General features: G+C 72.8%; 52 protein-coding genes (1 of these 52 only partly in view). 33 read left to right on the top strand and 19 right to left on the bottom strand.

From position 1 onward, the window contains the following. The 5 genes from ACZ6K0_RS17995 to ACZ6K0_RS17975 all read left to right on the top strand — a co-directional run. Positions 1 to 300, top strand: partial view of an ABC transporter permease gene (locus tag ACZ6K0_RS17995; RefSeq protein WP_376406842.1) — the 3' portion only. The gene continues 387 nt to the left of window position 1, outside the view; 300 of the gene's 687 nt are visible here — the last part of the coding sequence; its start codon lies beyond the left edge, outside the window; the stop codon is at positions 298 to 300. A gap of 1 nt (position 301) precedes the next feature. After that, positions 302 to 982, top strand: coding sequence for an ABC transporter permease (locus tag ACZ6K0_RS17990; protein WP_469230685.1), 681 nt, complete (start codon positions 302 to 304; stop codon positions 980 to 982). Between the two features lie 26 nt (positions 983 to 1,008). Beyond that, positions 1,009 to 2,007: an ABC transporter substrate-binding protein gene (locus ACZ6K0_RS17985; RefSeq protein ID WP_376406839.1), complete on the top strand. Its 999-nt coding sequence runs from the start codon at positions 1,009 to 1,011 to the stop codon at positions 2,005 to 2,007. A gap of 130 nt (positions 2,008 to 2,137) precedes the next feature. After that, a complete protein-coding gene (locus ACZ6K0_RS17980; protein ID WP_469230683.1) occupies positions 2,138 to 3,304 on the top strand; it encodes a hypothetical protein in 1,167 nt (388 codons plus the stop codon). Further along, a complete protein-coding gene (locus ACZ6K0_RS17975) occupies positions 3,301 to 3,831 on the top strand; it encodes a GNAT family N-acetyltransferase (protein ID WP_469230681.1) in 531 nt (176 codons plus the stop codon). The genes ACZ6K0_RS17980 and ACZ6K0_RS17975 overlap by 4 nt, the downstream gene beginning before the upstream one ends. A gap of 21 nt (positions 3,832 to 3,852) precedes the next feature. On the opposite strand, the gene ACZ6K0_RS17970 is transcribed toward ACZ6K0_RS17975, so the two are convergent. Both ACZ6K0_RS17970 and ACZ6K0_RS17965 read right to left on the bottom strand, forming a co-directional pair. Continuing rightward, entirely contained in the window at positions 3,853 to 4,995 is a 1,143-nt protein-coding gene (locus ACZ6K0_RS17970; RefSeq protein WP_376406833.1) for an NADH-quinone oxidoreductase subunit D, read from the bottom strand. Positions 4,996 to 5,036: 41 nt separating this feature from the next. Then, positions 5,037 to 6,182 (bottom strand): SAM-dependent methyltransferase, encoded by a 1,146-nt coding sequence (locus tag ACZ6K0_RS17965; RefSeq protein ID WP_469230679.1) that lies wholly within the window; start codon positions 6,180 to 6,182, stop codon positions 5,037 to 5,039. A 97-nt stretch (positions 6,183 to 6,279) separates the two neighbouring features. On the opposite strand from ACZ6K0_RS17965, the gene ACZ6K0_RS17960 reads away from it, so the two are divergent. Then, positions 6,280 to 7,482 (top strand): sensor histidine kinase, encoded by a 1,203-nt coding sequence (locus ACZ6K0_RS17960; RefSeq protein WP_376406829.1) that lies wholly within the window; start codon positions 6,280 to 6,282, stop codon positions 7,480 to 7,482. A gap of 55 nt (positions 7,483 to 7,537) precedes the next feature. Next, positions 7,538 to 8,221, top strand: coding sequence for a response regulator (locus ACZ6K0_RS17955; protein ID WP_376406827.1), 684 nt, complete (start codon positions 7,538 to 7,540; stop codon positions 8,219 to 8,221). Between the two features lie 117 nt (positions 8,222 to 8,338). Here the strand turns inward: ACZ6K0_RS17955 and ACZ6K0_RS17950 are convergent, their stop codons facing one another. Then, entirely contained in the window at positions 8,339 to 9,421 is a 1,083-nt protein-coding gene (locus ACZ6K0_RS17950) for a DUF5937 family protein (RefSeq protein ID WP_469231472.1), read from the bottom strand. Positions 9,422 to 9,527: 106 nt separating this feature from the next. Here ACZ6K0_RS17950 and ACZ6K0_RS17945 point away from each other — a divergent pair, with 106 nt between their 5' ends. Then, positions 9,528 to 9,728, top strand: coding sequence for a hypothetical protein (locus ACZ6K0_RS17945; RefSeq protein WP_376406825.1), 201 nt, complete (start codon positions 9,528 to 9,530; stop codon positions 9,726 to 9,728). A 37-nt stretch (positions 9,729 to 9,765) separates the two neighbouring features. Here ACZ6K0_RS17945 and ACZ6K0_RS17940 read toward each other — a convergent pair whose 3' ends face one another. Continuing rightward, positions 9,766 to 10,941 (bottom strand): threonine aldolase family protein, encoded by a 1,176-nt coding sequence (locus ACZ6K0_RS17940; protein ID WP_469230676.1) that lies wholly within the window; start codon positions 10,939 to 10,941, stop codon positions 9,766 to 9,768. 125 nt (positions 10,942 to 11,066) lie between these two features. Between ACZ6K0_RS17940 and ACZ6K0_RS17935 the strand changes: the two genes are divergently transcribed. From ACZ6K0_RS17935 to ACZ6K0_RS17890, 10 genes are all read left to right on the top strand, one after another. After that, on the top strand, positions 11,067 to 12,029 hold the full coding sequence (locus ACZ6K0_RS17935; RefSeq protein WP_376406821.1) for a Rossmann-like and DUF2520 domain-containing protein: 963 nt from the start codon (positions 11,067 to 11,069) through the stop codon (positions 12,027 to 12,029). Positions 12,030 to 12,205: 176 nt separating this feature from the next. Next, on the top strand, positions 12,206 to 13,141 hold the full coding sequence (panC, locus tag ACZ6K0_RS17930) for a pantoate--beta-alanine ligase (RefSeq protein ID WP_376407210.1): 936 nt from the start codon (positions 12,206 to 12,208) through the stop codon (positions 13,139 to 13,141). After that, on the top strand, positions 13,138 to 14,832 hold the full coding sequence (locus ACZ6K0_RS17925; RefSeq protein ID WP_469230674.1) for an L-aspartate oxidase: 1,695 nt from the start codon (positions 13,138 to 13,140) through the stop codon (positions 14,830 to 14,832). Before panC ends, ACZ6K0_RS17925 begins: the two co-directional genes overlap by 4 nt. After that, on the top strand, positions 14,833 to 15,855 hold the full coding sequence (gene nadC / locus ACZ6K0_RS17920; protein ID WP_376406817.1) for a carboxylating nicotinate-nucleotide diphosphorylase: 1,023 nt from the start codon (positions 14,833 to 14,835) through the stop codon (positions 15,853 to 15,855). It abuts the gene before it with no gap. Then, entirely contained in the window at positions 15,855 to 16,661 is an 807-nt protein-coding gene (locus ACZ6K0_RS17915) for a type III pantothenate kinase (protein ID WP_376406815.1), read from the top strand. The genes nadC and ACZ6K0_RS17915 overlap by 1 nt, the downstream gene beginning before the upstream one ends. A 141-nt stretch (positions 16,662 to 16,802) precedes the next feature. After that, a complete protein-coding gene (locus ACZ6K0_RS17910) occupies positions 16,803 to 17,402 on the top strand; it encodes a hypothetical protein (RefSeq protein WP_376406813.1) in 600 nt (199 codons plus the stop codon). Positions 17,403 to 17,416: 14 nt separating this feature from the next. Beyond that, positions 17,417 to 17,596 (top strand): hypothetical protein, encoded by a 180-nt coding sequence (locus tag ACZ6K0_RS17905; protein ID WP_469230671.1) that lies wholly within the window; start codon positions 17,417 to 17,419, stop codon positions 17,594 to 17,596. 121 nt (positions 17,597 to 17,717) lie between these two features. Next, positions 17,718 to 18,188 carry a BlaI/MecI/CopY family transcriptional regulator gene (locus ACZ6K0_RS17900; protein WP_469230669.1) on the top strand — a complete coding sequence of 157 codons (471 nt, stop codon included), beginning with the start codon at positions 17,718 to 17,720 and terminating at the stop codon, positions 18,186 to 18,188. Between the two features lie 9 nt (positions 18,189 to 18,197). Beyond that, a complete protein-coding gene (locus ACZ6K0_RS17895; protein WP_376406807.1) occupies positions 18,198 to 18,743 on the top strand; it encodes an amino-acid N-acetyltransferase in 546 nt (181 codons plus the stop codon). A 189-nt stretch (positions 18,744 to 18,932) separates the two neighbouring features. Further along, a complete protein-coding gene (locus ACZ6K0_RS17890; protein WP_017240029.1) occupies positions 18,933 to 19,265 on the top strand; it encodes a histone-like nucleoid-structuring protein Lsr2 in 333 nt (110 codons plus the stop codon). Here the strand turns inward: ACZ6K0_RS17890 and ACZ6K0_RS17885 are convergent. Further along, positions 19,244 to 19,858: an SCO3374 family protein gene (locus ACZ6K0_RS17885; RefSeq protein ID WP_376406805.1), complete on the bottom strand. Its 615-nt coding sequence runs from the start codon at positions 19,856 to 19,858 to the stop codon at positions 19,244 to 19,246. The two genes, ACZ6K0_RS17890 and ACZ6K0_RS17885, sit on opposite strands and share 22 nt — an antisense overlap. A 518-nt stretch (positions 19,859 to 20,376) precedes the next feature. On the opposite strand from ACZ6K0_RS17885, the gene ACZ6K0_RS17880 reads away from it, so the two are divergent. Continuing rightward, positions 20,377 to 22,899 (top strand): ATP-dependent Clp protease ATP-binding subunit, encoded by a 2,523-nt coding sequence (locus tag ACZ6K0_RS17880; RefSeq protein WP_376406803.1) that lies wholly within the window; start codon positions 20,377 to 20,379, stop codon positions 22,897 to 22,899. Positions 22,900 to 22,975: 76 nt separating this feature from the next. On the opposite strand, the gene ACZ6K0_RS17875 is transcribed toward ACZ6K0_RS17880, so the two are convergent. Then, the gene (locus ACZ6K0_RS17875; RefSeq protein WP_469230666.1) at positions 22,976 to 25,984 is read right to left on the bottom strand and encodes an NACHT domain-containing protein; all 3,009 of its coding nucleotides are present in this window, start codon (positions 25,982 to 25,984) and stop codon (positions 22,976 to 22,978) included. Positions 25,985 to 26,460: 476 nt separating this feature from the next. Here ACZ6K0_RS17875 and ACZ6K0_RS17870 point away from each other — a divergent pair, with 476 nt between their 5' ends. Next, positions 26,461 to 27,177 carry a M23 family metallopeptidase gene (locus ACZ6K0_RS17870; protein ID WP_469230664.1) on the top strand — a complete coding sequence of 239 codons (717 nt, stop codon included), beginning with the start codon at positions 26,461 to 26,463 and terminating at the stop codon, positions 27,175 to 27,177. A gap of 22 nt (positions 27,178 to 27,199) precedes the next feature. Here ACZ6K0_RS17870 and ACZ6K0_RS17865 read toward each other — a convergent pair whose 3' ends face one another. Then, a complete protein-coding gene (locus tag ACZ6K0_RS17865; protein WP_376406797.1) occupies positions 27,200 to 27,763 on the bottom strand; it encodes a TetR/AcrR family transcriptional regulator in 564 nt (187 codons plus the stop codon). A gap of 103 nt (positions 27,764 to 27,866) precedes the next feature. Here ACZ6K0_RS17865 and ACZ6K0_RS17860 point away from each other — a divergent pair, with 103 nt between their 5' ends. Continuing rightward, complete coding sequence (locus ACZ6K0_RS17860; RefSeq protein ID WP_469230662.1) at positions 27,867 to 29,444, top strand: MDR family MFS transporter; 1,578 nt, start codon at positions 27,867 to 27,869, stop codon at positions 29,442 to 29,444. A gap of 83 nt (positions 29,445 to 29,527) precedes the next feature. Here the strand turns inward: ACZ6K0_RS17860 and cseC are convergent, their stop codons facing one another. The 6 genes from cseC to ACZ6K0_RS17830 all read right to left on the bottom strand — a co-directional run bounded on the left by cseC (position 29,528) and on the right by ACZ6K0_RS17830 (position 34,850). Then, entirely contained in the window at positions 29,528 to 30,847 is a 1,320-nt protein-coding gene (gene cseC / locus ACZ6K0_RS17855) for a two-component system sensor histidine kinase CseC (protein ID WP_376413507.1), read from the bottom strand. Positions 30,848 to 30,879: 32 nt separating this feature from the next. Next, a complete protein-coding gene (cseB, locus tag ACZ6K0_RS17850; protein ID WP_376413503.1) occupies positions 30,880 to 31,584 on the bottom strand; it encodes a two-component system response regulator CseB in 705 nt (234 codons plus the stop codon). A 101-nt stretch (positions 31,585 to 31,685) separates the two neighbouring features. Then, the gene (locus ACZ6K0_RS17845) at positions 31,686 to 32,477 is read right to left on the bottom strand and encodes a hypothetical protein (RefSeq protein WP_469230659.1); all 792 of its coding nucleotides are present in this window, start codon (positions 32,475 to 32,477) and stop codon (positions 31,686 to 31,688) included. After that, positions 32,465 to 33,037 carry a SigE family RNA polymerase sigma factor gene (locus ACZ6K0_RS17840; RefSeq protein WP_376413499.1) on the bottom strand — a complete coding sequence of 191 codons (573 nt, stop codon included), beginning with the start codon at positions 33,035 to 33,037 and terminating at the stop codon, positions 32,465 to 32,467. The genes ACZ6K0_RS17845 and ACZ6K0_RS17840 overlap by 13 nt, the downstream gene beginning before the upstream one ends. 158 nt (positions 33,038 to 33,195) lie before the next feature. Then, positions 33,196 to 34,122, bottom strand: a complete 927-nt coding sequence (locus ACZ6K0_RS17835) for an HhH-GPD family protein (RefSeq protein ID WP_376413497.1) — start codon at positions 34,120 to 34,122, stop codon at positions 33,196 to 33,198. A gap of 32 nt (positions 34,123 to 34,154) precedes the next feature. Continuing rightward, positions 34,155 to 34,850 carry a phosphatase PAP2 family protein gene (locus ACZ6K0_RS17830; RefSeq protein WP_376413495.1) on the bottom strand — a complete coding sequence of 232 codons (696 nt, stop codon included), beginning with the start codon at positions 34,848 to 34,850 and terminating at the stop codon, positions 34,155 to 34,157. A 224-nt stretch (positions 34,851 to 35,074) separates the two neighbouring features. Here ACZ6K0_RS17830 and ACZ6K0_RS17825 point away from each other — a divergent pair, with 224 nt between their 5' ends. Beyond that, on the top strand, positions 35,075 to 35,953 hold the full coding sequence (locus tag ACZ6K0_RS17825; RefSeq protein WP_376413493.1) for a hypothetical protein: 879 nt from the start codon (positions 35,075 to 35,077) through the stop codon (positions 35,951 to 35,953). A gap of 121 nt (positions 35,954 to 36,074) precedes the next feature. Here ACZ6K0_RS17825 and disA read toward each other — a convergent pair whose 3' ends face one another. Beyond that, complete coding sequence (gene disA / locus ACZ6K0_RS17820; RefSeq protein ID WP_376413491.1) at positions 36,075 to 37,199, bottom strand: DNA integrity scanning diadenylate cyclase DisA; 1,125 nt, start codon at positions 37,197 to 37,199, stop codon at positions 36,075 to 36,077. Between the two features lie 355 nt (positions 37,200 to 37,554). Then, complete coding sequence (radA, locus tag ACZ6K0_RS17815; RefSeq protein WP_376413489.1) at positions 37,555 to 38,958, bottom strand: DNA repair protein RadA; 1,404 nt, start codon at positions 38,956 to 38,958, stop codon at positions 37,555 to 37,557. Between the two features lie 172 nt (positions 38,959 to 39,130). Between radA and ACZ6K0_RS17810 the strand changes: the two genes are divergently transcribed. Further along, positions 39,131 to 40,984 carry a BACON domain-containing protein gene (locus ACZ6K0_RS17810; protein ID WP_469230656.1) on the top strand — a complete coding sequence of 618 codons (1,854 nt, stop codon included), beginning with the start codon at positions 39,131 to 39,133 and terminating at the stop codon, positions 40,982 to 40,984. Between the two features lie 62 nt (positions 40,985 to 41,046). Here ACZ6K0_RS17810 and ACZ6K0_RS17805 read toward each other — a convergent pair whose 3' ends face one another. Then, complete coding sequence (locus ACZ6K0_RS17805; RefSeq protein ID WP_469230654.1) at positions 41,047 to 41,922, bottom strand: DUF3109 family protein; 876 nt, start codon at positions 41,920 to 41,922, stop codon at positions 41,047 to 41,049. Positions 41,923 to 41,963: 41 nt separating this feature from the next. Here ACZ6K0_RS17805 and ACZ6K0_RS17800 point away from each other — a divergent pair, with 41 nt between their 5' ends. From ACZ6K0_RS17800 to ilvD, 4 genes are all read left to right on the top strand, one after another. Then, positions 41,964 to 42,896, top strand: coding sequence for a Ppx/GppA family phosphatase (locus tag ACZ6K0_RS17800; protein WP_376413485.1), 933 nt, complete (start codon positions 41,964 to 41,966; stop codon positions 42,894 to 42,896). 267 nt (positions 42,897 to 43,163) lie between these two features. Next, on the top strand, positions 43,164 to 44,000 hold the full coding sequence (locus ACZ6K0_RS17795) for a sugar phosphate isomerase/epimerase family protein (RefSeq protein ID WP_376413484.1): 837 nt from the start codon (positions 43,164 to 43,166) through the stop codon (positions 43,998 to 44,000). After that, positions 43,997 to 44,608 (top strand): TetR/AcrR family transcriptional regulator, encoded by a 612-nt coding sequence (locus tag ACZ6K0_RS17790; RefSeq protein WP_376413482.1) that lies wholly within the window; start codon positions 43,997 to 43,999, stop codon positions 44,606 to 44,608. Before ACZ6K0_RS17795 ends, ACZ6K0_RS17790 begins: the two co-directional genes overlap by 4 nt. Before the next feature lie 137 nt (positions 44,609 to 44,745). Then, complete coding sequence (ilvD, locus tag ACZ6K0_RS17785; protein ID WP_376413480.1) at positions 44,746 to 46,599, top strand: dihydroxy-acid dehydratase; 1,854 nt, start codon at positions 44,746 to 44,748, stop codon at positions 46,597 to 46,599. A gap of 219 nt (positions 46,600 to 46,818) precedes the next feature. Here ilvD and ACZ6K0_RS17780 read toward each other — a convergent pair whose 3' ends face one another. Beyond that, the gene (locus tag ACZ6K0_RS17780; protein WP_469230651.1) at positions 46,819 to 48,987 is read right to left on the bottom strand and encodes a protein kinase domain-containing protein; all 2,169 of its coding nucleotides are present in this window, start codon (positions 48,985 to 48,987) and stop codon (positions 46,819 to 46,821) included. Between the two features lie 156 nt (positions 48,988 to 49,143). On the opposite strand from ACZ6K0_RS17780, the gene ACZ6K0_RS17775 reads away from it, so the two are divergent. The 5 genes from ACZ6K0_RS17775 to proC all read left to right on the top strand — a co-directional run bounded on the left by ACZ6K0_RS17775 (position 49,144) and on the right by proC (position 52,601). Further along, positions 49,144 to 49,449 (top strand): SH3 domain-containing protein, encoded by a 306-nt coding sequence (locus ACZ6K0_RS17775; RefSeq protein WP_376413476.1) that lies wholly within the window; start codon positions 49,144 to 49,146, stop codon positions 49,447 to 49,449. 35 nt (positions 49,450 to 49,484) lie between these two features. Next, positions 49,485 to 50,009, top strand: coding sequence for a hypothetical protein (locus tag ACZ6K0_RS17770; RefSeq protein ID WP_376413474.1), 525 nt, complete (start codon positions 49,485 to 49,487; stop codon positions 50,007 to 50,009). A gap of 120 nt (positions 50,010 to 50,129) precedes the next feature. After that, the gene (locus ACZ6K0_RS17765; protein WP_469230649.1) at positions 50,130 to 50,972 is read left to right on the top strand and encodes an ABC transporter ATP-binding protein; all 843 of its coding nucleotides are present in this window, start codon (positions 50,130 to 50,132) and stop codon (positions 50,970 to 50,972) included. Then, positions 50,969 to 51,706 carry an ABC transporter permease gene (locus ACZ6K0_RS17760; protein ID WP_376413472.1) on the top strand — a complete coding sequence of 246 codons (738 nt, stop codon included), beginning with the start codon at positions 50,969 to 50,971 and terminating at the stop codon, positions 51,704 to 51,706. The genes ACZ6K0_RS17765 and ACZ6K0_RS17760 overlap by 4 nt, the downstream gene beginning before the upstream one ends. Positions 51,707 to 51,791: 85 nt before the next feature. Continuing rightward, a complete protein-coding gene (gene proC, locus ACZ6K0_RS17755; RefSeq protein ID WP_376413471.1) occupies positions 51,792 to 52,601 on the top strand; it encodes a pyrroline-5-carboxylate reductase in 810 nt (269 codons plus the stop codon). Between the two features lie 16 nt (positions 52,602 to 52,617). Here proC and ACZ6K0_RS17750 read toward each other — a convergent pair whose 3' ends face one another. Beyond that, complete coding sequence (locus ACZ6K0_RS17750; protein WP_376413469.1) at positions 52,618 to 53,217, bottom strand: cysteine hydrolase family protein; 600 nt, start codon at positions 53,215 to 53,217, stop codon at positions 52,618 to 52,620. A gap of 45 nt (positions 53,218 to 53,262) precedes the next feature. Here ACZ6K0_RS17750 and ACZ6K0_RS17745 point away from each other — a divergent pair, with 45 nt between their 5' ends. Beyond that, positions 53,263 to 54,306, top strand: a complete 1,044-nt coding sequence (locus ACZ6K0_RS17745; protein WP_469230647.1) for a GlxA family transcriptional regulator — start codon at positions 53,263 to 53,265, stop codon at positions 54,304 to 54,306. On the opposite strand, the gene trpS is transcribed toward ACZ6K0_RS17745, so the two are convergent. Then, positions 54,273 to 55,271, bottom strand: coding sequence for a tryptophan--tRNA ligase (trpS, locus tag ACZ6K0_RS17740; RefSeq protein WP_469230645.1), 999 nt, complete (start codon positions 55,269 to 55,271; stop codon positions 54,273 to 54,275). The two genes, ACZ6K0_RS17745 and trpS, sit on opposite strands and share 34 nt — an antisense overlap. Positions 55,272 to 55,824: the final 553 nt, after the last annotated feature.

Genomic DNA, 55,824 nt, shown 5'->3' with positions numbered 1-55,824 from the left:
TACGGCTCGTGGCGGCTGCTGTGGGAGGTCGAACTGCCGCTGGCGCTGCCGGTGCTGATGGCCGGGATACGCATGGCGACGGTCTCCACGATCGCCCTGACGACGGTCGGCTCGGTCGTCGGCCGCGGCGGGCTCGGCAATCTCATCGAGGACGCGCTGCCGACCTTCTTCAAGGCGCAGGTGCTCGCCGCCTCCGTGCTGTGCGTGCTGCTCGCCGTCACCGCCGACCTGCTGCTCCTCGGCCTCCAGCGGCTCCTGACGCCGTGGGCCCGGATACGGACCGCGCCGGGGGGTGCGTGAGATGGGCATCGTGACGGACGCCTGGACCTGGCTCACCACCGGCGCGCACTGGACCGGCGAGGAGGGCATCGGGCAGCGCCTCGCCGAGCACGTGTACGTGAGCGGGGCGGCCCTGCTGATCGCCTCGGCGATCGCGCTGCCGCTCGGGCTGTGGCTCGGTCATCTCGGCCGGGGCGGGGCGCTCGCGGTGAACGTGTCCAACGTGGGGCGGGCGGTCCCCGTCTTCGCGGTCCTCGCGCTGTTCATGGTCTCGCCCCTGCGGAACGCCGGCTATGTGCCGACCGTCGTCGCCCTGGTGCTGTTCGCGATACCGCCGCTCCTCACCAACGCGTACGTGGGGATGCGGGAGGTCGACCGGGCCGCGGTGCGGGCCGCGCGCGGCATGGGGATGACGGGCGGCCAGCTCTTCCTGCGCGTCGAACTGCCGCTGGCGCGGCCGGTGGTGATGGCCGGGGTGCGCTCGGCGGCGGTGCAGGTGATCGCCACGGCGACGGTCGCGGCCATGGTCGGCCAGGGCGGCCTGGGCCGGATCATCACGGCCGGCTTCGCCCTCTACGACACCGCGCAGGTGGTCGCGGGCGCCGTGCTCGTGGCCCTGCTCGCCCTCCTGGTGGAGGCGGTGCTCGCGGGAGCGGACCGGCTCCTGGCGGGCCCGTCGCGTGCGCGCGCATCGAATGACTGAACGACCTACTGAAGCCGATGAATGAGATGGGTGGTCTTGTGAACAGGGTCTCGCGTATCGCGGGTGCGGTGCTGGGGACGACGGCGCTGGCCGTCGCGCTCGCCGCGTGCGGTGGTGAAAGCCTGGAGGGGGGCGAGAAGAAGTCCGGCAGCGCCGGTGACGCGCCCGCGGCCGGGGAGAAGGGCTCGCTGGTCGTGGGCGCGGCGGCCTTCACCGAGGCGAAGGTGCTCGCCGAGCTGTACGCCCAGTCGCTGCGGGCCGCCGGATACTCCGTATCCGTCACCACCGTGAAGAATCGCGAGCTGTACGAGCCCTCTCTGGAGAGCGGCGAGATCGACGTCGTACCGGAATACGCGGCGACGATCGCGGAATTCCTCAACGCGAAGGTGAACGGCCCGAAGGCGCCCGAGGACAAGCCGGTCGCTTCCGGTGACGCGACCGCCACGGTGGAGGCGCTGCGGAAGCTCGCCGAACCGCGCGGCCTCAAGGTTCTCGCGGTCGGTGAGGCGGTCGATCAGAACGCCTTCGCGGTGACCAAGGAATTCGCCGAGAAGAACAAGCTGAAGACCCTTTCCGATCTCGGCCGCTCGAAGCTCAAGGTGAAGATCGCGGCCGGTGACGAATGCGCGGTACGGCCGTTCTGCGCGCCCGGTCTGAAGAAGGCGTACGGGATCGACGTGGCCGGCATCGACCCCAAGGGCGTCGGGACCCCGCAGGCCAAGCAGGCCGTCAAGGACGGGGTGGACCAGCTGGTCCTGACGACCACCACGGACGCCACGATCGACAGCTTCGGCCTCGTCTTCCTGGAGGACGACAAGAAGCTCCAGAACGCCGACAACGTACTGCCCGTGGTCAACGCCAAGGACGCCGGCGCCCCCGAGATAGCGACCGCCCTCGACAAGATCACCAAGGTGCTGACCACAGCGGATCTCGCCGAACTCAACCGCAAGGTGGACGCCGAGCGGGCCAAGCCCGAGGACGTCGCGAAGGAGTATCTGACGACGAAGGGGCTGCTCAACAAGTAGGTCCAAGGCGGGGGGAGTCGGCTCGAAACGGAACCGGAACGGTTCATCGCCACTTCTTGTGGCGAGAAGTGGCCAAGAGATTGCCGGGCCGACACCCCACATGGCGCCTACGCACGGTAAATTTCAGGCCATGCCACGTGGACGCCACCGCCATTCCCCGCCTCTGCACAAGTTGCTGCCGCCCTCCGCGGTCGCAGGCGCCGCGGTCGTGTGCGCCGCGGTCGCCTGGCTGCCCGGCGATCTGCTCGTCGTGCGGCTGCTCGCGGTCGCCGCCGCCGCGGCGGCCGTTACCGGTGCCGTCCTCATGCGCCATTGGGACCGGAGCGCCGGTGCCCGGGTCGCCGAGCTGAACCGGGCCCGCACCGCCGACCAGTGGAAGGCCGAGGAGCGGGTCGCCGAGCTGGAGTCCGACCTGGAGGAGTCCCGCGGCCTGCGGACCCGGCTCGACGCCAAGCTCCGCGCCAAGCGCGTCGAACTCGCCGGGCTGCGCGGCGAGCACGCCGACCTCCTCCGCCGGTACGCCACCGCGGAGACCGAGCGGGCCAGCGCCCTGGAGGGCCGCCGCGTCCTCGCCCTGGAAGCGAACGGCACGGCCGGCGCGAACGCCGAGGCCGGCGCCGGGGCGAAGGCCCTGCCCGCCGCCGGGTCCACGCCCACCCCGGAGGCGTACCGCCGCGCCGCGCAGGCCCTCAAGGACCTCCCGCGCAACGCCGCCGCCCAGCACGCCCGTCGCACCGCGGCGGCGGCCCGCGCGCGGGACCTCGCCGAGCGCGTCCGCGAGACGGAGGAGCCGCAGGGGAAGCACGCGGCGGCCGCCGGGACCGAGCAGCACAGCCGTACGGCCGCCCCCGCCCTCGGGCCCGCCCCCGCACCGGCGGCCCTGCCCGCCGGGCCCGCCGCACCCTCGTCGGAGTCCGCGGTGACGTCCGACGCCTCCGCGCCCCTGCCTGTCGCGCCCACCGGGATCGCGCCCCTGCCCGCCGTCCAGGCCGCCGCGGCGATCGTCCCGTACGCGGCCCGCAGGCCCGTCCCGCGCCCCGAGGGCGGTTTCGACTTCTTCGGTGCGCAGAAGGTGGCCGCGGCCATCGAGGCCGTACAGCACACGGACCTCGCCGACGTCGTGGGCGAGGAGGTCCTCGAAGAGGCCCTGGCCGCCGAGACCCCGTTCCTCGTCCCGCTCGCCCCGCTCCCGGCACCGGTGCCGCCCCGGGCTATCGGCGAGGTCATCGACCTGACCGCGCACGACGAGACCGAGCAGATCGACGTGGCCGAACTGCGGGGCGCGGTCAGCTCGTGACGTACCGGCTCGCTCCGCTCCCCGCGGCCGAGGCGGCCCGGCGCCGCGACGAACTGATCGCCCTGTGCGCCCAGGCCTTCGGCGGATCCCCCTGGCACGAGCCCCCGCTCGGCGCCGTACGGACCGTGGACCGGCTGCTCGACAGCGCCGCGCGGAGGGACGACTTCCGCGCGGTGGCCGCTCTCGACGGCGATGACACCGACGGTTCCGGTGGCGCCGGTGACTCCGACGGCACCGGCGCCGCCCTGCTCGGCTTCGCGGCCGGATGGACCGATACCGCCCTCTCCGGCGACGAGCCCGTCTTCGAACTCGCCGAGCTGGTCGTCGGCCCCGGCAGCCAGGGCCAGGGCATCGGCCGCGCCCTCCACGACGGGCTGCTCGCGGCCGGGCCGCCCGGGCCGGTCCTGCTCATGACCCTCGACGTCCCGGAACTGACGGACCGGTACACGCGCTGGGGCTGGACGGTCGTGGACCGCAGCCGCCCCGGCAAGGAGCAGCGCGACTTCGTCGTGATGCGCCGCCCCTGATCCCAGGAGCGGGCGGGCGGCCTACTTGTCGATGTCGCCGACGACGAAGAACAGCGAGCCGAGGATCGCCACCATGTCGGCGACGAGCGTCCCCGGCAGCAGCTCGACCAGCGCCTGGATGTTGTTGAACGACGCCGAGCGGAGCTTCAGCCGGTACGGCGTCTTCTCGCCCTTGGACACCAGGTAGTAGCCGTTGACGCCGAGCGGGTTCTCGGTCCAGGCGTACGTGTGCCCCTCCGGCGCCTTCAGCACCTTCGGCAGCCGCTGGTTGATCGGGCCCTGCGGCAGCTCGGCCATCCGGTCCAGGCAGGCGTCCGCCAGGTCCAGGGAGTTGTGCGTCTGGTCGAGCAGGCACTCGAAGCGGGCCAGGCAGTCGCCCTCCTCGCGCACGGCGACCCGCAGGGTGTCCTGGAGCTCCCCGTAGGCGAGGTACGGCTCGTCACGGCGCAGGTCGAAGTCGACGCCCGAGGCGCGGGCGATCGGCCCGGACACCCCGTACGCGTGGACCGCGGCCTGCGACAGGACGCCGACCCCGCGCGTACGGCCCCGGAAGATCTCGTTGCCGAGGACCAGCCGGTCGTACACGTCCATCCGCGACCGCACGTCCGCGACGGCCTGCCGCGCCCGCCCCAGCCAGCCCGCGGGCAGGTCCTCCTTGAGGCCGCCGACCCGGTTGAACATGTAGTGCATCCGGCCGCCGGAGACCTCCTCCATCACGGCCTGGAGCTCCTCGCGCTCCCGGAAGGCGTGGAAGACCGGGGTGATCCCGCCCAGTTCGAGGGGGTACGAGCCGAGGAACATGAGGTGGTTGAGGACCCGGTTCAGCTCGGCGAGGAGCGTACGGGTCCACACGGCCCGCTCGGGGACCTCCATGCCCAGCATCCGCTCGACGGCCATGACGACCCCGAGCTCGTTGGAGAAGGCGGAGAGCCAGTCGTGACGGTTGGCCAGCATGATGATCTGCCGGTAGTCCCGCGCCTCGAAGAGCTTCTCGGCGCCGCGGTGCATGTAGCCGATCACCGGCTCGGCCTGCCGGACCACCTCGCCGTCGAGCACGAGCCGGAGGCGGAGCACACCATGGGTCGAGGGGTGCTGCGGTCCGATGTTCAGCACCATGTCGGTGCTCTCCGCCGCGCCGCCGATTCCGACCGTCGTCTCCGTCATGCGGGACAGTATCCCCCGCCCCGTATCCGCCGCCCCACGGGTCACCCGGCGACGGGCGGGACCCGTCGGGTCAGCCAGTGGAAATCGCCCAGGCCGCCGCGGGCGGTCAGCTCGGCGGCCTCGCCGGCGGAGGCGAGCGCGCGGACGTAGCCGGCGGGATCGGTCGAGGCCAGCGACAGCGGCGGCCGCTCCCCGGACACCCCGAGCCGGCGCAGGGCCTCCCGCTGGGTGACCACCTCGACGACGGCACCCCCGCCTGCCCCGGCGCCTGCTTCCGTGGCGGTCCCCCCGCCGGCCTTCCCGCCTCCTTCCGCGCCGGTCCCCCCGCCTGCCTCGGCGTCTGCCTCCGCGCCGGTCCTCCTGCCGGCCTCGGCGCCGTCCTCCGCGCCGGCCCCCCCGACCGCCTCCGCGCACGCGTCCAGGGCCACGTGGGCCGTCAGGTCGCAGCTGCCGTCCGGGACCGGCGGCACCTCGCGGCCCGCCCGGAAGCCGGTCAGCGTGCCGAAGGGCGGCCGGGAGTCCCGTACGTGCGCGTAGTCGACGGCCACCGCGCGGCCCGCCGCGAGCGAGCCCACCGCCGCCGCCCACGCCTCGTCCCGGGGCCGCCCGATCTCGGCCCGCGCGCCGGGCTCGCGCAGCGGCCACCAGCGGGCCAGCCACTCCGCGTCCGGGCCCGCGACGGGCGCCCCGAGCCGCTCCGTACCGTCCGCGCGGACCTCCACGTACCGGACGACACCCGCCGCGTCCGCCTCGGCCACGTCCACCGGCACGTTGTCGAGCCACTCGTTCGCGAAGAGGAGCCCGCGCACGCTCGCCGGCTCCGGCAGCCGGTCCGTCCACACGATCCGCGGGTCGAGCCCCGCCGGGCGGGCGGCACGCTCGACCGCGTACGCCCGGACCGCGAGGTCCGTCCCCGCGGTCGCCGCGAGGACCGCCGTGAGCAGCTCGCCCCGCCCCGCGCCCACGTCCACCAGCGCGACCTCGGCCGTTCCCAGCTCCTCCGCGACCTCGCCCAGCAGCCTGGCCACGGCCCCCGCGAAGAGCGGCGACGCGTGGACCGAGGTGCGGAAGTGCCCCGCGGGACCCTCGGGGCGCCGATAGAAGCCTCCCGGGCCGTACAGCGCCCGTTCCGTGGCCTCGCGCCACCCCTGCCACTGACACGTCTCACCCGTCACGTCATCCGTCACGTGCCCCAGTCTCCACCTCGGGGAGTACGGGCCCGTCGCCAAGGATCGACCCCACGGTTGATCCCCGCACCTATCGACCTTCCCTACTCTGGGTGACGTGCAGCGCCTCTACGACTTCATCCGCAGACACCCGACGGGCGTCGACACCTTCTGGGCCGTCGTCCTCCTCGGGTTCTCCCTGCTGTGGGTGGCGACGACCTACCCGGCGGTCCACCATTCCGTCGCGTACGGGGTCGTCGCCGGCCTCTTCTCCCTGGTCGTGGCCCTGCGCCGACGCGCCCCGGAGAAGATGCTGCTCCTCGCCGTCGGCCTCGGCCTCGTCCAGCTCGCCTTCGGCCTGATGCCGTTCATGGCCGACTTCGCCATGCTCGTGATCGTCTTCACGGTCGCGGCGCACGACGGGCCCCGCTGGGCGTCCCGCCTCGCGCTCGTCGGCGGACTCAGCGCCTCCACGCTCTCGCAGCTGAGATGGAACACGGAGGGCATCGAGTCCGTCGCGGCCCGGATCTTCTTCACGGTCATCATGACCGTGCCGTTCGCGCTCGCCTGGGTCCTCGGCGACTCGCTCCGCACCCGCCGCGCCTACTTCGCGCAGCTGGAGGAGCGGGCCTCCCGCCTGGAGCGGGAGCGCGAGGCCCAGGCCAAGGTCGCGGTCGCCGCCGAGCGGGCCCGGATCGCCCGCGAGCTGCACGACGTCGTCGCGCACAACGTGTCGGTGATGGTGGTGCAGGCCGACGGCGCCGCCTACGTCATGGACTCCTCCCCGGAGACCGCCAAGCAGGCCCTGGAGACGATCTCCACGACGGGCCGGCAGGCGCTCGCCGAGATGCGCCGCCTCCTCGGCATCCTGCGCACCGGCGAGCACCAGGAGGCCGGCGAGTACGTGCCGCAGCCCGACGTGGGCCAGATCGAGGACCTCGTCGAGCAGGTCCGCGGCGCCGGCCTCACCGTCGACTTCGCGATCGAGGGGAGCCCGCGCCCGCTGCCCAGCGGCGTCGAGCTCACCGCGTACCGGATCGTGCAGGAGGCCCTCACCAACACGCGCAAGCACGGCGGTCCCGACGTCGGCGCGAGCGTCCGGCTGGTCTACTTCGACGACGGCCTCGGGCTGCTCGTCGAGGACGACGGCCGCGGCGCTCCGCAGGAGATGTACGAGGACGGCGGCGCCGACGGGCGCGGCCATGGTCTGATCGGAATGCGCGAGCGGGTCGGCATGGTCGGCGGCACGCTGGACGCGGGCCCGCGTCCCGGCGGCGGTTTCCGCATCAGCGCACTGCTCCCCCTCAAGCCGGCCCACTGACGGCTCTGCCGCCGCTGACGCCCTTCCCGCTGACGACCCTTAAGGAACTGACCTCATGTCCATCCGCGTGATGCTCGTCGACGACCAGGTGCTGCTGCGCACCGGTTTCCGCATGGTGCTCGCCGCCCAGCCGGACATGGAGGTCGTGGCGGAGGCCGGTGACGGCGTGGAGGCGCTGGAGGTCCTGCGGTCCGCGGCGGTCGACGTCGTCCTGATGGACGTGCGCATGCCGAAGCTGGACGGGGTGGAGACGACCCGGCGGATCTGCTCGCAGCCGGACGCCCCGAAGGTCCTGATCCTGACCACGTTCGACCTCGACGAGTACGCGTTCTCGGGGCTGAAGGCGGGCGCGAGCGGCTTCATGCTGAAGGACGTGCCGCCGGCGGAGCTGCTGGGCGCGATCCGCTCGGTGCACAGCGGCGACGCGGTGGTGGCGCCCTCGACGACCCGCCGGCTGCTCGACCGCTTCTCGCCGATGCTGCCGTCGACGGGCAAGGAGACGCGGGCCGTCGACAGCGCGCTCGCACGGCTCACGGACCGGGAGCGCGAGGTGATGATGCTGGTCGCGCAGGGCCTGTCGAACGGCGAGATCGCCGCCCGGCTCGTCCTCTCGGAGGCGACGGTCAAGACCCACGTGGGCCGGATCCTGACCAAGCTGGGCCTGCGCGACCGGGTCCAGGTCGTGGTCCTGGCGTACGAGTCGGGCCTGGTCCGCGCGGGCGGCGGCGGCGCCGCGTAGCGCCCTTCGCGCCCTCGCGGCCCGGCGTCCTCGCAGCCCGAGGTCTTCGCGGCCCGGGGTCCTCGCCGCCGGGCGCCCACGCGGCCCGGCGTCCCCGCGGCCCGGCGTCCTCGCGCTCTAGCGCAGCACGCTCTCCAGGAAGTCGCTGCCGAGCCGGGCCACGATGGTCACGTCGAGCTGGTGGAGCACGTACCGGCCGCGGCGCCGGGTCGTGATGAGGCCGGCCTTCTTCAGGACCGCCATGTGCCGGGAGACCTCGGGGGCGGTGATGCCGTACGCGTCGGCCAGCTCGCCCGTCGAGTACGAGCCCCGGGCGAGGCTGCGGCACAGCCGCATCCGCATCGGGTGCGCGATCGCCTCCAGACGCAGCTTGACCGTCTGGGTCGCGGCGGCGTCGCCGAGGTCGCGGGTGGCCACGGGGTACTGGACGACCGGCTGCCAGCCGGGGGTGTGCAGGGCGAAGAGGTGCGGCCAGCCGAAGGCGGTCGGCAGGAACGTCACGCCCGAGCCCTCGGCGCTCGTCCGTCCCTGGATCAGCTTGTCGACGACGATCCGGGAGCCCTGTTCGTCCTCCTCCAGGACCATCGCGGCCGAGGCGGCGGTGACGGCCTCGGCGAGGCCCTTGCGGCGCATCAGCTCGTTCTTGTGGCGGGCGTCGGCGGCGAGCTGCACGCCGACGCGGCACCAGGTGTCGGCGAAGAAGGCCTCGTCGCAGTCCTCCAGGAGCCGCCGGATCCACGCGCGCGTGCCGGGCGGGTCGGCGAGCATCCGCTCCACGAAGGCGACCTGCCGGGGGCCGCGCGCGGCGGCCAGGTCGAGGGCGCGGCAGCGCATCCGCTCGTCGACGAGCGGGGACGGCGCGCCGTGCGTGTAGTGGCTGGCGCAGGAGATCTCCAGGGCCGCGCCCACGTACTTCTCGTCGTCCATGCGGTCGAGGTCGTCCAGCTCCTCCGCGAGGGTCCCCTGGGGCCGCGGCGGCAGGAAGATGTCCGAGCGCGTGGAGCGCCACATGAAGTCGGCCTCGTGGAGCCGGTCCGCCAGCTCGGGCTTGAGGGCGGCGGCGGTCGTGGTCGTCCAGGCGTGGAGCCGCGGGTGGTGCGCCGGCTCGGAGAGGGCGTGCAGGGCGGCGCCCAGTTCGGCCAGGGGCGAGGGGCAGAAGAGGATGCGCTCCTGCGGCAGTCCGGTGATGTCGATCGTCACGCTCACGCCCCCATGGTGCGGGGTGCGGCGGGGGTGGTGTCGCGTCGTTTGACGAGGGCCGTCAATCGGCGCGCCGGAACGCCGGGGCGCGGCGCACGGTGAGGTCATGAACGCGCTGCATCAGTACCTCTTCGACACGTACCGCGCCGAGCAACTCGGCGAGCCCCTGCCGCCCGCGCCGGGCACCCACGACGTCGCCGTCCTCCGGGCGATCGCCGACCGGCGCCGCTTCGAGCGGGTGGTCGCCGGCCGCCCGGCGCACGGCGCCCTCCGCACGGCCCTGCGGCGGTGGCTGCACACCGCCTAGGGCCTGTACGGCGGATGACGGCCGGGGCCGCGCGCGCTCAGCCCTCGATCCGGGACAGGAAGTCCCGTACCGCCGCCCGGACGTCCGCCGCCGTCCACTCCAGGCCGGGTGCCGTCACCGTCAGCTCCGTCAGGGCGACCCCCGGCGGGCCGCCCGCGCCCGGGGCGAACCAGCGGCGGAAGAGGGCGGTCCCGGTGGCCTCGGTCTGCGCGACGGCCGCGGCCGTCAGGGCCTCGGCGGTGAACGGGAGCCAGACCTGGAACTGGTGGGTGTGCGGGACCTCCGGGTGGACCCGGAACCAGCCCACGCCCGCCTCCGCGAGCTCCTCCCGCAGCGCTTCGGCCACCACGCGGGCGTGGTGCACGTACGAGGGCAGCCGGGGCAGCTCGACGGCGAGGCCCCGGAGCGCGGCGAGCGCCGCCGGGTACTGCTGGAAGAGGAGCCCGCCGTACCGGTGGCGCCAGACCCGCGCCTCCTCCATGACGTCCTCGGGACCCGCGAGCGCGGCCCCGGACAGGCCGCCGAGGGACTTGTAGAACGAGACGTACACGCTGTCGGCGAGCCCCGCGATCTCCGGGAGCCCGCGGCCGAAAGGCGTCGTGCACTCCCACAGGCGCGCGCCGTCGAAGTGGACCACCGCGTCCCGCTCGCGGGCCGCCTCGACGACCTCGGTCAGCTCAGTCCAGGACGGCAGGACGAAGCCGGCGTCGCGCAGCGGCAGCTCCAGCATCAGCGTCCCGAAGGGCTCCGGGTGGTCGCGCACCTCCTGGGCCGTCGGCAGCCGCGGCTCGTCGGTCGGGTGGACCGTACGGAGCCCGGAGACCGCGCCCAGCGCCCCGCCCTCGTGGACCTCGGGGTGGGCGAGCGGGTGGAGGGCGACGACGGGACTGCCGGTGCGGCCGGCCCAGCAGCGCAGCGCGACCTGCTGGGCCATCGTGCCGGTCGGGAAGAACACGGCGGCGGGCATCCCGAGCTCCTCGGCCACGCGCCGCTCGACCTCCTCCACCAACACGTTGCCGTACGTGTCGAGGGGCGCGTCTCCATGGCCGGCGAGCTCCGCCCAGTCGGCGAGCTCGCGCAGCCGCTGCCCGACCGTCCCGTCGACGGAGGTGTCCCACAGCTTCCGCTCGGCGCCGCCCCAGAGCTTCGCCCGGTACAGCCGGGCCGCTTCCTCGTCCACGGGATCCGTATCTCCCACCATTTCCGCTTCCATGGGTCGATCATCACACCGCCGCCCACACCCTGTGGACAGCCACGGAGGAGCGCGAAACGCTGGCGTAGCATGACCAGAAATCGTCCGGTACCCGCCGAGGACTGGAACGGAAGGCCGTCCCCACCGTGAACGCACCCACAGCGCCAGAGCCCCGAGCCCCGGAGCCCCGCCCCGAGGACCGGCCCGCTCGGCTCACCGTCGGAGTCGTCGGCGCGGGCCGCGTGGGCCCCGCCCTCGCCGCCTCGCTCCGACTCGCGGGCCACCGCCCCGTCGCCGTCTCGGCGGTCTCCGACCGCTCCCGGCGCCGCGCCGCGGAGCTCCTGCCCGACGTCCCGGTCGTCGAGCCCGCCCGCGTCCTCGCCCTCGCCGACCTGGTCCTCCTGACGGTCCCGGACGACGCCCTGCCGGGCCTCGTCGAGGGCCTCGCCGACACCGGAGCCGTACGGCCGGGGCAGCTGCTCGTGCACACCTCCGGGCGGTACGGCGTACGGGTCCTCGACCCGGTCCGCCGGGCCGGCGCCCTCCCGCTCGCCCTGCACCCCGCCATGACCTTCACCGGCACCGCCGTGGACGTCCAGCGGCTGGCCGGCTGCTCCTTCGGGGTGACGGCGCCCGAGGAGCTGCGGCTCGCGGCCGAGGCCCTGGTCATCGAGATGGGCGGCGAGCCCGAGTGGATCGCCGAGGACGCCCGCCCGCTCTACCACGCGGCCCTGGCCCTCGGCGCGAACCACCTGGTCACCCTGGTGGCCCAGTCGATGGAGCTGCTCCGCAAGGCCGGCGTCGCCGCACCCGACCGCATGCTGGGCCCCCTCCTCGGCGCGGCCCTGGACAACGCCCTGCGGTCCGGGGACGCGGCCCTGACCGGACCCGTCGCGCGCGGCGACGCCGGCACGGTCGCCGCCCACGTCGCCGAGCTGCGCAAGCACGCGCCCGGCACCGTCGCCGGCTACCTGGCGATGGCCCGCACGACCGCCGACCGGGCGCTCGCGCACGGCCTGCTCAAGCCCGAGCTGGCCGAGGACCTCCTGGGCGTGCTCGCCGCCGACCCCACCCCCGCCGCCGACGGGCCGCAAGGAGACGACCGATGACCCTCTTCGCCCGCAACAGCACCGGGAGCACCGGGAGCACCGGGAGCACCGGGAGCACCGGGACCGGCGACGGCGGCCGGCGGGTTCGCCACGAGCCGGCCGAACTCGTCCCCACGGTGGAGGACCTGGAGTACGCGGCCGCCCACCACGGCCTGCCCGGCCACAACGCCGTCGTCATGACCATGGGCGCCCTCCACGACGGCCACGCCACCCTGATCCGCGCCGCCCGCGAGCGCGTCGGAGCCAAGGGCTTCGTCGTCGTCACCGTCTTCGTCAACCCGCTCCAGTTCGGCGCGGGCGAGGACCTCGACCGCTACCCCCGCACCCTCGAAGCCGACCTGGAGCTGGCCTTCGACGCCGGTGCGAGCGTCGTCTTCGCGCCCTCCGCCGACGAGGTCTACCCGGGCGGCGAGCCCCAGGTCAGGATCACCGCGGGCCCCATGGGCGAGCGCCTCGAAGGCGCCTCCCGGCCCGGACACTTCGACGGCATGCTGACCGTCGTCGCCAAGCTCCTCCACCTCACCTCGCCCGACCTGGCCTTCTTCGGCCAGAAGGACGCCCAGCAGCTGGCCCTGATCCGGCGCATGGCCCGCGACCTGAACTTCCCGGTCGAGATCGTCGGCGTGGAGACCGTCCGCGAGACCGACGGCCTCGCCCTGTCCAGCCGCAACCGCTACCTGTCGGCCGAGGAGCGCCGTACGGCCCTCGCGCTGTCCGGCGCGCTGTTCGCCGCCCGCGAGCGGCTCGCCGCCCAGGAGGCGCTGCGCGCGCGTGCAGCCTCCCTGCCGGGCGCCCAGGGCCGGGCCGAGAACCGCGCGGAGGCGCTCTCGCGGCTCGGCGAGGCCCGGGCCGCCGCCGACGCCCACGCGGTCGCGCAGGCGGCCGAGGGCGGCGCCGCCGAAGCCGTCCGGGCCGCCGCCCGCGCCGTCCTCGACGACGCGGCGAGGGCCGAGCCGCCGCTCAGCCTCGACTACCTGGCCCTCGTCGACCCGGCCGACTTCACCGACGTCGCCGGCGACCACGACGGCGAGGCGGTCCTCGCCGTCGCCGCGCGGGTGGGGACCACGCGCCTCATCGACAACATCCCCCTGACCTTCGGAGCCACCAAGTGACCGGAATACGGCTGCACGCGCCCGCACCGGGCTGGGCCATCGACGCCGATGTCGTCGTGGTCGGCTCCGGCGTCGCGGGCCTCACCGCCGCCCTGCGCTGCACCGCCGCCGGGCTCCGTACCGTCGTCGTCACCAAGGCCCGGCTCGACGACGGCTCCACCCGCTGGGCGCAGGGCGGCATCGCCGCCGCGCTCGGCGACGGCGACACCCCCGAGCAGCACCTCGACGACACCCTCGTCGCCGGTGCCGGGCTCTGCGACGAGGAGGCCGTGCGGCTGCTCGTCACCGACGGCCCCGCCGCCGTCCGCCGTCTCATCTCGACCGGCGCCGACTTCGACAAGACCGCCGACGGCGAGATCGCGCTGACCCGCGAGGGCGGCCACCACCGCCGCCGCATCGCCCACGCCGGCGGCGACGCGACCGGCGCCGAGATCTCCCGCGCCCTGGTCGAGGCGATACGGGACCGGGGGGTGCGCTTCATCGAGCACGCCCTCGTCCTGGACCTCCTCACCGACGCCGAGGGCCGTACGGCCGGGGTGACCCTGCACGTCATGGGCGAGGGCCAGCACGACGGCGTCGGAGCCGTCCACGCCCCCGCCGTGGTCCTCGCCACCGGCGGCATGGGCCAGGTCTTCTCCGCCACCACCAACCCGGCGGTCTCCACCGGCGACGGCGTCGCGCTCGCACTGCGCGCCGGGGCCGAGGTCTCCGACCTGGAGTTCGTCCAGTTCCACCCGACGGTCCTGTTCCTCGGCGCCGACTCCGAGGGCCAGCAGCCGCTGGTCTCCGAGGCGGTCAGGGGCGAGGGCGCGCACCTGGTCGACGCCGACGGGGTCCGCTTCATGCTCGGGCAGCACGAGCTGGCCGAGCTCGCGCCCCGCGACATCGTCGCCAAGGCGATCACGCGCCGGATGCAGGAGCGGGGCACCGAGCACATGTACCTCGACGCCCGTCACTTCGGCGCCGAGATGTGGGCGGAGCGCTTCCCCACGATCCTGGCCGCCTGCCGCCTCCACGGCATCGACCCGGTGACCGAGCCGATCCCGGTCGCCCCCGCCGCGCACTACGCCTCCGGCGGCATCCGCACGGACCTGCGCGGCCGGACCACGGTCCCCGGCCTGTACGCGTGCGGCGAGGTCGCCTGCACCGGCGTCCACGGCGCCAACCGGCTCGCCTCGAACTCGCTCCTGGAGGGCCTGGTCTTCGCCGAGCGGATCGCCGAGGAGATCACGGCCGCCGCCCCGCGCGTGCCCGGCGCCCCGGTGCCGCACCCGGCCCCGGTGACCCTGCCGCTGCCGGTGGCGGGCGCCCGGACCCGGATCCAGCGGGTCATGACGGCCGGTGCCGGGGTGCTCCGCTCCGAGCGCAGCCTGCGGGAGGCCGCCGAGGCCCTCGACGCCCTGCACAGCGACGCCCTGGCGGGCGGCAGCGACGACACCAAGGCGGCCGAGCCCGGCGTGGAGTCCTGGGAGACCACCAACCTGCTGTGCGTCGCCCGGGTCCTGGTCGCCGCCGCCCGCCGCCGCGAGGAGACCCGCGGCTGTCACTGGCGCGAGGACCACCCCGACCGGGACGACACGGCCTGGCACCGGCACCTCGTCGTCCGTCTCACCCCGGAGCGGACCCTCGACGTCCGCACCACCGACACCCCCGACTTCCCCCCGACCCTCGACGCCCCCAGGGAGCCGTAAGTGACCACGCCCGAGGAAGCCCGTCCCGAGCCCGTGGACGTCCCTCTGATCCAGATCAGCGCCCCCTCCGCGGCCCCCGAGGCCGGCGGCTGCGGCGACGGCTGCGCCTGTGGCGAGGGCGAGGAGTTCGAGTGCGGGCTCGACCCCGCGCTCGCCGAGCTCCTCGCGGACGCCGGCCTCGACCCCGTACAGGTCGAGGACATCGCCCACCTCGCGATCGCCGAGGACCTCGACGGCGGCGTGGACGTGACGACCGTGGCGACCGTCCCCGAGGAGGCCGTCGCCACCGCCGACTTCACCGCCCGCGAGGCCGGTGTCGTGGCGGGGCTGCGGGTCGCCGAAGCCGTCCTGTCGATCGTCTGCACGGACGAGTTCGAGGTCGAGCGGCACGTCGAGGACGGCGAGCGCGTCGAGGCGGGGCAGACGCTCCTCAGCGTCACCGCCCGCACCCGCGACCTGCTCACCGGCGAGCGCAGCGCGCTCAACATCCTGTGTCGCCTCTCCGGCATCGCCACCGCCACGCGCGCGTGGGCGGACGCCCTGGAGGGCACGAAGGCCAAGGTCCGCGACACCCGCAAGACGACCCCGGGGCTGCGCGCCCTGGAGAAGTACGCGGTGCGCTGCGGCGGCGGCGTCAACCACCGCATGTCGCTCTCCGACGCGGCCCTCGTGAAGGACAACCACGTGGTGGCGGCCGGCGGCGTGGCCGAGGCCTTCAAGGCCGTACGGGAGCTGTTCCCCGAGGTGCCGATCGAGGTCGAGGTCGACACGATGGACCAGATCGGCGAGGTCCTGGACGCGGGCGCCGACCTGATCCTGCTCGACAACTTCACCCCCGGCGAGACCGCGGAGGCCGTCGCGCTGGTCGCGGGCCGCGCCGTCCTGGAGTCCTCCGGCCGGCTGACCCTGGAGAACGCGGCGGCGTACGCGGCGACCGGTGTCGACTACCTGGCGGTCGGCGGGCTCACCCACTCCTCCCCGATCCTCGACATCGGCCTCGACCTGCGCGAGGTGCGGGCCTGATGCTGCTCACCATCGACGTCGGCAACACGCACACGGTCCTCGGCCTCTTCGACGGCGAGGAGATCGTCGAGCACTGGCGGATCTCCACGGACCCGCGCAGGACCGCCGACGAGATGGCGGTCCTGCTCCAGGGCCTCATGGGCATGCACCCCCTGCTCGGCGTCGAGCTGAGCGACGGCATCGAGGGGATCGCCATCTGCGCGACGGTCCCCTCGGTGCTGCACGAGCTGCGCGAGGTGACCCGCCGGTACTACGGGGACGTGCCGGCGGTCCTGGTGGAGCCGGGCGTCAAGACGGGCGTCCCGGTCATCACCGACAACCCGAAGGAGGTCGGCGCGGACCGCGTGATCAACGCGGCCGCGGCGGTCGAGCTGTACGGCGGTCCGGCGATCGTCGTCGACTTCGGCACGGCGACGACGTACGACGCGGTCACCGCGCGCGGCGAGTACGCGGGCGGGGCCATCGCGCCGGGCATCGAGATCTCGGTCGAGGCGCTCGGCGTGAAGGGGGCCATGCTCCGCAAGATCGAGCTGGCCCGCCCGCGGAACGTGATCGGCAAGAACACGGTCGAGGCCATGCAGTCGGGCATCATCTACGGCTACGCGGGCCAGGTCGACGGCGTGGTGGCGCGGATGAAGCGCGAGCTCGTCGGCCCGCAGGGCGACCCCTCCGACGTCACCGTCATCGCCACGGGCGGTCTCGCCCCGATGGTCCTCGGCGAGTCGGCGGAGATCGACGAGCACGAGCCCTGGCTGACCCTGATCGGCCTGCGGCTGGTGTACGAGCGGAACGTCTCCCGGATGTGAGGGCGGAGCCCTGCCCGGTGGTGATCATTCCGGCCGCCCGGTAGCGATCATTCCGGCGCGCCGGAATGATCGCTAAGAGAAAATTGTCCGATTAGCGCGTATCGTCGGCCCATGCCCACGCCATACGGATCTCGCGGCGGCATGGCATTCAGTGCGGACGAGCTGCGTGTGCTCCGACGCGCCCTTGCCATCGCCCTCCACCCTGCCCCCCTCCAGGACGAGGACGTCCAGGACTGCCTGCGCCTGGCCGAATCCGTGGACGAGGCGGTACGCGAGGCCGGCCGGCTGCGCGCCTTCCTCCTCGACGACCTGGCCCGCTACCGCGAGGCCCTCCCCGGGTCGCTCACCGGCTATCTGGGGCTCCTCCGGGACGCCCTGAGCGCCGGGTACGACCCCGGGGTCGACGACCTCGCCGCCCTGCGCGCCCTGCGCGGCAACCCGGCCGCCGCCGAGCTGCTCGCCCGCTGCCGGATCCTCGCCGAGCGCTCCGTCCGCGCCCGGCTCGCCAGGGTCTCCCAGGCGACGGGCTCCACCGCCCCCGCCGTCCCCGTCGGTGCGGCGATCGCGCGCGCGCGGCTGCTCGCCCTCCCCGGCGGGCGTGCGGCGGCCGACGAGCCGAAGCCGAACCCGCCGTCCGGCCCCACCCCCGGTGAGCGCCCGGTGCCCAAGCCCTCCGAGGTGTTCCCGCCGCGCCGACGGCCCGTACCCCCGCCCCCGCCCGAGGAGCGGGTCGCCGGATAGCTACTCTGGACGGCATGGACTACGTATCCGCGCTCCTGCCCCCCGTCGTGATGGCCGCCTTCTTCATCGGCCTCGTCGTCACGATCGTCAAGAGCCAGGGCGGCCCGAACAAGGCCAAGGAGGACGCGGCCGTCGACGCCGCGATCGCCCGCGCCGAGGCCACCCGCCAGACGGACGGCGCCGCCACTTCCTAGGCTCCGCGCCGAAGGCACCGCATCACCGGGACGTGCGACCTTTCGAGGTCGCGCGTCCTTTTTGTTGCGTTTCTCGACGGAAATAGCCGCTTGTCAACCCTTTGCGAACTAAGGTGGCACTGTGCCCCGTCCATTGGGAGAGCTTGAGGACGCCGTCATGACGCGCGTCTGGCAATGGAACCGACCGGTGACCGTCCGGGAAGTTCTGGAAGACCTCCAGCAGGAACGGTCCATCGCCTACACCACCGTCATGACCGTCATGGACAATCTCCATCAGAAGGGCTGGGTGCGCAGGGAAGTCGACGGCCGCGCCTATCGATATACGGCGGTCTCCACCCGGGCCGCATACTCGGCCGCGCTGATGAACGAGGCCTGGGCCCAGAGCGACAACCCCGCCGCCGCCCTCGTCGCCTTCTTCGGCATGATGTCGCAGGACCAGCGCGAGGCACTGAACGACGCCATCCGTATCGTCCAGCGCGACAACCCGCTCCCCGCCCCGCCCGAAGAGGCCGCGGAGACCGCTCGGGCCGCGAAGGCCGAAGAAGCCGTGTCCGACAAGGGCGCCGACGGATCCGAGGGCCAGGAGCGATAGCGTCCCCCCATGTCGCCGTCTGCTTCCCCGGCCGCTTCCGCGGCCTCCGCCAAAGCCGTCACCGTACGCAGGGCCCGCACCAGTGATGTCGCCGCGGTCCGCCGGCTCGTCGATCCTTTCGTCCAGCGCGGCATCCTTCTCGACAAGGCGACCGTGACCCTTTACGAGTCCATCCAGGAGTTCTGGGTCGCGGAACGCGACGAGGACGCCACGGTCGTCGGTTGCGGCGCTCTGCACGTCATGTGGGAAGACCTCGCGGAAGTCCGCACACTCGCCGTCGACGCCGACTTCAAGGGAGCCGGCGTCGGACATCAGGTGCTGGACAAGTTGTTGCACACCGCCCGATGGCTCGGGGTGCGGCGGGTATTCTGCCTGACCTTCGAAGTCGACTTCTTCGCGAAGCACGGCTTCGTCGAGATCGGCGAGACCCCGGTCGACGGAGATGTCTACAGCGAGCTCCTCCGTTCCTATGACGAGGGCGTCGCCGAGTTCCTCGGTCTCGAACGAGTGAAGCCGAACACCTTGGGCAACAGTCGCATGCTTCTGCACCTGTGACCCGGAACCCCGCGGCGAACCCGATGCGAACCCGAAGCGATCCCCAAGCGATCCCGAACCGGATCCCTATGTCCGAATCGCGCATGTTTCCCGCGCCGTCGGGGTTCTGAACCTCTCCCAGGGGTTTGTGTTTTTCCGGGAAAAGCGGTTTCCTTTCCGCGTACTGCATTTTCGATGAAAGGAAATCCGGTGGCACAGAAGGTTCAGGTCCTTCTTGTCGACGACCTCGACGGCGTCGAGGCGGACGAGACGGTGACGTTCGCGCTGGACGGCAAGACCTACGAGATCGACCTCACCACCGCCAACGCGGAAAAGCTCCGCGGCCTGCTCGAGCCGTACACCGCGGGCGGTCGTCGTACCGGAGGCCGCACCACCGGTGGGCGTGGAAAGGGCCGTGTCGCGGCCGGTAGCCCCGACACCGCCAAGATTCGCGCGTGGGCCAAGGAGAACGGCTACGACGTGAACGACCGCGGTCGTGTGCCCGCCACCGTCAAGGCCGCCTACGAGGACGCGAACCGCTGAGGCGACAGCTGCTGAGGCGCCGGGCCACCGGTCCGGGCACTCAGCAGCCGCGCCCGGTGGCACTCCGCGGCGGCTGCGGCCACGAGGCGCACCAGGCAGGGGGCGTCCGCACCGCTCCAGGGCGCGGACCGCAGGGCCGGCAGCGAGGACTCCACCTCGCGCCCCGGCACGGGCGCCCGCAGCCAGACCGCGGCACCCGGCGCGCCGGAACCGCCCCGCCCCGGGGGGAGGGGCGCGGTCATCCGGCCGTCGGTGCCCAGGATCGCGAGATCCAGTGAGATCCCGCCCCACTCGAGCCAGTCGAGCAGCCCAGGGAGCTCCTCCGCGCTCCCCGCGGCCACGAGCAGCCGCATCCGGCGCCCCATCAGGGCCACCGGACCCGTCGCGGCGCCCATCCGGCGCAGCACGCCACGGCCGGCCGCCGCTGGCAGCTCCAGGACGTCGAAGCGCAGCCCCGTGACCAGCTGTACCGGGGGGCCGGCCACCGCCGCCCAGCCGAGCTCGTGCTCGTACCACCGCGCCAGACCGCCGGCGTCGACACCATCGCCATCGCCGTCGAGCGGCGAGCGGGGGAACGGGACGGTGAAGGCCATGCCCTGGGCAACTCCCGCGAAGCCCTCTTGGTTACGCCCGCGACCCGTCGGCGACCCGCCCGCGATCCGTCCTCGGTGACGTCCGTGGCGACGTTCGCGGTGACGCACGGTCCCGCTCCGGACGCGCAAGGTGTCCGTGATGGGGCGTACGGGCGCATTCGGCAGCGCAAGGTTGTTCGCTGGTAGCGGAGGGAACCGGGGTGCGCCGCATGGAGTGTCAGTGCTTACGGGTAAGACATTCCTAGTGGAGAGGGGCGACTCGCGGGCTTCTGCGTCTCACGTTCGCCATCGGCGTACTCAAGGCGCGGGTAACTACTTGGCCTGCGGGAACATCGTCTCGCACCATCGGGTTGGAGCATTTGTCGGTTGTTCGGCGGCAGGTCTCCCCGCGGAAGAGGGGTGATCCGGACGGATGTCGGCAGTTGGAATGAGCGGTCCCCGCTTGCGGGACTAAGCTGCGGAAGGACAGGGAGGGGATCGACCCCTAACTGACTGACCGCTCTGAGGAGCGATTAACGATGTTCGAGAGGTTCACCGACCGCGCGCGGCGGGTTGTCGTCCTGGCTCAGGAAGAAGCCCGGATGCTCAACCACAACTACATCGGCACCGAGCACATCCTTCTGGGCCTTATCCACGAGGGTGAGGGTGTCGCCGCTAAGGCCCTGGAGAGCCTCGGGATTTCGCTCGAGGCGGTCCGCCAGCAGGTGGAGGAGATCATCGGTCAGGGGCAGCAGGCCCCGTCCGGGCACATCCCCTTCACTCCTCGTGCCAAGAAGGTCCTGGAGCTCTCGCTCCGCGAGGCCCTCCAGCTCGGCCACAACTACATCGGCACCGAGCACATCCTGCTCGGCCTGATCCGCGAGGGCGAGGGCGTCGCCGCCCAGGTCCTCGTGAAGCTGGGCGCCGACCTCAACCGGGTGCGGCAGCAGGTCATCCAGCTGCTCTCCGGCTACCAGGGCAAGGAAGCCGCCACGGCCGGCGGCCCTGCCGAGGGCACCCCCTCGACGTCCCTGGTCCTCGACCAGTTCGGCCGGAACCTCACCCAGGCGGCCCGCGAATCCAAGCTCGACCCGGTCATCGGGCGCGAGAAGGAGATCGAGCGGGTCATGCAGGTGCTGTCCCGCCGCACCAAGAACAACCCGGTCCTCATCGGCGAGCCCGGCGTCGGCAAGACCGCCGTCGTCGAGGGCCTGGCGCAGGCCATCGTCAAGGGCGAGGTGCCCGAGACCCTCAAGGACAAGCACCTCTACACCCTGGACCTCGGCGCGCTGGTCGCCGGCTCCCGCTACCGCGGTGACTTCGAGGAGCGCCTGAAGAAGGTCCTCAAGGAGATCCGCACCCGCGGCGACATCATCCTGTTCATCGACGAGCTCCACACCCTCGTGGGTGCGGGTGCCGCCGAGGGCGCGATCGACGCCGCCAGCATTCTCAAGCCGATGCTGGCCCGCGGTGAGCTCCAGACCATCGGTGCCACCACGCTCGACGAGTACCGCAAGTACCTGGAGAAGGACGCGGCCCTCGAGCGCCGCTTCCAGCCCATCCAGGTCGCCGAGCCGTCGCTGCCGCACACCATCGAGATCCTCAAGGGTCTGCGCGACCGGTACGAGGCCCACCACCGGGTCTCCATCACCGACGAGGCCCTCGTCCAGGCCGCGACCCTGGCCGACCGGTACATCTCGGACCGCTTCCTCCCGGACAAGGCGATCGACCTGATCGACGAGGCCGGCTCCCGGATGCGCATCCGCCGGATGACCGCGCCGCCGGACCTCCGCGAGTTCGACGAGAAGATCGCCGGCGTCCGCCGGGACAAGGAGTCCGCGATCGACTCGCAGGACTTCGAGAAGGCCGCCTCTCTCCGTGACAAGGAGAAGCAGCTCCTCGCCGCGAAGGCCAAGCGCGAGAAGGAGTGGAAGGCCGGCGACATGGACGTCGTGGCCGAGGTCGACGGCGAGCTGATCGCCGAGGTCCTCGCGACCGCCACGGGCATCCCGGTCTTCAAGCTGACCGAGGAGGAGTCCAGCCGCCTGCTCCGCATGGAGGACGAGCTCCACAAGCGCGTCATCGGTCAGAAGGACGCCGTCATCGGCCTGTCGCGGGCGATCCGTCGTACGCGTGCCGGTCTGAAGGACCCGAAGCGCCCCGGTGGCTCGTTCATCTTCGCCGGTCCGTCCGGTGTCGGTAAGACCGAGCTTTCGAAGGCCCTCGCCGAATTCCTCTTCGGCGACGAGGACGCGATGATCTCCCTCGACATGTCGGAGTTCAGCGAGAAGCACACGGTTTCCCGTCTCTTCGGTTCGCCGCCCGGATACGTCGGCTACGAAGAGGGCGGCCAGCTCACCGAGAAGGTGCGCCGCAAGCCGTTCTCCGTCGTCCTCTTCGACGAGGTCGAGAAGGCCCACCCCGATATCTTCAATTCCCTTCTCCAGATCCTGGAGGACGGTCGCCTGACCGACTCCCAGGGCCGGGTCGTGGACTTCAAGAACACGGTCATCATCATGACGACCAACCTCGGGACCAGGGACATCTCGAAGGGCTTCAACCTCGGCTTCGCGGCCCAGGGCGACACGAAGTCCAACTACGAGCGGATGAAGGCGAAGGTCAGCGACGAGCTGAAGCAGCACTTCCGCCCCGAGTTCCTCAACCGTGTGGACGACATCATCGTCTTCCCGCAGCTGACGCAGGACGACATCCTCCAGATCGTCGACCTGATGATCGGCCGCGTGGACGAGCGCCTGAAGGACCGGGACATGGGCCTCGAGCTCTCCCAGTCCGCGAAGGAGCTGCTGTCCAAGAAGGGCTACGACCCCGTGATGGGCGCCCGGCCGCTGCGCCGGACGATCCAGCGCGAGATCGAGGACACGCTGTCGGAGAAGATCCTCTTCGGCGAGCTGCGCCCCGGTCACATCGTGGTCGTGGACACGGAGGGCGAGGGCGACGAGAAGACGTTCACCTTCCGAGGCGAGGAGAAGTCGGCCCTGCCGGACGCCCCGCCGATCGAGGCCACGGGCGGCACGGGCCCGAACCTCTCGAAGGAAGCGTGACGCTCCGCTGAGCCGGTAGCGCTGAAGGGGCGGCCCCGGAACCTGAACGGTTCCGGGGCCGCCCCTTTCCGCGTGCTCAGGTGAGGATGCGTACCGTCGGCGCGAGGTGCTCGGTGCCTGTCAGATGCACGTCGTTGGCGTGGACCTCCGCCAGGCCCGCCAGCCCCGCCAGCGGGGCCACGTCCACCTCGCGCTCGGGGTCGGAGAAGAACGCGAACACCTGGAGTCCGGGAAAGGCCCGCACAGCCTGCTCGAACCGCGGCGTCTCGTCGTGGGCGGAGATCACGATCTCGCTGATCCACGGGAGGACGACATCCTCCGGGAGTGTTTCGAGATCCACGGCCGCGACGACGACCTGCCGGAGCTGCGTCAGCAGGGTCATCTCCCGCCAGTCGTCCGCGGTGATCGCGTGGGCATCCCAGAGCGTGAGCTGGCGGAGCCGGGAGGCGGAGCGCAGGCCCTTGATGCCTTCCGCCGGCCAGCCGCCGAAGGAGAGTGTCCGCAGAGGAGCCCTGGAGGGGAGGCCGCTCAGGCGCCAGAACACGGCGTCGGAGAACTCCAGGGACAGTGTTTCGAGCCGGGTGAGGCCGGCGAGCGGGGTGAGGTCGGGGTCGTCGCCCTCGCGCGTCAGGAACAGCATGCGCGGGTCGCAGGCGGTCAGGAGTTCCTCCAGCGCCCCGCCCGAGACGCCGTCGCCGATCTCCAGCCGGTCCGGGGTGATGCCGAGCCGCAGCAGCTCGGCCGCCTGGTCGTCGTGCACGACGGTGAAGTGCAGCTCGGTCGGGTCGATGACGGCGATGACCGCCTCGGCGTACGTGAGGGTGTCGAAGCGCTGCCACCCCCAGACGAGCTGGGCGCGGACGTCGAGCGTGGATCCGCGGGCGAAGCCGGCCAGGTAGGGGATGGCGGCGTCCGAGGGGATGTGCGTCGCGGTGGTCACCGCCATGAGGGCTTCCTCGTCCCCCAGCCCCTCCGGGCCCGGGAGCAGGTCCAGCACCATGCGGCCCGCTGTCGCCAGCTCGCGGGCCTCGTCGGCCGTGGGGGGCGGGACCAGTTCCGCCGTACGGGACAGGACCTGTTCCCGTACCTCCGGTGTCACCTCGGTCGCGTGGGTCAGCGCGGTCGCCGCCAGGATCAGGAGGCGGAGCTGGGTCCGGTGGTCCTCGGCGGCGTCCGCCGCCTTCAGGAGCTCGCGGAGGATCTCCGCGCACTCGTGGGGGCGGGCGTGGCCCACCGCCATGCGGATGACGTCCTCCCAGGTGTCGTCCGCGGCGTGCTGGATCAGGACGCCGATGTCCCAGACGTCCACCAGGGCCTTGGCGGCCAGGTAGTCCTGGAAGGTGCGGTGGACGAAGTCGATGGTGTCGGCGGTCGGTTCGCGCAGCAGGCCGCTGCGGTGGAGGAGGTGGGCGAAGACCCGGTCAGGGGCGTAGGCGGATGCCTCGACCATGGCGGGGACGGCCTCCGCGATGACCGACTCGGCGTGGGCGCGGTCCATCTGGAGCCGGCCGTTCCGAGTGAGCCAGTAGGCGAGCCGCTGGACCAGCTGGATCTGCGGGGCCGCGTCCAGGTCGATCCCGTACGGGTTCGCCATGCCCCGCTCCCGGTCGCGGCGGGACAGGAGCATCGAGAGCGCGGACTCGTAGAGCGCCTTGCGGCCCCGGGGCAGGTAGCCGCGCCGGTCGAGGTGTAGGGCGCAGACGAGGCCGCACATGAGGGGGTTGGTGGCGAGCTGGGCGACGTGTTCGGTGGTGTGGAGCGCGTCGAGGAGCTGCTGCTCGTACGGCTCCGCCTCCGGCCCGGCGGCCCGGTGCCACCGGCGTACGAAGGTGGCGACCTCGGTGCGGGACATGGGGGAGAGGACCAGATCGGTGAAGCCGTCCCGGGCCAGCCAGTCGTTGCCCACGGCGGTGGGGCGGGCGGTCACGAGCCAGCGGTTGCCCTCGTACGCGCTGAGCAGGTCGCGGAGCCACTCGCGGGCCCGCCCGCGCTCGGTCTCGGGGATCTCGTCGATGCCGTCGACGAGGACCAGCCCCCGCCCTGAGGCCAGGACCCGGTCGGCCCAGCCGTCGGGCGGGGTGAGCGGGCAGCCGGCGGCGGAGAGGAAGCGGTCGGGGGCCGGGAGCCGCTCGCCGTGGCGGGTGAGGGTGCGCAGGGGGAGGACGAAGGGGACGCGGCCGTAGAGGTACGCCATGCCGTCCGCGCGGTCGTCCGAGGCGGCGGAGACGGTCAGCCACTGGATGAGGGTGGTCTTGCCCGAGCCGGCGAGGCCCCGCAGGAGGACCTTGTCGTGGCGGGCGAGGGCGTGGTCGGCGCGGAGGTGGGACTTGGCGAGCTCCTGCCGTACGGGGATGGGCACCGTCGGCTCGACGGGGCCCGCCGCCTCAAGGGACAGGTACGCCACGTCCAGCGGCCATTCCTTCGCCGAGTGGTGCAGATCGATGCCGTAGATCGTCAGGCTGCCGTGTTTCTTCGCCAGGTGCGCCAGGTACCGCCGCTCGAAGGCGGCGTCCTGTGCGGTCGTGGTCGCGGTCCCGGTGAGAAGTGCGTCGACCTTGGCGATCAGCTCCGCCTGGCCGCGGGTCTGCTCGACCAGGCTGCGCGCCACGAACGTGGACCTCTGGGTGAAGAACTCCAGGATGTGGAGGCAGGCCCACTCGGTCATCGACTCCAGGTAGAGGACCGAGTCCGTGGAGAGGCCGTCGGGGGCCGGGGCCGCCGCGCGGAGGCGGCGGGCGAGGGCGTGGTGGCCGAGGCGGACCGCCTGGACGTCGTCCATGTCGAGGTCGCCGAGGGCGAGGAGGGCCGTCCCCAGGGTGTGGGCGACGGCCTCGGTCTCGTCCGCGGGGAACGGGGTCTCGCCGCCCTCGCCCAGGGAGCGCGCGACCAGCGTCGCCGCGAGCCCGCGGACGTCCTTCTCCGTCAGGGTGCGCTTCTCGCCGCGGAAGGAGACGAGGCCGGACAGCCGGATCGGGCGCGACTTCCCCGTGAGCCCCGCCCCTGGACCGTCGCTGACCAGCAGTTTCTTCAGTAGCGGGCCGATCGCGGCCGACGCGAGCCGGGTGCCGATGAGTGCCGGTTCCATGCCTGTCCCCCTGAAGATCCCCGAATCGGCCAGCGTAGTGCGGGACGGCCTTCCGGGTGGCTCGGTTGCGTGACCCAGGTCCCATTCGCGACCGGCGCCGGGTGACAAGGCGCACAGGCGTTTCGAGGGGTACTAACCGGAATAGTGGCGACGTTTAGGAGTGATTCGGGACGTTTAGGGATCAAGCGCCGGGCCTTTGGTCCCGGAGGGTCCCGAACCGGGCGGTGCGCGGCCTTTCGGGCAGTTCCGGCCGCCCTCGACGTGCGGTTAAACCGTTTCTCTTGTGGCGGTATGTCCGCTTTCAAGGGTTGAAGCCAAGGCCGTCAAGACCCGATCTCCCCCGGAGATCGCTACGACGCAATGTCGTAGATGGGGTGTTTTGGGCTGGGCGGGGGTCCGGGTTACCAAGGATGAGCAAGCCCGGCGCAGCGCACCGTTCGCGTCGGGTCCCGTACTTCCCGGAGGTTTTCCCCCGTATGTCGAAGCGCGTCATGAACCCCGCCGTCCGTATCACCGCCGTCGCTCTCGCCACCGCGGGTCTCGGAGCGTCGCTGGTGGCCGGAGCAGGGTCCGCCTTCGCCGCCGAGGGCAAGGCCGTCGCCCCGGTCTCCGTGACGACCGCGTCCGCCGCGGTCGCGGCCCAGGCCGAGACCCAGGCGCACGTCGCCGCCCAGGTGAAGGCCGCCGCCGCGAAGGCCGCCGCCCAGAAGGCCGCCGTCACCAAGGCCGTCGCCGTGAAGGCGACGCCCGTGAAGGCCGCGAAGAAGGCGACCCCGGCCTGGGTCAAGCCCGTCACCTCGTACACCCTGAGCGCCAGCTACAACCAGGGCGGCGCCATGTGGGCCCACAAGCACTCCGGCCAGGACTTCGCCGTCCCGACCGGCACCCCGGTCAAGGCCGCGGGCGCGGGCACCGTCGTGAAGGCCGGCCCGAACGGCGGCGGCGACGGCCCCGCGTACGGCAACGCGATCGTCGTCAAGCACGCCAACGGCACGTACTCGCAGTACGCCCACCTGTCGAAGATCAAGGTCAACGTCGGCCAGAAGGTCGCCGCCGGTCAGCAGATCGCCCTCTCGGGCAACACCGGCAACTCCTCCGGCCCGCACCTGCACTTCGAAATCCGTACGACCCCGAACTACGGCTCCTCCGTGAACCCGGCCGCCTTCCTGCGGTCGCACGGCGTGAGCATCTGACCCGAAAGGGCAGAGCAACCCCTCAGTGCGCTTCGTGCGCCTGGGTGAGCAGATCGAGGGCGACTTCGAGGACGGCCGCGCGCTTGTCCTCGGAGTCGCCCTCGACGTTGTCCATGAAGAACATCCCCGCGTGCAGGGTGAAGATCGCACTCACGCAGCGGACCCGGTCCAGCACGGCGAAATCGGGCTCCTGGACCAGGCCGCTCAGCTCCAGCATCCGCTCCTTGAAGGTCATGCCGATGCTCAGCTCGCGCACGGCCGCCTGGTTCTCCTGCATGAAGCGGAACAGCGGATACGCGCCGATCAGGGATGCCTGGTAGCGGCGCAGGATCTCCTCCCTGACCTCCAGCGTGCGCGGCTGCTCCCGCGCCCAGGCGATCAGCTCGTCCACGGGCCGGGTGAGGTCCTGGAAGATGCCGATGATGATGTCTTCCTTGGTCTTGAAGTGGTAGTAGAGCGCGGCCTTGGTGACGTCGAGGTGCTCGGCGATCTCGCGCAGCGAGGTCTTCTCGTAGCCCTGCTCGGCGAAGAGTGCGAGGGCCACGTCCTGGATGCGCTGGCGGGTGTTGCCTCGTGCCTGGGCCATGACTGCTCTCGCTCTCCGACTTTTACTTACTTGACGACCGGCTAGTTGCGGGTCTACCGTCCCCATCCTAGTAACTAGCCGGGCGGCAAGTAAGGGGATGGCGATGGCGACCACAGAGGCGGGGCAAGCGGTCGAGGGGAAGGAACCGCCGGCACGCAGTGTCCGAGTCGTCCTCCTCGCCCTGATGATCGCGATGCTGCTCGCGATGCTGGACAACATGATCATCGGCACCGCGATGCCGACGATCGTCGGTGAGCTCGGCGGCCTGGAGCACCTGTCCTGGGTCGTCACCGCCTACACCCTGGCCACCGCCGCCTCCACCCCGCTCTGGGGCAAGGTCGGCGACATGTTCGGCCGCAAGGGCGTCTTCCTCACCTCGATCGTGATCTTCCTGATCGGCTCGGCGCTCAGCGGCATGGCCCAGGACATGGGCCAGCTCATCGGCTTCCGCACGATCCAGGGCCTCGGCGCCGGCGGTCTCATGGTCGGCGTCATGGCCATCATCGGCGACCTGATCCCGCCCCGCGAGCGCGGCAAGTACCAGGGCATGATGGCCGGTGTCATGGCCCTCGCGATGATCGGCGGACCGCTCGTCGGCGGCACCATCACCGACCACTGGGGCTGGCGCTGGTCCTTCTACATCAACCTGCCGCTCGGCGCCGTCGCCCTCGCCATGGTCACCACCGTCCTGCACCTGCCGAAGAAGCAGCGCGCCACGGGCACCCGGATCGACTTCCTCGGCGCCGCACTGCTGACCGTCGGCATCACCGCGATCGTCCTCGTCACCACGTGGGGCGGCACGGAGTACGCCTGGGGCTCGGCCACCATCGTCGGCCTCGCGGTCGGCGGAGCCGCCGCCCTCGCCGCCTTCCTGTGGGTGGAGACCAAGGCCGACGACCCGATCGTGCCGCTGCACATCTTCCGCAGCCGCAACTTCACCCTGATGTCCCTGATCGGCTTCATCACCGGCTTCGTGATGTTCGGCGCGGTCCTCTACCTGCCGATCTTCCAGCAGTCCGTCCAGGGCGCCTCGGCGACCAACTCCGGCCTGCTGCTCCTGCCGATGCTGCTGGCGATGATGGTCGTCTCGCTGGTCGTCGGCCGGTTCACCACCAGCACCGGCAAGTACAAGATCTTCCCGATCGTCGGCGGCGTCCTCATGACGGCCGGTCTCTTCCTGCTCTCCACGATGGACACCGGCACCTCGCGGCTGACGTCCGGCGTCTACATGGCCCTCCTCGGTGCCGGCATGGGCTTCCTCATGCAGATCACCATGCTCGTCGCGCAGAACAGCGTCGAGATGAAGGACATGGGCGTCGCCTCCTCCTCCACCACCCTCTTCCGGACGCTCGGCTCCTCCTTCGGCGTCGCGATCATGGGCGCGCTCTTCACGAGCCGTGTCCAGGACGAGATGGCGGCGCGCGGCGGGTCCGGGCTCACGGAGCGGACCGCCCAGCTCGACGCGGCGAGCCTGGCCAAGCTGCCGGGGGAGCTGCGCGAGGGCTACCAGCACGCGGTCTCGGCGGGCACCCACTCCGCCTTCCTGCTGGCCGCGGTGGTCTCCGTCCTCGCCTTCGCCTTCGCCCTCTTCGTCAAGGAGGTCGCGCTGCGCGGCGCGGGTCCGGCGGAGCCGAAGGCGACGGAGGGCGACGACGCCCCGAAGGTCGCCGAGACGGTCTGAGGCGGCTCGGACGCTCGTGTACGACGGTGGGGCCGGTCCCGAAAGGGGCCGGCCCCACCGCCGTGTCCGTTCCACGGACCGCGTCAGTCCGGCAACTGCCCCAGCATCGGGAAGCTGCCCGTGTTCGTCGGCGCGTGGTCCGGCAGCCACAGCACCGCGATCGCGCCGCCGACCCCCTCGGGTCCCGTCGCCGAGGCCACGTTCCGGAAGGTCAGCCGGGCGCCGAGCACCCGCGCCTGGCCCGCCGCGATCGTCAGCCCCAGACCGTGGCCCTGGCCCGCGCGGTCGCTCGTCCCCGTACGGAAGCGGCTCGGGCCCTCCTTGAGGAGCGCCTCGGGGAAGCCCGGACCGTGGTCGCGGACCCGTACGACCCGGCCCTCGACGGTGACCTCCACCGGCGGCTTGCCGTGCTTGGCGGCGTTCGCCAGGAGGTTGCCCAGGATGCGCTCCAGGCGGCGCGGGTCGGTGTTCACCCAGGACTCGTGGACGACCCGGACGACCACCTCCGGATCGAGCGACCGCACCCGCCGCTCCACGAACTCGCCGAGCGCGATCTCCTGGAGCTCGGCCCGCTCCGACGCGCTGTCGAGCCGGGCCACCTCCAGGACGTCCTCGACCAGCGTCCGCATGGCCTGCGCCCGGTCCCGTACGAGCTCGGTCGGACGCCCCGGCGGCAGCAGCTCGGCCGCCGTGAGCAGCCCGGTCACGGGGGTGCGCAGCTCGTGCGCGATGTCGGCGGTGACCCGCCGCTCGGCCTCGATCCGCTCGTTCAGGGCGTCGGTCAGGGCGTCGACCGCCCGGGCCAGCTCGTCGGTCTCGTCCCGGACGACCCCGCCGATCGCGTCCCGTACGCGGACGTCCGTATTGCCCTGGGCGACCCGCCCGGCCGCGGCGGCGGCCTTCCGCAGCCGCCGCGAGAGCTGGCCGCCGATGAGCACGCCGAGCGCGCAGCCGCCGAACACCACCGAGACCGAGCCGATGACGAGCGCCCGGTCCAGATCGGTCATGATCGCCGCGCTGCGGTCGGCGAAGGGGATGTGCAGCGACAGCACGTCGCCGTTGGCGAGCGGCACCGCGGCCCACACGTCGGGCGGCCCGCCGTGCCGGTGCTCCTGCACGAAGGTGCCGCGCCGCCGGTCCTGCATCAGATGGTCGAGCTGGGGCGGCAGCGCCGGGTCGTTGATCTTCGTGCCGAAGCGGGGCTCCTTCGGCTTCGACGTCTCGTACATCCGCTGGGCGAAGAGCAGCCGCTCCATCTGCACCTCGCGGGCGTTGTCGAGCATCGAGATGCGGGCGGCGTTGTGCACGACCACGCTCAGCGTGACCGCGATGAGCGCGCCGACCGCCGCGATGGCGACGGCGATCTTCCAGCGGACCCCGGTACGGAGCGCGCGCGGCTTCACGGGTCGGAAGGACATCGGAAGGAGACCGTCCCCTAACCCTTGAGCTTGTAGCCGAAGCCCCGGACCGTCTCGATCCGGTCCTGGCCGATCTTGGCGCGCAGCCGCTGGACGTGGACGTCCACGACCCGGGTGTCGCCGCCCCAGCCGTAGTCCCAGACCCGCTCCAGGAGCTTGTCCCGGGACAGTACGGTGCCCGGCGCGGACGAGAACTCCAGGAGCAGCCGCATCTCGGTCGGGGTCAGCGCCACGGGCGCCCCGTCCTTGCGGACCTCCATGCCGTCCGTGTCGACCTCCAGGTCGCCGAAGGCGAGCAGCCCGCCGCCGTCCGCCGACTCGTCCCCGCGCTCGCCGGCGCCCGGCCCGCCCGCGTGGCCGAAGCGCCGCAGGACGGCCCGGATGCGGGCCATGAGGACGGAGCCGTCGAAGGGCTTCGTGACGTAGTCGTCGGCCCCGGCCTCCAGGCCGAGGACGACGTCGATCGAGTCGGCGCGCGCCGACAGCATGATCACCGGCACGGTCGACTCGTCGCGGATGCGGCGGCAGAGGCTGACGCCGTCCATGCCCGGCAGCATCACGTCGAGGAGGGCGATGTCCGGCCGCTGCGCCCGGAAGGCGTCCAGGCCGGAGAGCCCGTCGGGCATCGCCGTGACCCGGAAGCCGTCCCGCTCCAGGGCGAGCTGGGTGGCCTCACGGATCACGTCGTCGTCCTCGACGAACAGGACATGGGTTTCGGCCATCGTGCGTGCCCTTCGGGTTCTGTGCTGCTGCGGTGCTGCGGTGCTGCGGTGCTGCGGTGCTGCGGTGATGCCGTGTGGTGCTGCTGTGGTGGAGGCGGGACTCAGTTCGAGGCGGGTTCGCTCGGCGCCGGCTCCACGGCGGCCTCGCCGTCCCCGACGGCGCGGCTGTAGTCGTTGTGCACCCAGTCGTGCTGGGTGAACCGGTTCCCCGCCCAGCGGTACGTGATCACGTCCTCGCCCGAGGGATACGCGACCGGGTCGCCCTTCGCGTACACCTGCTTGGTGACGATCAGGTCGCCCCGGTCGATCGTGGCGTAGACCGCCGCGTCCTCCGCCATGAACACGTTCACGTACCGGTCGCTCTGCTTCCGGTAGACGTACGTGCCGATGCCGACGGCATCACCGCAGGTCATCACATTGACGACGACATCGGGAGCGGCACTGCCGGTGAGATTGCCGTAGGAGGCGTCCACCGGGTACGCGTCCGCGACGCAGGGCTTCAGATCGTCCTTGAGCCGCTCGCCGATCTTCGGGTCGGCCTTGAGCAGCGCGATCGGATCCACGCGCTCGGCGGACTGCGGACCGCTGGGCGCGGCGGGGGAGGAGGGGCTGGGCGCCGCCGCCGCGGTCTCGTCGACGCGGGCCGCGCCCTCGTCGCGGGAACCCGTGCCGCCGGTGGAGCAGGCGGCCACGGACAGCCCGACGGCGACGAGCCCGGCCACCGCCGTGACGCTCGCCGCCTTGACCGTACGGCGAGGGCGGCGCCGCCCGGTGCCGTCCCGGTCGCCGCCGCTGCCTCTGCCGCCGGGTTCTCCGCCGTCGGTTTCTCTACCGTCGGCTCTTCTGCCGTCGGTTTCTCTGCCGTCGTCGGAATCGGCGTCTAGGCCGCGCACCGCCCCCGCCCCCCTTCGTCACCTCGTACGTCCGCCCGCTCTCCCGTACGCCCCAGGGCGCGGGCGTCGAGGTCGCGGCTCTCCAGCTCCTGGCGGAGCCGGGCCAGCGCGCGGTGGAGCGTCGACTTCACCGTACCCGTCGACATCCCGAGCGCCGCCGCCGTCTCCTCGGTGCTCATCTGCTCCCAGTGACGGAGGACGACGACGCTGCGCTGCTTCGGCGCGAGGACCTTCAGGATGTCCATGAGGAGGGCCCGGTCGGCGTGCTGCTCGGTCGGGTCGTCGACGCTCGCGTCGGGCAGCTGCTCGGTGGGCACCTCTTCGAGCTTGCGGGAGCGCCACCACTCGGTACGGGTGTTGATCATGACCCGGCGCAGGTAGGCGTCGGCGAGGGACTTGTCGGCGATGCCGTCCCAGCGGCCGTACGTCCGGGCCAGCGCGGTCTGGAGGAGGTCCTGGGCGTCGACCGGGTCGGGGACGAGACGACGGGCACTGCGCAGCAGCGCGTCCTGCCGCGTGCGTACGTACTCCTCGAAGTCGAGCACCTCTCCGTGCCTCATCCGAACCGCCTCCATCCCCGTGACCAGCCATTTCCTCGTGTCGTGGACGACGCTACGGAGGAGTTGTCACGGGGCTGTGCGGGGCAGCCGTCGGTGGACGCACGGCTACCCATCGGTTGTGTAACAGCGGGAACGGAGAAGGTTTCGCGGCGGCCGCGTCAGGAGAGCGGCAGGCGGTAGCGCCCGCCCTCCAGAGGCTCGACGAGACCGTCCGCGACCAGGCCGTCCAGGGCCCTGGTCCGCTGCATCGGCTCGTCCCAGACCGCGTCCAGAGCGGCCTGCTCGACCGGATCCGTCGACTCGCGCAGCACCGCGAGGAGCCGGCCCCGCACCTGCCGGTCCGTGCCCGCGTACGTCTGGCCCCGCCGCGGCGGGCCGTCGTGCGCCGGCTTCCCCGCCAGCTGCCACGCGCAGCGCTCGGCGATCGGGCAGCTCCCGCAGTCCTCGTTGCGCGCCGTGCACACGAGCGCGCCCAGCTCCATCGAGGCCGCGGCCCAGCGGGAGGCCGTCGCCTCGTCCTCCGGGAGCAGCGCCCGGGCGAGCCGGCGCTCGGCGGCCGTGGTCGCGTTCGGCGGGTACTGGACGCCGGTCGCCGCCCGCGCGAAGACCCGGCGCACATTGGTGTCCAGGACCGCGTGCCGCTGCCCGTAGGCGAAGGAGGCCACCGCGGCCGCCGTGTACTCGCCGATCCCGGGCAGTGAGAGCAGCTGGCCGTGGTCGCGGGGGACGTCGCCGCGGTGCCGTTCCGTTATGGCCGTGGCCGCCGCGTGCAGGCGCAGCGCCCGGCGCGGATAGCCGAGCCTGCCCCAGGCGCGCACCGCCTCGCCGGGGGCCTCAGCGGCCAGGTCGGCCGGGCGCGGCCAGCGCGCGAGCCACTGCTCGTACACCGGAAGGACCCGGACGACGGGGGTCTGCTGGAGCATGAACTCGCTGACCATCACCCCCCAGGCTCCGGCTTCGGGACGGCGCCAGGGCAGGTCACGGGCGTGCCGGTCGAACCAGGCGAGGACGGGCCCGTGCAGCTCCGGGGGAAGGGAGGGAGCTACGGGGGCCGGGGGACCGGGGGGAGTGTCGATGGAAGTCATGGCACCCCGATCCTGGCACGTCCGCGGCGGGATCAGCGCGCGCCGTGGCGCGCGCGCTCGGACCGGTCGGCGTGTACGGAGGCGTGCGCGGCGGAGTGCGCCGCGGCGTGCGCCCGGGGCCCGCGCCCCGCGCACCACACGACGGCCGAGCTCCGGCTCGACCTCGCCGTCTCCACCAGGGACCGCACCGGCCGCTCCGCCGCCCGCATGACGACGAAGGCGACCAGGGCACCGAGCAGCAGGCCGACGGTCACGTCGTGCGGGTAGTGCACGCCGACGAAGACCCGGGAGAACGCCATGAGCAGCGCCATGGGCACGGTCAGCCAGACGATCCCGCGCCAGGACAGGGCGAGCGCGATGGCGGCGGCGCCCGCGATGGCCGAGTGGTTGCTCGGGAAGGACCAGTCGCCGTACGGCGGGCACTCCACGAGCGCGGCGGGCGCCCCGACGACCGCGCGGCACGGCCGTTCCTCGTCGACCAGCGACTTCAGCGCCTCGCTCACCACGTAACCGAAGGCGGTGGCGAGCGGGGCGAGCAGCGCGAGCGCCATCATCCGGCTCGATCCGTCACGGGAGCGCCACCAGCCGGCCAGGAACAGCACGCCGAAGAGCAGCAGTCCTGCCTCGGTCCACACCTCCGCGAGCCACTGGAACCAGTGCGGGGTGGAGTGGGCGAAGTCGGCGACGTCGAGGTAGAGCCGATCGGAGAGGTCGAGGAGGGAGTCCATGGTGGACGACGCTAACCGGAATTAGGAGCCCGCCGCCCCGGGCCAACGGCCAGAGCGACCCCCGACGAAAGTGGGGGGCCCGCCGGAACCCGCTGATTCCCCGCCGCTTCAGGCCTGTTCCGGAAAAGTTCCCGGCGCGGACGGATGTGATCATCGGCAAAACTTGCCGCCTCGGGCGGCGGGTGGGGCGGGAGTTGAGCCGGATCTCTCGTAAGGTTCGGGTCGTGGGATCTTTGCGCAATCCGGTCGGGCCGCTTCCCTCCACCATCTACTGGCGACGGAGGGCGGTGGCGCTGTGCCTGGTGGCGGTTCTCGCGCTGCTCGCCGTCTGGGCCGTCAGCTCGGGTGACGGCGGCGGGAAGAAGGCGAACGACGCCGCCAACGGCTCGTCGCCCACACCCCCTTCGATCACTCCCGGCCCCTCCGGCACCGGCCCGGCGATCAGCCAACAGCCCGGCGGCCGCGACGAGTCGGGCGAATCCGGCGAGACGTCGGGCGACGGCGGCAGCGGCGGCGACGGTGGTGACGGCGGCGGCTCGGCCGGCTCCGGTACGGACACGGGCTCGGGCTCCGGTTCGGGCGCCGACGGCGGTACGGACTCGGGCTCCGGCGGCACCGGGAAGAACGGCGACACCGACGGCGCGGGCGGCGACGGCGGCGCGGGCACCGGCGCGGGGCAGCAGGTTCCGGCCGACTCTCCGCTCCCGAACTGCCCCTCCGGAGCGCTCCAGTTGACGCTGCGCAGCGCCAAGCTCTCCTACGAGGCCGGCGAGAAGCCCCGCTTCCACCTGGTCGCCAAGAACACCTCGAAGGCCGCCTGCAAGGCCGACTTCGGCCCGCGCAGCGCGGTCCTGACGATCAGTGACAAGCAGGCCGACGCGGTCTGGGCCTCCGACGACTGCCCGCGCCCCGGCAACCCGCTCCTCCTGAGCGTCCCCGCGGGGGCCACGGTCACCCACACCGTGGAGTGGGACCGCGGGCGCAGCGCACCGCGATGCGCCACCGCCCCGGCGGGCCAGGCCGGCCCCGGGACCTACCTGGTGGAGGCGACGATGGCGGGCGCGAAGGTGCCCCCGGCCTCGTTCACCCTGGCCAAGGACTGAGCCGGGCCCGTTCCCGTGCCGTACGGCACGGGAACGGGCCCGCGGGATTCAGACGGCCGCCGCTCCCCGTACAGGCCCCGGAGCCCCAGGGCCTGTACGGCGGATCAAGGCCGGACAGGCCCTAGACGTACCGCTCCAGGATCGAGGACTCCGCCAGCCGCGAGAGGCCCTCGCGGACGCTGCGGGCGCGGGCCTCGCCGACGCCGTCGACGGTCTGGAGGTCGTCGACACTCGCCGCGAGGAGCTTCTGCAGCCCGCCGAAGTGCTCCACGAGCCGCTCGATGATCGCGCCCGGCAGCCGCGGCACCTTCGCGAGGAGCCGGTAGCCGCGCGGCGAGACGGCCGAGTCGAGGGTCTCGGGCGAACCGCTGTAGCCCAGGGCCCTCGCCACGACGGGAAGTTCGAGCAGCTCGGTGTGGGTGAGCGCGTCCAGCTCGGTGAGCGCTTCGGCGACCGTCCGCGAGCGCTTGGCCGTCGGCTCGGGCACGTAGTCCCGGACCACCAGCTCGCGCTCCGGCTCCACACCCGCGATCAGCTCGTCGAGCTGGAGCGACAGGAGCCGTCCGTCGGTGCCGAGCTCGACCACGTACTCGGCGATCTCGGTGGCGATCCGGCGCACCATCTCCAGTCGCTGGGCGACGGCGGTGACGTCCCGGACCGTGACCAGGTCCTCGATCTCCAGCGCGGAGAGCGTGCCGGCCACCTCGTCGAGCCGGAGCTTGTACCGCTCCAGCGTCGCGAGTGCCTGGTTGGCGCGGGACAGGATCGTGCCCGACTCCTCCAGGACCCGGCGCTCACCGTTCACGTACAGCGCGATCAGCCGCATCGACTGCGAGACGGAGACGACCGGGAAGTTGCACTGCTTGGAGACCCGGTCCGCGGTGCGGTGGCGGGTGCCGGTCTCCTCGGTGGGGATGGAGGCGTCCGGGACCAGCTGCACGCCGGCGCGGTGGATCTTGGTGATGTCCTTGTCGAGGACGAGCGCACCGTCGAGCTTGCACAGCTCGCGCAGGCGCGTCGCGGCGAACTCGACGTCCAGCACGAAGCCGCCGGTGCACATCGAGTCGACCGTCTTGTCCAGGCCGAGCACGATGAGCCCGCCCGTGTTTCCCCGGAGGATCCGCTCCAGGCCGTCGCGCAGCGCGGTGCCCGGGGCGACCGCGCTCAGGGCGGCACGCATCAGCGCTTCATTGCCGGAGCCCGCGCCGGACTTCCCGGGAGCTGTTGCCCCGTCCTTCGCTGCCACTGCACTCCTCCGGCTCGTACGGATGGGCGAGACCAGGGCAAAGTCTAGCGACACCACCCCGCCACCCTCCGCCGCGCGCCGGTCAAGGGTGCGGCGGAAGATCCCGAAGAGACCCTGTCGTGCCCCCTCGCCTACCCCTCAGGCTCCCTCGTCTACCCCTCGGGAAGCCCCCGGGCCACACCTCAGCCGTCTCCTGACCCCGACTCCGACGCCGCGAATCCCCCCGCTCCGGCGCCGTGAGTCCCGCGCTCCGGTGCCGTGGGTTCCCCAGCTCCGACGCCGCGAGTCCCCCACTCCGGCGCCGCGAGTCCCCCACTCCGGCGCCGCGAGTCCCCCACTCCGGCAGTCCCCAGGCTTACTCCTCCGCGCTCTTGGAGCGCGGTGCGCGGCGGCCGCGCGGCAGGACGAGCAGGGCGTCGCCCATGTCCGCGACCTCCGTCACCTTCATGCCGGCCGGGACCTTGCCCGGGTCCGGCGGGACCAGCGCGTGCGTGAAGCCCAGCCGGTGCGCCTCGGCCAGCCGGCGCTGGACGCCCGTCACCCGGCGGACCTCGCCCGCGAGCCCGACCTCACCGATCGCGACCAGGTTCTTCGGCAGCGGGGTGTCGCTCGCCGCGGAGGCGAGGGCCAGCGCGATCGCCAGGTCGGCGGCGGGCTCGGAGAGCTTCACGCCGCCCACGGTCGCGCTGTAGATGTCCCGCTTGCCCAGCGCGCTGATCCGGCCCCGCTGCTCCAGGACCGCCAGCATCATCGAGACCCGGGAGGTCTCCAGACCGGAGACGGTCCGGCGCGGGGAGGGGATCTGGGAGTCCACGGTCAGCGACTGGACCTCGGCGACGAGAGGCCGGCGGCCCTCCAGGGTGACCGTCAGACAGGTGCCCGGCACGGCCACGTCACGCCGGGTCAGGAAGAGCCCGGACGGATCGGCCAGGCCCGTGATGCCCTCGTCGTGCAGCTCGAAGCAGCCGACCTCGTCGGTCGCCCCGTACCGGTTCTTCACGCCCCGGACGAGGCGCAGGCGCGCGTGCCGGTCGCCCTCGAAGCTCAGGACGACGTCGACCAGGTGCTCCAGGAGCCGGGGCCCCGCGATGGCGCCGTCCTTGGTGACGTGGCCGACGAGGAGCGTGGACATGCCCCGCTCCTTGGAGGCCCGGATGAGGGCTCCGGCGACCTCGCGGACCTGCGCCATGCCGCCGGGCGCGCCGTCGATCTCGGGGGAGGCGACCGTCTGCACCGAGTCCATGATCAGCAGCGAGGGCTTCACGGCGTCGAGGTGGCCGAGGACGGCCGACAGATCGGTCTCGGCCGCGAGATAGAGGTGGTCGCTGAGCGCGTTGATCCGGTCGGCGCGCAGCCGGACCTGGCTCGCGGACTCCTCGCCCGTGACGTACAGCGTGCGGTGCTCGTCGCTCGCCGCCTTGGCCGCCACGTCGAGCAGGAGCGTGGACTTGCCGACGCCGGGCTCGCCGGCGAGCAGCACGACGGCGCCGGGCACCAGGCCTCCGCCGAGGACCCGGTCCAGCTCGTCGACGCCGGTCGAGCGGGCGGTCGCCTGCCGGCCGTCGACCTGTCCGATGGGCACGGCGGCGGTGGAGACCCGGCCGGCCGCGGTCGTCCGGACGGCGGGCGCGCCGTATTCCTCGACCGTCCCCCAGGCCTGGCACTCGGGGCAGCGGCCGAGCCACTTGGCCGTCTGCCAGCCGCACTCGGTGCAGCGGTAGGACGGCCGGTCCTTGGCGGTTTTCGTACGGGCAGCCATGGTCCACACCGTAGCGGCCCCCACTGACAGCGACGGCCAGGCCCGAGCCCGTCCTCGATCGAGTGACGGAATGTGAGGTTCCTGTCCCCTTTCGAGCGATAGCTTCACCCGTAAGAATGAGAACTGTTCAACCGGTACGAAGAGTCCCCCTTGCCCTGCCTACCGTCGCCCCGTGACGAGCAGCAGGCTGGATTCCCCCACACGCACCACCGGCGCACACCGGGCGCACCACGGCGCCGCGGAAGCGGAACAGGGACCGCGCACGCTCGGCCGGCGGCCCCCCGCCCGCTACGAGGCCGCCCTCGACGGCCTCTACACGTACTGCCTCTCCGTGCTCTGCGACCACGACACGGCCACCGCCGTCCTCGGCGACGTCCTCGCCGTCGCCGAGCGCCACCACGGCCGCTGCCCCTCCGACGAGGAGGGCCGTACGGCCTGGCTGTACGCGCTCGCCCGCTGGGCCTGCCTGCGCAGCCTCGGCGAGCAGCGCCGCAAGCGCCAGGGCGCCCACACCGGCCGCCCCGCCGTCACCGCGCCCGAGCCGCCCCCGGTCTCCGAGGAGACCGCCGAGCGCCGCCGCGCCGAACTGGCCCGGCTCGCCTGGCCCGAGGCCGCCGGCACCACCCCCGAGCAGCGCGAGGCCCTGGAGCTCGCCGTCCGGCACGGCCTGAGCCACCGCCAGGTCGCCGCCGTGCTCTCCCTCGACCCGCTCGCCGCCCGCGAGCTCCTCGCCACGGCCGCCTGCGAGGTGGAGCGGACCCGCGCCGCCCTCGCCGTCGTCGAGACCGGCAGCTGCCCCACCGTCGCCCGGCTCACCGGCGACCACCGGGTGCTCCTCTCCGCCGCCCTCCGCGCCGAACTCGTCCGGCACGTCGACGACTGCCCCCGCTGCCGCAGGGCCGCCGAGCGGGTGGGCGCCGCCGGGCCCTGGCCCGGCGCCGCGGCCCTCCCGCCGGACCGGCTGCCGCTCGTCGAGGCGCCCCGGGCCGCCGCGTACATGGCGATGCTGCACGTCCCCCGCGCGCGTGCCGGCGCCCCGCGCTTCTCGCCGACCGGTTTCCCCATGGACCCGAAGGACCACACGGCCCGCCGCGACCGGCTGCGGGCCCGCGCGGTGACGACCACCGTCGTCGCGGCCGTCGTGGCCGCCCCGGTCCTCGCCCTGTGGACCTCGTACCGCGGCACCCCGGTCGCCGACGAGGGCACCCGGGACGGGACCAGGATCAGCGCGCGCGAGGCGGACGACCCGGTGGACCCGGACGGCCGCCCGTACGACCGCTACGAGAACGCGGGCAACGCCCGCACCACCCCCGAGCCCCGCTTCACCCGCGGCAGCCGCTCCCCCGACGTCTCGGTCGAGGTCGTCAGCCCCGGCGGCCCCACGGGTTCCTCGGGACCCTCACGGCCCGGCGAGCCCGCCCCCGGCTGGCTCACGGTCGGCGCGCGCGGCTCCGGCGACCTCACGATGCTCACGCTCACCGCCGACGGCGGCTCGCCCGTGGCCTGGTCCCTGTGGACGGACGCCCCCTGGCTGTACGTGAGCCGGGCCTCCGGCACGCTCCGCCCGGGGGAGACGGTCACGATCGTCGTCCGCGTCGACCACGGGCGCGAGCCCGCGGGCGCGTGGAGCGCCCGCGTCGGCGTGAACCCCTCGGGCGCGGTGGTCAGGATCGACGGACAGGGGCCGACGACCCCGCCGGTCACGCACCCGGGCACGCCGCCCCCGACGACGACCGACCCGACCACGCCCCCGACGAGCCCGCCGACGACGGATCCGACCACACCCCCGCCGACGACGACCGACCCGGGGACCACGCCCCCCACGACACCACCGACGAGCCCGCCGACGACGGACCCGACGACACCCCCGCCGACGACGGAGCCGACCACACCGCCACCGACGACGGACCCGACGACCCCGCCGACGACCGACCCGACGACACCCCCGCCGACGACGGACCCGGGCACGACGGACCCGGGGACACCCCCGCCGACGACGGACGACCCGCCGCCGTCCGGCCCCTGAGAGACCGGGGCGGCCAAAAGACCTGGTCGGCTCGGCCCAAAAGGGCCGAGCCGACCAGCCGGCTAAGAGACCGGGTCGGCCGGGTGCGGGGCCACCAGCGGCAGCTGCGAGGCCAGCCGGGCCTCGCACAGCCCGACCAGGACCTCGTACGCCTCCTGGCCCATCATCTCCGTGAGCTCCGGCCGGTACGTGACGTAGACGGGCTCCCCGGCCCCGTGCGCCGAGGTGGCCGAGGTGCACCACCAGTGCAGGTCGTGGCCGCCCGGCCCCCAGCCCCGGCGGTCGTACTCGCCGATCGACACCTGGAGGACCTTGGTGTCGTCGGGCCGCTCGATCCAGTCGTACGTCCGGCGCACCGGCAGCTGCCAGCACACGTCCGGCTTGGTCTCCAGCGGCTCCTTGCCCTCCTTGAGGGCCAGGATGTGCAGCGAGCAGCCCGCGCCGCCCGCGAAACCGGGACGGTTCTGGAAGATGCAGGACCCCTCCCAGCGGCGGGTCTGCCGGTCGCCGTCCTCGTCGAGCTGCACCCAGCCCGAGTCCGTACCGACGTCGTGGAACTGCCACAGCTCCGGCGTGAGCCGGGCCACGTGCGACGCGACCCGCTTCTCGTCGTCCTCATCGGAGAAGTGCGCGCCCAGCGTGCAGCAGCCGTCGTCGGCCCGGCCCGCCTGAATGCCCTGGCAGCCACTGCCGAAGACGCACGTCCAGCGCGAGGTCAGCCAGGTCAGGTCGCAGCGGAACACCTGCTCCTCGTCGGCCGGGTCGGGAAACTCGACCCACGCCCGTGCGAAGTCCAGCCCCTTCTCGTCCGGCTCCACGCCCTTGCCCCGCTTCTTGGCGCTCTTCACGGCCTTCTCCGCTTTACCGGCCTTACCGGCCTTCACACCGGTCCCACCGCTGCTGTCCTTGCCCGGCTTCGCCTGCTTCGTCTTTGGCACAACGCCAAGCGTATGCGGGCCGGACCAGTAGCGTTCCGCCCATGAGACTCGGAGTCCTCGACGTCGGTTCGAACACAGTGCACCTGCTGGTGGTGGACGCCCACCCCGGCGCCCGCCCCCTGCCCGCCCACTCCCACAAGGCGGAGCTGCGGCTCGCCGAGCTTCTCGACGAGCGGGGCGCGATCGCGCCCGACGGCGTCGAGCGGCTCATCGCGACCGTCCGGGACGCGCTCCTGGCGGCCGAGGACAAGGGGTGCGAGGAGGTGTTGCCCTTCGCGACCTCGGCAGTGCGCGAGGCCACCAACGCCGACGCCGTCCTCGCCCGGGTCAAGGACGAGACCGGGGTCGACCTCCAGGTCCTCACCGGCGAGGAGGAGGCCCGGCTCACCTTCCTCGCCGCCCGCCGCTGGTTCGGCTGGTCCGCCGGCAAGCTGCTCCTCCTCGACATCGGCGGCGGCTCCCTCGAAGTCGCGTACGGCATCGACGAGGACCCGGACACGGCGGTCTCCCTGCCGCTCGGCGCGGGCCGGCTCACCTCGGGCTGGCTGCCCGGCGACCCGGCCGACACCGCCGACGTGAAGGCGCTGCGCCGGCACCTCCGTGCCCAGATCGCCCGTACGGTCGGCGAGTTCAGCCGCTTCGGCCGCCCCGACCACGTCGTGGCCACCTCCAAGACCTTCAGGCAGCTCGCCAGGATCGCCGGCGCGCCCGGCTCGGGGGACGGCCTCTACGTCCAGCGCGTGCTGTCCCGCAAGTCCCTGGAGGAGTGGGTCCCGCGCCTCGCGGCGATGACCGTGCCCGAGCGCGCGGCGCTGCCGGGCGTCTCGGAGGGCCGCGCCCCGCAGCTCCTCGCGGGCGCGCTCGTCGCGGAGGGCGCGATGGACCTGCTCGGGGTGGAGGAGCTGGAGATCTGCCCGTGGGCGCTCCGAGAGGGCGTGATCCTGCGCCGCCTGGACCACCTGCCGGAGGAGTAGGCCGGGGGAGGAGCGGAGGGGGGCGGGAAGCGGCGCGCGCGTGCCCCCACTTCCTCCGCCGCCGGGCCCCACTCCCCCTTGCCGCCGGCCCCCACTCCCTCCGCCGCCGAGCACCCCACTCCCTCCGCCGCGCGAGCACCCCACTTCCCCCCCGCCCCCCGCCGGGCACCCCACTCCCCCCGGCCGGGCCCCCGCGCCCACCCGCCCCCGCACCGGCGTGACCGGAACCACCTCCCGGGCCCCCGGCCCGCCCCGTACCCTGTCGGGGTGGCAGAACCAGTGGTGCGCATCCCGGATGCGAAGGTCGCCCTGTCGACGGCCTCGGTCTATCCGGAGTCGACGGCGACGGCCTTCGAGATCGCCGCGCGCCTCGGGTACGACGGCGTCGAGGTCATGGTGTGGACCGACCCGGTCAGCCAGGACATAGAGGCGCTGCGCCGCCTCTCCGACTACCACCGGGTCCCGATCCTGGCCGTCCACGCCCCCTGCCTCCTCATCACCCAGCGCGTCTGGTCCACCGACCCGTGGGTCAAGCTCCAGCGCGCGCGGGCGGCGGCCGAGAAGCTCGGCGCGTCGGCGGTCGTCGTGCACCCGCCGTTCCGCTGGCAGCGGCAGTACGCGAAGGACTTCGTCACCGGCATCTGGCGGATGGCGGACGAGACGGACGTCCGGTTCGCCGTCGAGAACATGTACCCGTGGCGGTACAAGGACCGCGAGGTGCTCGCGTACGCCCCCGAGTGGGACGTCACGAAGGACGACTACCGGCACTTCACCGTCGACCTCTCGCACACCGCGACCGCCCGCACCGACGCCCTCGCGATGATCGACCGCATGGGCGACCGCCTCGGCCACGTCCACCTCGCCGACGGCAAGGGCTCCGCCAAGGACGAGCACCTGGTCCCGGGCCGGGGCACGCAGCCCTGCGCCGAACTCCTGGAGCGGCTCGCGCTCACCGGCTTCGACGGCCACGTCGTCATCGAGGTCAACACCCGCCGCGCGATGTCAGCCGCCGAACGCGAGGCCGACCTCGCCGAGGCCCTGGCCTTCACCCGCCTCCACCTCGCGTCCGCCGCGGGCCGCCCCACCCGGGTCCCGCGCCCATGACCGAACCGGCCCCGCGCCGGCGCGGCCGCCCGTCCCGTACCGGGGAGGACAGCGGACCGGGCGCGCGCGAGCGCATCCTGGAGGCGGCCCGTACGCAGTTCGCCGAGCGCGGGTACGACAAGGCCTCGGTCCGCGGCATCGCCAAGGCGGCCGGTGTGGACCCGGCGCTCGTGCACCACTACTTCGGTACGAAGGACGAGGTCTTCGCCGCCGCGATCGAGGTCTCCTTCGAGCCGGCGCTCGTCGTCCCGGCGATCCTGGGAGGCCCGCGCGAGGCCATCGGCGAACGGCTCGCGCGCTTCTTCATCGGCGTCTGGGAGAACCCGGTCAGCCGCGCCCCGCTCCTCGCGATCGTCCGCTCCGCGCTGACCCACGAGGCCGCGGCGAAGGTGCTGCGGACCTTCGTGCTCCGCCGCCTCCTGGAGCGGATCGCGGCCGAACTCGACGTACCGGACCCGAGCTTCCGGGCGGAGCTGGCCGCCTCCCACATGATCGGGATCGTGATCCTGCGGTACGTGATCGAGGTCGAGCCGCTGGCCTCGGCCGACCCGGAGGAGATCGTGGCCCAGGTGGCCCCGACGCTCCAGCGGTACCTGACCGAGAGCTGAGAGCGTCACCCGACGGCAACCGCCGGAACCTGACCGAAAGCTGAACATGCCGTCCGTCATACGGACAGGCTGTCCAGATCTTGGAGCGTCAGCGTACGCTCGAAGGCAAGCACACCCATCACGAGGAGCGAGCGACGATGCCCGAGCTGAGGTCCCGCACAGTCACCCACGGCCGCAACATGGCGGGCGCACGCGCCCTTATGCGCGCCTCCGGTGTACCCGGCGCGGACATCGGCCGGAAGCCCATCATCGCCGTAGCCAACTCCTTCACGGAGTTCGTCCCCGGCCACACCCACCTCCAGCCGGTCGGCCGGATCGTCTCCGAGGCCATCACGGCCGCCGGCGGCATCGCCCGCGAGTTCAACACGATCGCCGTCGACGACGGCATCGCGATGGGCCACGGCGGCATGCTCTACAGCCTCCCGTCCCGCGACCTGATCGCGGACAGCGTGGAGTACATGGTCGAGGCGCACTGCGCCGACGCCCTGATCTGCATCTCCAACTGCGACAAGATCACCCCCGGCATGCTGATGGCCGCCCTGCGCCTCAACATCCCGACGGTCTTCGTCTCCGGCGGCCCGATGGAGTCCGGCCGCGCGGTCCTGGTCGACGGCACCGTCCGCACGCTCGACCTGGTCGACGCGATGTCCGACGCGGTGAACCCGAAGATCTCGGACGAGGACATGCTCCGGATCGAGGAGAACGCCTGTCCGACCTGCGGGTCCTGTTCCGGCATGTTCACCGCCAACTCGATGAACTGCCTGACCGAGGCCATCGGCCTCTCCCTCCCCGGCAACGGCTCGCTGCTCGCCACCCACACCGGCCGCAAGGCGCTGTACGAGAACGCCGCGCGCACGGTCGTCGACATCACCCGCCGGTACTACGACGAGGACGACGCCTCCGTCCTGCCGCGCGCGGTCGCGACCCGCGCCGCCTTCGAGAACGCCATGGCGCTCGACATCGCCATGGGCGGCTCGACCAACACGATCCTGCACCTGCTGGCCGCCGCGCAGGAGGCCGAGCTCGACTACGGCCTGTCCGACATGGACGAGGTCTCGCGCCGGGTGCCCTGCCTGGCCAAGGTCGCGCCGAACGTCGCCAAGGACCGCACGTACTACATGGAGGACGTGCACCGGGCGGGCGGCATCCCGGCCATCCTCGGCGAGCTCTACCGCGCGGGCCTCCTCAACGAGGACGTCCACTCGGTCCACTCCCGCTCCATCAAGGAGTGGCTGGACGCCTGGGACGTCCGCGGCGGCTCCCCGTCGGAGGAGGCCGTCGAGCTGTTCCACGCGGCCCCCGGCTGCGTCCGCTCCGCGACCGCCTTCTCGCAGTCCGAGCGCTGGGAGGCGCTGGACGTGGACGCGGCCGGCGGCTGCATCCGCGACGCGGCCCACGCGTACTCGAAGGACGGCGGCCTCGCGGTCCTGCGCGGCAACCTGGCCGTGGACGGCTGTGTCGTGAAGACGGCCGGCGTCGACGAGTCGATCTGGACCTTCGAGGGCCCGGCCGTCGTCTGCGAGTCGCAGGACGAGGCCGTCGAGAAGATCCTCAACAAGCAGGTCACCGACGGAGACGTGGTCGTCATCCGTTACGAGGGCCCGCGCGGCGGCCCGGGCATGCAGGAGATGCTCTACCCGACTTCCTTCCTCAAGGGCCGGGGCCTGGGCAAGACCTGCGCGCTGGTGACGGACGGCCGCTTCTCCGGCGGTACGTCGGGCCTGTCCATCGGCCACGCCTCCCCGGAGGCGGCCTCGGGCGGCACGATCGCCCTCGTCGAGGACGGCGACCGGATCCGTATCGACATCCCGAACCGCACGATCGAGCTCCTCGTCGACGAGGCCACCCTCGCGGCCCGCCGCGAGGCGCTGAACGGCGTGTACGCGCCGAAGAACCGCGAGCGCAAGGTGTCGGCGGCGCTGCGGGCGTACGCGGCGATGGCGACGAGCGCGGACAAGGGCGCGGTCCGGGACGTGTCGAAGCTGGGCTGAGCCCGGGAGACGAACGACGGCGGGGAGCGGGTACGACACCCACTCCCCGCCGTCGTGCGTACGGGTCCTACCGGCTCACCAGGACGCGCGCCCGTCCTACCGCTTCACCAGGACGCGCGCCCGTCCTATCGCCTCACCAGGACGCGCGCCCGTCCTACCGCTTCACCAGGACTCGCGCCCGGCTACCGCCTCACCAGGACGCGCGCCCGACCTATCGCCTCACCAGGACTCGGGCTCGCGCGCGTCGACCGCGAAGACGGAGCCGTCGGGCGCCGTCCCGAACACCCGGTCCCCGGCCACCAGCGGCTCCGGAACCAGGGGCGCGTAGCCGAGCCGCCCGTTCCGCAGCCGCGGCCGGGTCTGGCCGATGAGCGCCCCGCGCTTGGTGTTGACGGCGAGCAGCCGCCCGTCCTGGACGGAGAAGTAGAGGCGGTCGTCGCCCCCGAGGACCGGTACGGAGACGTTTCCGGCGCCCGTCTCCAGCTCCCACAGCACCTGCCCCTTCGGCGGGGCGGTGTCGAAGGCGGTGAGGTGCCCGTTCGCGTCGAGGATGTGGACGACCGAGCCGCGCACGGCGACGCCCCTGACGTCGATCCGGTGGGGCAGAGCCAGGCGCCGTACGGAGTCCGCCGAACCGTCGGGGCCCAGCAGGACCAGGCCGTCGATCAGCGGGTCCTGGTAGTGGTCGGCGAGGAGGAGCGCTCCGTCGCCGGTGCGGCCCAGCGGGGCGAGATCGCCGTCCAGGTTCCGCTGCCAGACCACCTCGCCGGTCCGGGGGCGGACCGTGCCGACCCGCGTGCTCGTCCCGTCGGCCGAGGTCTCGGCGACCGACAGCAGCCCGGAAGGGGCGTCGTACGCGCCGAGCTGCGGGACCCCGAAACCGGTCAGGCCGTGCCGCCAGAGCTCTTTCCCGCTGTGGCTGTCGAGGGCCCGGAACCCGCCCCGTCCGTCGGACAGGACGACGGCGCTGCCGGCCGCCCGGTACAGCTCGGGGGCGCCCTCGGTCTCGGCGACGCTCCAGCCGGGCGCGCCGCCGCCGGCCGCGTACGCCCGCAGCGGGCCCGTGGGCGCGGCGGCGCCGACGAGGCCGTCGGCCAGGAGGACGGGGGAGGTCGGGGTCTCCGAGTCGATGGGCGTGGTCCGCGACCAGAGGACCCGGCCCGTGACGGGGTCGAGCCGGGCGATGCCGACGCCCCGGGCCACGCAGTACAGCGCGCCGCCGCCGTGCGCGCAGGCGGGGGCGGCCGTCGGGCCCCGCTCCTGGAGCGATGTCCGCCAGCCCGCGAAGGCCGTGGCCACCTCGTCCGGGCGGGCGGGCGTCTCGGGCCCGCCGTCGGCGGGCGTGCTCAGCGCCCCGTAAAGCCCCGCGCCGGTCAGCGCGAGCACGGCGACGACGGCGGCGGTCAGCCGCGGCCGGATCCGCGGACGCCGGCGGCGCGGGGGTGCCACGGTGGTCGTCCGTACCGGCGTGTCCGCGTCCCAGGCGGGAGAGACACCGGGCTCGCCGCCCTCCGGCAGCGTGGGGCGCCGCCGCTGCGCCGGTATGAACGCCTCCGGCTCGTACGAGGGCGGCAGCAGCCCCGACATGATCTCGGCGGGCGTCGGCCGCCCGGCGGGGTCCTTGGCGAGGCAGCGCGCGACGAGCGGCGCCAGCTCCTCCGGCACGCCCGACAGATCCGGCTCGTCGTGGACGACCTGGTACGCCACGATGTACGGGCTGTCGGAGTCGAACGGGCCGTGTCCGGTCGCCGCGTGCACGAGGACCGAGCCCAGCGCGAAGACGTCCGCGGCGGGCCCGACCTCGCGCGGCCGCTGGAACTGCTCCGGCGCCATGAAGGGCGGCGACCCGATGAGCTTGCCGGTCTCGGTGTGCAGGTCGCTGTCGACGGGCCGGGAGATGCCGAAGTCGATGACCTTGGGGCCGGTGTCGGTGAGCAGGACGTTGCTGGGCTTGAGGTCCCGGTGGACGACCCCGGCGCGGTGGATGTCGCGCAGCGCCTCCGCGAGCCCGGCGGTGAGCCGGCGCAGTTCGGCGGGGGACAGGGGGCCGTTCCGCTTCACCTGGTCGGCGAGGGTCGGCCCGGGCACGTAGAGCGTGGCCATCCAGGGGCGTACGGCATCGGGGTCGGCGTCGACGACCGGCGCCGTGAAGGCCCCGCTCACCCGCCGGGCGGCCGCGACCTCCTGGCGGAAACGGGCCCTGAACTCGGGGTCCTCCGCATACCGAGCGTGCACGACCTTGACCGCGAGCCGCAGGCCGGAGGCCGAGGCGGCGAGGTGGACGACTCCCATGCCGCCGGACCCCAGACACGCCTGGAGACGGTAGTCGCCCGCGTACTCGGGCCCCTCCGCATCCCGGTCGGCACCGGTACTGCGCAACGGTGGCATCGCCCACCCCCGTGTGATTCCCCGTCACATCACGCGCGTGCGCGACCCGACGGAGCCTAGTCCATGGTGCCCGCGATGTCGGAGGGGCTTGCTAGCCTGCGCGTCGCAGAGAGTGAAACTCGGCGTAGCGCTTTTGCGCCACAGGGGGAGGACACGATGGGAACCGACGACAAGCAGGTCACCGCGGACCTGACGGCGACGGCGACGAGCGCGGTGAAGCGCTACGCGCTCGCCCCGGGCTACCGCGTCAACGTGCGCTCGGGCCCGAGCACCCAGTACCCGATCGTCCGGTCGCTGGCCGCCGGCTCCACGGTGCCGATCCACTGCCAGAAGCCCGGCGAATGGGTCAACGGCCCGTACGGCACCACCAACCTCTGGGACAACATCGCCCCGGGCGAGTACATCTCCGACGCCTACGTGAAGACGGGGAGCGACGGCTACGTCGCACCGCGCTGCGCCTGAGGCCCTCCTCCTCCGCTCCGGGGATAATCGACCTCGTGAGCGACGACGAGCAGACCCCCGGCCCGGAGCAGACCCCCAGCACGACGGCAGGCGGCCCGCAGCCCGAGGAGATCCGTTTCTTCGGTACGACCTGGGTCGACCACACCGGCCACTACGCGCTGCGCCGCGTCGGCGTGGCCGCCGGCTCGCTGGCCGCCGCCGTCGCGGCCTGCTTCGTGCTGCGCTTCGCCTACGAGGGCCTGGAGATCGCGGACATCGGCGGCTTCGTGAACATGCTGGTCGTCGTCATGTTCGCGGTCTGCAGCGCCATCGCCTTCCGCAAGACCTGGGAAAACTTCCTCCGGCGGCCCGCCGACCCCGGCCGCGAGGAGTCCCTGCGCAGCCTGAAGGCGATCGGCTTCATCGGCTCGCTGCTCGCCTACTTCTTCCGCTGCTTCACCGAGGCGCCCGGCGAGAAGCTGCGCCGCGCGGAGTACGAGACGTCCCGCGCCCAGTACGAGAAGCGCCGCGGCACCCGCACGGGCAACCCGGCCGCCCGCAAGAAGCCCAAGCGCAAGTAACCCCGGCGCAAGCGCCCACGCCGCCACGCGCATCCCCACCCCCACCCCGCCTCGCCCCCGCCCCCGTCAGCCGCGCCCGGATGCTTGACGGCCGGCACCCCCAGGAGCACTATTCATCACATGATGAATTCCCCGACGGGCGCGACAGGCTCGACGGAACCGGCCCGGGCAGCCGACGCCACCGCCGCCATCACCGCGCACTCCCTCACCGCCGTCCGCGGCGAACGCACCGTCCTCCGAGGCCTCGACTTCACCGTCCCGTCCGGCCGCATCACCGGCCTCCTCGGCCCCTCCGGCTGCGGCAAGACCACCCTCATGCGCGCGATCGTCGGCACCCAGGCCAAGGTCGGCGGCACCCTCCAGGTCCTCGGACGCCCCGCGGGCGACCCCGCCCTCCGCTCCCGCATCGGCTACGTCACCCAGGACCCCTCGGTCTACGACGACCTCACCGTCCGCCAGAACCTCGACTACTTCGCCGCCGTCCTCTTCCCCGGCCGCGCCCTCCGCCACGACCGCCGCACAGCCGTCGACCGGGCCATCACCGACGTCGACCTCACCTCGCACGCCGACGCCCTCGCAGGCAGGCTCTCCGGAGGCCAGCGCAGCAGGGTCTCCCTCGCCGTCGCCCTCCTCGGCACCCCCGAGCTCCTCGTCCTCGACGAACCCACCGTCGGCCTCGACCCCGTCCTCCGCCGCGACCTGTGGAACCTCTTCCACCAGATCGCCGCCGACCGCGGGACGACGCTCCTCGTCTCCTCCCACGTCATGGACGAGGCCGAACGCTGCCACCGCCTCCTCCTCATGCGCGAGGGCGAGATCCTCGCCGAGGACACCCCCGAAGCCCTCCGCCGCCGCAACGACACCGCCACCGTCGAGCAGGCCTTCCTCCACCTCGTCGACGCGGCCGCCGCCCGAGCCGGCCACCCCGGACCAGCACCCGCCCACGAGGAGCCCCGCTCATGAACGGCGCCCGCACCCTCGCCACCGCCGCCCGCGTCCTGCGTCAGCTGCGCCACGACCCCCGCTCGATCGCGCTGATGCTCCTCGTCCCCTGCCTGATGCTCTTCCTGCTCCGCTACGTGTTCGACGGAAGCCCCGGCACCTTCGACAACATCGGCGCCTCCCTCCTCGGCATCTTCCCGCTCATCACGATGTTCCTGGTGACCTCCATCGCCACCCTCAGGGAACGCACCTCCGGCACCCTGGAACGCCTCCTCGCCATGCCCCTCGGCAAGGCCGACCTCATCGCCGGCTACGCCCTCGCCTTCGGCCTCCTCGCCGTCCTCCAGTCCACCCTGGCCACCGGCCTCGCCGTCTGGTTCCTCGGCCTCGACGTCGTCGGCTCCCCCTGGCTCCTCCTCCTGGTCGCCCTCCTCGACGCCCTCCTCGGCACCGCCCTCGGCCTCTTCGTCTCCGCCTTCGCCGCCTCGGAGTTCCAGGCCGTCCAGTTCATGCCGGCCGTGATCTTCCCCCAGCTCCTGCTCTGCGGCCTCTTCACCCCGCGCGACCGGATGGCCCCCGCCCTCGAAGCGATCTCCGACGTCCTGCCCATGTCGTACGCCGTCGACGGCATGAACCAGGTCCTCCGCCACCCCGAGATCACCGGCGACTTCGTCCGCGACGCCCTCGTCGTCGCAGGCTGCGCGGTCCTCGTCCTCGGCCTCGGCGCGGCCACCCTCCGCCGCCGCACGGCATGACCGCCCCTCGGACACCCGCGCACCGCCCCGCCCGCCGGTGAAAGGATGACGACACGTACCCCCCTCCGGCGAGGTGAACAGAGCCATGACCCAGACCGTCGCAGTCCTCGGCACCGGCAAGATCGGTGAAGCGCTCCTCAGCGGCATGATCCGTGCCGGCTGGCGCCCCGCGAACCTCCTCGTCACCGCCCGCCGCAGCGAACGAGCCGAGGAACTCCACGCCCGCTACGGCGTCGAGGCCGTCACCAACGCCGAGGCCGCCAAGCGCGCCGACACCCTCATCCTGGCCGTCAAGCCCCAGGACATGGGCCGCCTCCTCGACGAGCTCGCCCCCCACGTCGCCGCGGACCGCCTCGTCATCAGCGCCGCCGCCGGCATCCCCACCTCGTTCATCGAGGACCGCCTCACCACCGGCACCCCCGTCGTCCGCGTCATGCCCAACACCCCCGTCCTCGTCGACGAAGGCATGTCCGTCATCTCCGGCGGCAGCCACGCCACCCCCGCGCACCTCGTCCACACCGAGGAGATCTTCGGCGGCGTCGGCAAGACCCTCCGCGTCCCCGAGTCCCAGCAGGACGCGGCCACCGCCCTCTCCGGCTCCGGCCCGGCGTACTTCTACTTCCTCGTCGAGGCCATGACCGACGCCGGCATCCTCCTCGGCCTGCCCCGCGCCCAGGCCCACGACCTCATCGTCCAGGCCGCGATCGGCGCCGCCGTGATGCTCCGCGACAGCGGCGAGCACCCCGTCAAGCTCCGCGAGGCCGTCACCTCCCCGGCCGGCACCACCATCAGCGCCATCCGCGAGCTGGAGAACCACGGCGTACGGGCCGCCCTCATCGCCGCCCTCGAAGCCGCCCGCGACCGCAGCCGCGAACTCGCCTCCGGCAACAGCTGACGCCCGCCCGCCGGGGTCACCGCACCCCGGCGGAAGCCGAAGCCCCCTCCACCACGTCCCGCGCCGTCACGACCTTCGCGAACCCTCCCCCGTGCAGCGAGACCGCCGTGGCCTGCGCGAGCTCGTCGGCCGTCCGCGACCAGCCGAACGGCCCCTCCAGGTCGAACGTGTGCATCGCGTCCAGCGGGAACACCACCTCGTACCCGAGGTTCCCGCCCATCCGGGCCGTCGTCTCGTTGCACATGTTCGTCTGGATCCCGACGATCACGATCTGCGCGACGCCCAGCCCGGCCAGCCACCCGTCCAGCGACGGCTCACCGTAGAAGGCCGAGTTCACGGACTTCGTCACCAACAGCTCGGGGCCCGCACCCTTCCCCCGCCGCGCCTCGACGAAGTCCTTGAAGTCGTTCCCCACGTACCCCTTCCGCAGCGGCGAACCCGAGCCCAGGGAGTCGTGCCGCACGAAGGCGACCGGCCGCCCCGTCTCCTGCCACAGGTCGATCAGCGCCGCGATGTTCTCCTCCGCGGCCGGGTTGTTCCGCTTCCCCCAGAACTCCTCCTCGAAGCCCTTCTGCACGTCGACGACCACCAGCGCTGCGTTCTCCGCGATCTCCATACCGACGATCCTGCCGCCGCACAGCACTCGCTCCCAGAGGGATGAATGCCGGCGATCGATGGTTTACTGCCACCCGTGGAGCCGACCCCCGCACCCCGCCCCCAGCGCATCGCCCTCCTCTCCTTCCCCGGCATCCGAGCGTTCGACGTCTCCGTCATTAGCGAGGTCTGGGGCAGCGACCGCACCCTCCGCGGCGTCCCGCCCTTCGAACTCCGCAGGGTCGCCACCGACCCGCACACCCCCGTCCCCCTCCGCGGCGGACTCACCCTCACCCCCGACCGCCCCCTCGCCTGGCTCGACGAGCTCACCACCACGGACCTCGTCCTCGTCCCCGGCATCGAGGACCCCGACGCCGACCTCCCGGCCCCCGTCCTCGACGCCCTCCGCCGCGCCCACACCGCCGGCATCCCCGTCGCCTCGCTCTGCGCGGGCGCCTTCGTCCTCGCCCGCGCCGGACTCCTCGACGGCCGCCGCGCCGTCACCCACTGGCACCTGGCCCAGACCCTCGCCGCCCGCCACCCCGCGATCCAGGTCGAACCCGACGCCCTCTTCGTCGAGGACTCGGGCATCTGGACCTCGGCCGGCACCGCCGCCGGCATCGACCTCTGCCTCCACCTCGTCCGCACCGCCCACGGAGCCGAAGCCGCCGCCACCGTCGCCCGCTCCATGGTCACCGCCCCCTTCCGCACGAGCACCCAGGCCCAGTTCATCGAGCACCCCACCCCACGCGCCGACCGAGACGCCGACACCCTCGCCGCCGTCCGCGCCCACGCCCTCGCCCACCTCGACGAGCCCCACACCGTCGCGAGCCTCGCGGCCCACGCCGGCATGTCCCCCCGCTCCTTCGCCCGCCACTTCCAGGCCACCACCGGAACCACGCCCCTGCACTGGCTCATCGCCCAGCGCGTCGCCGCCGCTCAGAAACTCCTCGAACGCACCGACCACCCCCTCCCCGAGGTGGCCCGCCGCGCGGGCTTCGGCAGCGAGGTCACGATGCGCCAGCACTTCGCCTCGCACCTCGCCACCAGCCCACGCGACTACCGCAGCGCCTTCCGTCACCCCGCGGGCAACAACCCGATCGCGCGATAGGCCCTGTCCACCAACGGCCGCGCCATCCCCCGGGCCCGCTCGGCCCCGTCCCGTAGCACCTGATCCACATGGCCCGGATCCACCGCGAGCTCGGCATGACGCTCCCGCAGGGGCCTCAGCAGCTCGACGACAGCGTCCGCCGTGTCCTTCTTCAACGCTCCGTACGATGGATATACACCGGCCAGCTCCTCGGGGTTCCCATCCGTCGCGGCCGCCATCAGATCGAGCAGATTTGCGATCCCCGGCTTGACGTCCCGGTCGTACTCCACGTCCCGCCCGCTGTCGGTCACGGCCCGCATGATCTTCCGCCGCACGGTCTCCGCGTCGTCCAGCAGATAGACGATCCCGGCCCCGTTCGCGTGCGACTTCCCCATCTTCGACGTGGGGTCCTGGAGATCCATGACCCGCGCGGCCACCCGCGGCCGCGTCGCCCTCGGCACGGTGAACGTGTGCCCGTACCGCTGGTTGAACCGCACCGCCAGGTCCCGGGTCAGCTCCACGTGCTGCGTCTGGTCCTCACCCACCGGCACCTCGTCGGTCCCGTACGCCAGGATGTCCGCCGCCATCAGCACCGGATACGTCAGCAACGACAGCCGCACACCCTCCCCGGCGGCCCGCGCCAGCACGCTCTTCTCCCTGTACTGGATCATCCGCCGCAGCTCGCCGTCCGTGGCCGTGCACTCCAGCAGATACGAGAGCCTGGCGTGCTCGTCCACATGACTCTGGACGAACAGCGTGCAGAGCTCCGGGTCCAGCCCCGCGGCCAGCAGCAGCGTCGCCGCCTGCCGGCTGAGCCGCCGCACCCGCCCCGGATCGTGCTCCACGGTCAGCGCGTGCAGATCCACGACGCTGAACAGCGCCTCCGCCCGATGCTGATCGACCTCGACCCACCGCCGTACGGCCCCGAGGTAGTTGCCCAGCGTCAGATGCCCGGTGGGCTTGACCCCGCTGAAGATCCTCGTCATCGCGTTCCTTCTCCCTCGACTACGGGCCGCCGGCCCGACGGCCCGGCTCCCGGAGGGGGATACGCGAACGGCCGCCGAGACGGCGGCCGCTTGGTGCATGCGCGAGTGCGGGCCGCCGGTCAGGCGGCCCACCACTGGGTGGTGTGCGCATGCGTACTCATACGGAGAGCCTACGCCCGAGGACGGGGGTTGACACGGGATTACCCGGTCCGTAGTGTTCTCCGAGTTGTCCGACGTGAGCACCGGCCCCGGTCGGCCCCGGACAGCCATTCCGCAAGACCTACAGAAGCTGACGACGCTTTGCCGTGCCGTCTGGCTTTTCGTGTGTTTTTGCGAAATGAGGAATCCGCGTTCGAAGGTCTGAGCGCAAGCCGCCCGATTAGCGTCGGAGGCAGGAATTCGCTAAAGTCTCACTCGTCGGAACGGCCCAACAGCCGGAAAGACAAACCCCGCTGACCGGGGGTCAGACGCCGAAAGGATCTGATAGAGTCGGAAACGCCGGAAGGGCCTGACGCGAAAGCGAAACGGACCGGAAAGCACCGAGGAAATCGGA

Source organism: Streptomyces sp. NPDC042346 (assembly GCF_055581845.1).
This window is presented reverse-complemented; position numbering and strand designations above follow the sequence as displayed.

What these genes read in the sequence shown, in the direction of transcription:
- ACZ6K0_RS17990 (WP_469230685.1), top strand. Translation starts at nt 302, where the DNA reads ATGGGCATCGTGACGGACGCCTGGACCTGGCTCACCACCGGCGCGCAC.
- ACZ6K0_RS17985 (WP_376406839.1), top strand. Translation starts at nt 1,009, where the DNA reads ATGGGTGGTCTTGTGAACAGGGTCTCGCGTATCGCGGGTGCGGTGCTG.
- ACZ6K0_RS17980 (WP_469230683.1), top strand. Translation starts at nt 2,138, where the DNA reads ATGCCACGTGGACGCCACCGCCATTCCCCGCCTCTGCACAAGTTGCTG.
- ACZ6K0_RS17970 (WP_376406833.1), bottom strand. Translation starts at nt 4,995, where the DNA reads ATGACGGAGACGACGGTCGGAATCGGCGGCGCGGCGGAGAGCACCGAC.
- ACZ6K0_RS17955 (WP_376406827.1), top strand. Translation starts at nt 7,538, where the DNA reads ATGTCCATCCGCGTGATGCTCGTCGACGACCAGGTGCTGCTGCGCACC.
- ACZ6K0_RS17945 (WP_376406825.1), top strand. Translation starts at nt 9,528, where the DNA reads ATGAACGCGCTGCATCAGTACCTCTTCGACACGTACCGCGCCGAGCAA.
- ACZ6K0_RS17940 (WP_469230676.1), bottom strand. Translation starts at nt 10,941, where the DNA reads ATGGAAGCGGAAATGGTGGGAGATACGGATCCCGTGGACGAGGAAGCG.
- panC (WP_376407210.1), top strand. Translation starts at nt 12,206, where the DNA reads ATGACCATGGGCGCCCTCCACGACGGCCACGCCACCCTGATCCGCGCC.
- ACZ6K0_RS17915 (WP_376406815.1), top strand. Translation starts at nt 15,855, where the DNA reads ATGCTGCTCACCATCGACGTCGGCAACACGCACACGGTCCTCGGCCTC.
- ACZ6K0_RS17910 (WP_376406813.1), top strand. Translation starts at nt 16,803, where the DNA reads ATGGCATTCAGTGCGGACGAGCTGCGTGTGCTCCGACGCGCCCTTGCC.
- ACZ6K0_RS17905 (WP_469230671.1), top strand. Translation starts at nt 17,417, where the DNA reads ATGGACTACGTATCCGCGCTCCTGCCCCCCGTCGTGATGGCCGCCTTC.
- ACZ6K0_RS17895 (WP_376406807.1), top strand. Translation starts at nt 18,198, where the DNA reads ATGTCGCCGTCTGCTTCCCCGGCCGCTTCCGCGGCCTCCGCCAAAGCC.
- ACZ6K0_RS17885 (WP_376406805.1), bottom strand. Translation starts at nt 19,858, where the DNA reads ATGGCCTTCACCGTCCCGTTCCCCCGCTCGCCGCTCGACGGCGATGGC.
- ACZ6K0_RS17880 (WP_376406803.1), top strand. Translation starts at nt 20,377, where the DNA reads ATGTTCGAGAGGTTCACCGACCGCGCGCGGCGGGTTGTCGTCCTGGCT.
- ACZ6K0_RS17875 (WP_469230666.1), bottom strand. Translation starts at nt 25,984, where the DNA reads ATGGAACCGGCACTCATCGGCACCCGGCTCGCGTCGGCCGCGATCGGC.
- ACZ6K0_RS17870 (WP_469230664.1), top strand. Translation starts at nt 26,461, where the DNA reads ATGTCGAAGCGCGTCATGAACCCCGCCGTCCGTATCACCGCCGTCGCT.
- ACZ6K0_RS17865 (WP_376406797.1), bottom strand. Translation starts at nt 27,763, where the DNA reads ATGGCCCAGGCACGAGGCAACACCCGCCAGCGCATCCAGGACGTGGCC.
- ACZ6K0_RS17860 (WP_469230662.1), top strand. Translation starts at nt 27,867, where the DNA reads ATGGCGACCACAGAGGCGGGGCAAGCGGTCGAGGGGAAGGAACCGCCG.
- cseB (WP_376413503.1), bottom strand. Translation starts at nt 31,584, where the DNA reads ATGGCCGAAACCCATGTCCTGTTCGTCGAGGACGACGACGTGATCCGT.
- ACZ6K0_RS17840 (WP_376413499.1), bottom strand. Translation starts at nt 33,037, where the DNA reads ATGAGGCACGGAGAGGTGCTCGACTTCGAGGAGTACGTACGCACGCGG.
- ACZ6K0_RS17835 (WP_376413497.1), bottom strand. Translation starts at nt 34,122, where the DNA reads ATGACTTCCATCGACACTCCCCCCGGTCCCCCGGCCCCCGTAGCTCCC.
- ACZ6K0_RS17830 (WP_376413495.1), bottom strand. Translation starts at nt 34,850, where the DNA reads ATGGACTCCCTCCTCGACCTCTCCGATCGGCTCTACCTCGACGTCGCC.
- radA (WP_376413489.1), bottom strand. Translation starts at nt 38,958, where the DNA reads ATGGCTGCCCGTACGAAAACCGCCAAGGACCGGCCGTCCTACCGCTGC.
- ACZ6K0_RS17800 (WP_376413485.1), top strand. Translation starts at nt 41,964, where the DNA reads ATGAGACTCGGAGTCCTCGACGTCGGTTCGAACACAGTGCACCTGCTG.
- ACZ6K0_RS17790 (WP_376413482.1), top strand. Translation starts at nt 43,997, where the DNA reads ATGACCGAACCGGCCCCGCGCCGGCGCGGCCGCCCGTCCCGTACCGGG.
- ilvD (WP_376413480.1), top strand. Translation starts at nt 44,746, where the DNA reads ATGCCCGAGCTGAGGTCCCGCACAGTCACCCACGGCCGCAACATGGCG.
- ACZ6K0_RS17780 (WP_469230651.1), bottom strand. Translation starts at nt 48,987, where the DNA reads ATGCCACCGTTGCGCAGTACCGGTGCCGACCGGGATGCGGAGGGGCCC.
- ACZ6K0_RS17775 (WP_376413476.1), top strand. Translation starts at nt 49,144, where the DNA reads ATGGGAACCGACGACAAGCAGGTCACCGCGGACCTGACGGCGACGGCG.
- ACZ6K0_RS17765 (WP_469230649.1), top strand. Translation starts at nt 50,130, where the DNA reads ATGATGAATTCCCCGACGGGCGCGACAGGCTCGACGGAACCGGCCCGG.
- ACZ6K0_RS17760 (WP_376413472.1), top strand. Translation starts at nt 50,969, where the DNA reads ATGAACGGCGCCCGCACCCTCGCCACCGCCGCCCGCGTCCTGCGTCAG.
- proC (WP_376413471.1), top strand. Translation starts at nt 51,792, where the DNA reads ATGACCCAGACCGTCGCAGTCCTCGGCACCGGCAAGATCGGTGAAGCG.
- ACZ6K0_RS17750 (WP_376413469.1), bottom strand. Translation starts at nt 53,217, where the DNA reads ATGGAGATCGCGGAGAACGCAGCGCTGGTGGTCGTCGACGTGCAGAAG.
- ACZ6K0_RS17745 (WP_469230647.1), top strand. Translation starts at nt 53,263, where the DNA reads ATGCCGGCGATCGATGGTTTACTGCCACCCGTGGAGCCGACCCCCGCA.
- trpS (WP_469230645.1), bottom strand. Translation starts at nt 55,271, where the DNA reads ATGACGAGGATCTTCAGCGGGGTCAAGCCCACCGGGCATCTGACGCTG.